This is a genomic window from Cephaloticoccus primus, from assembly GCF_001580015.1.
Lineage (GTDB): Bacteria > Verrucomicrobiota > Verrucomicrobiia > Opitutales > Opitutaceae > Cephaloticoccus > Cephaloticoccus primus.
The window spans coordinates 1-57,671 of the sequence record NZ_LSZQ01000052.1; the positions used below are offsets into that span (position 1 = coordinate 1).

Below are 57,671 nucleotides of genomic sequence, written 5' to 3' on the forward strand. Positions count from 1 at the left end.
CGAGGCGTATAAGTAAAGGGAGCAGGTTTCATAGAACACATATAAAACCAAAACACGCCACCATAACATCTACTAAAAATGCCTAACCCATTAACGCCATTGTATACCAAAACCTCCCCACCGCTTCACTACGAAGTCAGCAGACCATCTACATATATACAACTACTTATCACACATCAGCAATCCCTCGCCCAGCCGACATACGCACAGACCACAGAAACACCGCCCCCCTTCCCACCTAAAACAAGCTCTGCTGCTGGATCGCGTCGCGCTTGGTGCCGTCGAGTGTGCTGAGTGCGTAGCATCAGCAAAAGCACCCTCACTATATGTGTGCCGTAAAAGCAGGGCGGAACAACAGGCCTGCTGTCCGCCATCGTGGGCAGGACGCTTGCGTGCAGGTTCTTAGCTGGAACAGGCGCAGACGAGGTTGCGGTCGCCGTAGACGTTGTCTACGCGGCCGACTGTGGGCCAAAACTTGGCGGCGCGGGTGTGTGCGTCCGGGTAGGCAGCGGCTTCGCGCGTGTAGGGGTGTAGCCACTCGCTGGCGGTCACGGCGGCGGCGGTGTGCGGCGCGTTTTTGAGCAGGTTGTCCGCCGTGCCGCCGTCTGCCTCGCCGCTTGCGATGGCGGTCATCTCGCCGTGAATCGCGATCAGCGCGTCGCAGAACCGGTCGAGCTCGGCCTGCGTTTCACTCTCAGTCGGCTCGATCATGAGCGTCCCGGGCACGGGAAAGGACATCGTCGGCGCGTGGTAGCCGTAGTCGATCAGTCGCTTGGCGACATCCTCGACGTCGATCCCGCGAGGCTTCCAGTCGCGCAGTTCGAGGATGCATTCGTGGGCGACGAGTCCGCTCGGGCCGCGATACAGCACGGGGAAGTATGGCTCCAGGCGCTTGGCGATGTAGTTGGCATTGAGGATCGCGAGCTGGGTCGCGCGCCGCAGGCCGTCCGCGCCCATCATCCGGATATACATCCACGAGATGGGCAAGATGCTCGCGCTGCCAAAGGGAGCCGCGCTGACCGCTGCGCCGCCGTTGCGCGACTGCGGGCCGCCGGCAAACTCGCCACCGCCTTCCACGCGTCGCGTTTCGCTCGGCAAAAAGGGAGCCAGGTGCGCGGCCACGCCGATCGGGCCCACTCCGGGGCCGCCGCCGCCGTGCGGAACGCAGAAGGTTTTGTGCAGGTTGAGGTGGCACACATCTGCGCCGATAAAGCCGGGCGAGCTGAGGCCGACCTGCGCATTCATGTTGGCGCCGTCCATGTAAACTTGGCCGCCGTGCGCGTGGACGATCTCGCAAATCTCGCGGATGCCCGGCTCGAAAACGCCGTGTGTCGAGGGGTAGGTGATCATCAGCGCCGCCAGCTCCGCCGCGTGAGCGGCAGCCTTGGCGCGGAGGTCGTCGAGATTCACGTTGCCCTGCTCGTCGCAGGCGACTGGCACGACGCGCATCCCGCACATGACGGCGCTGGCGGGATTCGTCCCGTGCGCGCTGGTGGGGATCAGGCAGACTTGGCGCTGCGTGTCGCCGCGCGACTGGTGGTAGGCGCGGAGAGCGAGCAGCCCGGCGTACTCGCCTTGCGAGCCCGCGTTGGGCTGCAGGCTGACCGCCGCAAAGCCGGTGATCTCGGCCAGCCATTTTTCGAGATCGTTAAAGAGCGCGCGGTAGCCGCGCCACTGCTCGGCGGGGGCAAAGGGATGCAGCCGCGCAAACTGCGGCCAGGTAATCGGCAGCATCTGGCTCGTGGCGTTGAGCTTCATCGTGCACGAGCCCAGCGAGATCATCGAGTGGCACAGCGACAGGTCCTTCGCCTCCAGCCGCTTGATGTAGCGCAGCATCTCGTGCTCGGTGTGGTAGCGGTTGAACACCGCGTGCGCGAGGAAGCGGGAGCGGCGCGCGTGCGGTGCCTCGTAATCGAGCGCGACCGACTCGGCGGCAGGCAGTGCGGTTTCTCCAAAAAAGCTGAGCAGCGTCTCAACCTCTTCGACTGTCGTCAGCTCATCCAGCGAAATTCCGACCGTGTACTCGTCGATATGGCGCAGGTTCATCCGGCGCGCCGCTGCCGCCGCGTGGACGCGGGCCGCCGCGACCTTGCCCACCGTCAAGGTGTCGAAAACTGGCTCGGCGTTGATCTCGGCGCCGAGCGCCTGGAGCCCGCGGGCGAGTAGCTGTGTGAGCAACCGCGTGCGCTGCGCGATGCGCCGCAGCCCCTGCGGGCCGTGGTAGACGGCATACATGGAGGCCATCACCGCGAGCAGCACTTGCGCGGTGCAGATGTTGGACGTCGCTTTCTCGCGGCGGATGTGCTGCTCGCGCGTGCCGAGGGCGAGGCGCAGTGCGGGCTGGCCTTGCGCATCCTTTGAGAGGCCGACCAGGCGCCCGGGCATTTGCCGTTTGTGCGCATCGCGGGTGGCCAGGTAGCCCGCGTGCGGGCCGCCAAAGCCCATCGGCACACCGAAGCGCTGCGCCGTGCCGACCGCGATGTCCGCGCCAAACTCACCCGGCGCGCGCAGCAGGGTCAGCGCGAGCAAATCCGCTGCGACCACGCAGAGCGCGCCGGCAGCATGCGCGCGCGCAAAAAAGTCCTCGTAGTCGCAAATGCTGCCGCGCGTATCCGGATACTGGACGAGCACGCCCACGGTCGCGGGCTGCCCCTCCCCCACCCCCGCCGCCGCGCTCGCGAAATCGAAGCTGCGGTGGTCGCCCACGACGACTTCGATGCCGAGCGGCTCCGCGCGCGTGCGCACCACATCAATCGTCTGCGGGTGGCAGTGCCCGGAGACGAAGAAGCGCGCGCTACCCGTGCTGGTGCCGAGCTTGATCCGGTGGCACATCATCATCGCCTCCGCTGCTGCCGTGCCCTCGTCGAGCATCGACGCATTTGCGATATCCAGCGCAGTCAGGTCGGTGATCAGCGTTTGAAAGTTGAGCAGGGCCTCGAGCCGCCCCTGCGAGATCTCCGACTGGTAGGGCGTGTAAGCGGTGTACCAACCCGGGTTTTCCAGAATGTTGCGCTGGATGACAGCAGGCGTCGCGCAATCGTGGTACCCTGCACCGATGAAGCTGCGAAAAACCTGATTTTGCTCGGCGAGGGCGCGCAGCTCGGCGAGTGCTGCGCTCTCGCCCGCCGCCTCGGGCAGCGCAAGCGGCTCCCGTAAACCAATGTCCGCTGGCAGCGCCGCAGCGCTCAAGGCATCGAGCGACCCGTAGCCGACCTGCTGCAAACACGAGGCGAGATCTGCGGAGTCCGCGACGCCACTGTGGCGCGGTTCAAACTTGTCTATTGGGTCGAGGAGATCGCGTGGCGCAGGCATGATGGGGCGCAGACGCTAGGGCGGCTCACAGCGCCTACAATTAAGAAGTTGTTTGGCCGCTGCCGCGCGCTCTTCTTCGGGAAACCCATGCCACGCGCGGAAAAGCACTCGACAGCGAGCACCCCAAGAAAATCGGTCACCAGCGGCAAGCGGATGACCACGCAAGCGCGGGCCGACTACATCGACCGCCGCCTGGCCGAGCTCTACCCCGAGACACCCGTACCGCTCGACCACCGCGACGCGTACACGCTGCTGGTCGCCGTGCTGCTCTCCGCGCAGTGCACCGACAAACGCGTGAACACCGTCACGCCGCAGCTCTGGGCACTCGCCGACAACCCCGCCGACATGGCACGCGTGCCCGTCGAGAAAATCCAGGCCGTCATCCGCCCCTGCGGGCTCTCCCCACAAAAGGCGCGCGCCATCTCCGGGCTCTCGCAGATCATCACCGAGAAACACGGCGGCGAAGTCCCGCGCAGTTTTGAGGAGCTGGAGGCGCTGCCCGGCGTCGGCCACAAGACCGCCTCGGTCGTCATGGCACAGGCCTTTGGCGTGCCCGCCTTTCCCGTCGATACGCACATCCACCGGCTCGCCCAGCGCTGGCGGCTGACGAGTGGCCGCAACGTCGTCCAGACCGAACGCGACCTTAAGAAACTCTTCCCGCGCGAGCATTGGAATGCGCTGCACCTGCGGATCATTTTTTACGGACGCGAGCACTGCACCGCACGCGGCTGCGACGGCCACCGCTGCGAAATCTGCACCACGCTGAATGGTTAAACGCGCACGAACGCGTGACGCGGCGGGGCGGCCAATAGAAACGCATTGCGACAGGAAGCGAGGCTCCCAGGGCGAATGAAGCGGGAACCCATTGGGGCGGATTTGGGTGGGTCGCTGGTTAGGCCACGTTCGGCATAGCGTTTACTCGTTAATCAAAAAATCGCCCAAACGGGTTAATCTCGCGCTTTTCAGCCCGACCTCTGGTCGGGCTTTTCTTACTGTGCGGTTTGTGTGTCGGGCGGGGAGCCCGACACACAAACCGCACAGTAAATGGGAGCAGGCACTGCCATAAGACCGGTCTGCGACCGCGCCCCACGCGTAGTGGCGGTCGAAACCCTGAATGGAAATTTGTGTGGATTTCCCCAACCAGCTGTGACAACAAGCGCGCCTCGTTTTTCTGCCGCCCGAGGTGGCGGGAGGGCGACTCTTCATTCGCCGGATGCTTAGCTCAGTTGGTTAGAGCACCTGCTTCACACGCAGGGGGTCACTGGTTCGAGTCCAGTAGCGTCCACGCGAATTGGCCGGGTGAAGGAGGGCGGGGATATTTGGCACCAGACGACACACGATGCCGCAAAGGGGCGCGCTCGGGCGAAGAAGTGCCCCATTGGCCCACACTGTCTCAGCCCGGCGGAAACTCCTGTCGCAGCATTCGACTTTCGGCGCGCGCACACCGCGCCCCCTCACGCCCGAAAACGCCAAAGCATCGTCGCTGGCACGGCGCATGCGAAGAAGCGTAGGCATCATGGACTTTAATAAACTCACCCAGATGTCGCGCCAGGCGATCACCGAGTCGCAGTCACTCGCCCGCCGCCACTCGCACAGCGAGGTCGATACCTGGCACCTGCTCGCCGCGCTCCTCGGCCAGGAGGGCGGCATCGTCCCGGGCCTGCTTGAGAAGCTCAACATCACCCCGAGCGCGCTCACGCTGGCGCTCAACCGCGAGCTCGACCGGCTGCCCAAAGTCAGCGGCAGCGTCGACACCAGCAAAGTCTACGTGACGCAGGCCGTTAACGAGACGCTCACCCGCGCCGAGGCCGAAGCCGCCGCACTCAAGGACGACTACATCTCCGTCGAGCACCTCTTCCTCGCGCTCCTCGAAGTCGGCAAACCCGAGCCGCTCAAAAAACTTTTCAAGAGCTTCTCGCTGGAGCGCGCTGCGGTCTTGCGCGTGCTGCGCGAGGTACGCGGCGCCCAGCGCGTCACCACCGATAACCCCGAGGCGACTTACCAATCGCTGGAGAAGTACGGCATCGACCTCGTAGACCAGGCACGCAAGGGCCGCATGGACCCCGTCATCGGTCGCGACGACGAGATCCGCCGCACCATCCGCATCCTTTCGCGCAAGACCAAGAACAACCCCGTCCTCATCGGCGAGCCCGGTGTCGGTAAAACCGCTATCGCAGAGGGACTCGCCCAGCGAATCCTGCGCGGCGACGTCCCCGAGAGCCTCAAGGACAAAACCATCTTCGCGCTCGACATGGGCGCGCTCGTCGCCGGCGCCAAATACCGCGGCGAGTTTGAGGAGCGCCTCAAGGCCGTCCTCTCCGAGATCAAGCAGGCCGCCGGGCGCATCATCCTCTTCATCGACGAACTGCACACCATCGTCGGCGCCGGAAAAGCCGATGGGGCGATGGACGCCGGAAACCTCCTCAAGCCCATGCTCGCGCGCGGCGAGCTGCACTGCATCGGCGCGACCACGCTCGACGAATACCGCAAGCACATCGAAAAGGATGCCGCGCTGGAGCGCCGCTTCCAGCCCGTACTCGTAGAGCCGCCCACGCCCGAAGACGCGATCTCCATCCTGCGCGGCCTGCGCGAGCGCTTCGAGCTGCACCACGGCGTACGCATCAAGGACACCGCACTCGTCAGTGCCGTCCTCCTCTCGCACCGCTACATCGCCGACCGCTTCCTGCCGGACAAGGCCATCGACCTCGTCGATGAAGCCTGCGCCAGCGTCCGCATCGAGATGGACTCCATGCCGCAAGAGCTCGACGAGCTCAGCCGCAAAACCCTGCGCCTGCAAATCGAGGAAGCCGCCCTCTCCAAAGAGAAAGACGAGGCAAGCAAGCAACGGCTCGCCGCCCTGCGCAAAGAACTCGCCGAGACTCGCAGCAAAGCCGATGCGCTGCGGCTCCAGTGGGAGAAGGAAAAAGGCGCTGTCGAAAACACCCGCAAGCTGCGCGAGAAACTCGAAGCCGCCCGGCTCGAAATGGAAAAGGCCGAGCGCGCCTACGACCTCAACCGCGTGGCCGAGCTGCGCCACGGCACCATCCCCCAACTCGAAGCCGAGCTGAAGAAAACCGAGCAGCGCAGCGAAGCCCAGGAGGAGGCCGAGAGCCGCCGCAAAGGCGCCGCAAAGCACAAAGGCGGCGATACCAACGGCGACGGTAACGGCGGCGCGCATGCGTCAAAGGCGGGCGCGCTCTTCCGCGAAGAAGTCTCCGAAGAGGAAATCGCCGAAGTCGTCTCCAAGTGGAGCGGCGTACCCGTCACGCGGCTTGTCGAGGGCGAGCGGGAAAAACTCCTGCGCCTCGAAGGCGTGCTCCACGAGCGCGTCATCGGCCAGGATGAAGCCGTGAGCCTCGTCACCGAAGCGATCTTGCGCGCGCGCAGCGGCATCAAGGATCCGCGCCGCCCCGTCGGCTCCTTCCTCTTCCTCGGCCCCACCGGTGTGGGCAAAACCGAGCTCGCCAAAACCCTCGCGCAAACGCTCTTCGACAGCGAGGCGGCGATCGTGCGCATCGACATGTCCGAGTACATGGAGAAACACAGCGTCTCGCGCTTGATCGGGGCGCCGCCCGGATACGTAGGCTACGACGAAGGCGGCCAACTCAGCGAAGCCGTGCGCCGCAAGCCCTACGCCGTCGTCCTCTTCGACGAAGTCGAAAAGGCGCACCCCGACGTGTTCAACATCCTGCTCCAGGTCCTCGACGACGGCCGGATCACCGACTCGCAGGGGCGCACCATCGACTTTAAAAACACGATCCTCATCATGACCTCCAACCTCGGGTCACGCTTCCTGCTCGACGGAGTGAGCGACGGCGGAGCGATCCCCGAGTCCGTGCGCGAGAGCGTGATGAGCGAGCTGCGCAGCACCTTCCGCCCCGAGTTCCTCAACCGCATCGACGAGACGATCCTCTTCAAGCCTCTCAGCCTCGAAGAAATCACGCGCATCGTAGACCTGCTCCTCGCCGATCTCAACGCGCGGCTCGCCGAGCGCCGCGTCCGCGTCGAGCTCGATGCGCAAGCCCGCGAATGGGCGGGCGAAAAAGGCTACGACCCCGTCTTCGGCGCGCGCCCGCTGAAGCGCTTCCTCCAGCGGCAAATCGAAACGCGCCTCGCACGCGCCCTCATCGCAGGCGAAATCGCCGACGGCAGCACCGTGCACTTCAGTGTCGAAAACGACAGCCTCACCATGCACCCGCAGCGCGAGTGAGCCGCGCCCCCCTGAGAGCCATCTAGAGAGCACACCAGAATATACACGCCAGCGACGTTGGTTTTGATGTGCACATTCGAAATTCACTACCAAGCCTATCTCCCTAAACGGTAGACTCGGTTCCACTTGAGTAGTACTCAATGACTCGATCTGCAAGAGGAGTTTCGAGTAAATATATAATCTACGTCTACAATCAGTCTCTCCTACTGGGTTGCCCTAATCGAAATATGTAGTCACCCATCTGCGTCTTCTCTGAGTTGATAAGGGACTTCACACACTCTGCCTGAGCCCGCTTTACTCGTTCGACCTGAAGCGAAATTAACTTTCGGACATCCAGAAGCCGTGATCGGGTTAGCGTTGTATGGTTTGTATACACTTCGAAGCCATGCTCTCTTAATGAGAGCCCAACCTCACCAGGATGCAGCGTATACCTCTTACGGGTGAACTGCCCCACTCCGTAGTCCAGGTCGAAGTGAGCAACCATCTTATCCCGCATCATGATGAGGTCGTTATGAACTGATGCAAAAAACGCCGAATGAGAGGTGTCTTTAAAGATCCCAAAGTCGGCCGGAATTCGACCAAGACCGGTGGCGGACATAAACGGTCGACAATAGCTAACAACCAAGCCCGCAACTGCCGACTGGTAAACATGGTCGCCAACCTTTAACTTCGCGCTGCGAATATGCTTTTCCATTGCCATAGCTTCGCGAAACGCCTGATCGGCCAGCGCAAGTCTAAATAAATGCTTTAAACGTTTTTTCACTTAAATCGCCAGCTTGGCAAAAGTCGGAAAATACCGTGAAAATGCTGCGTAATTCTCCAAGTCCGTGATCGATGCTACAGTATCTCCCGCAACAGAATAACCTAAGCATTTATGCAGTTGATGACCAACATTCTTCGAAGAAGGCAAACGACTAGCAAGTCGATTCCGCTCTTGGAGACTCAAGTCAGGAACATTGACTCGTGTAGGTATAGCACTCCAACCCTCAGTAAAGAAGGGCCACCTTGAGAAAACCTGCTCAACCTTACTCCAATCAGCATCGGCGCATTTGAGCCCCGTAATTGTCAGCATTCGTCTGCCATCGCGATAAGATACCGAGCTGAGTAACCGAAAATCGTAGTCGGCCATCGGCGGAGGAGTTGTCGCTATCCGCAACATTTGCTGAAGAAGTAGCAAATAACGGTTCTCATTTTCAAAATAGCTCTCAGCGTTTGCAGGGAGGATCTGCTCAAAATCTTTAAAAAATGATTCTTTAAATTCTTTTCTATCCGTGAACGAAGCGTTGAGTGTAATTCTTAGCACACTCCAATTTGCTGCCTTTTTTATCGCATTACTAAATACCTCAAAATTTCGCGGCTCACACCCCATGTAGTCTAGCCAGAAGACTAGTAGTGCTTCATCTTCGAGACTGTCGACGAATTCTTGGTCAGTAGCCTTTAGCAACTGAATCCCTCTACGAAAACGGTGATACCTTTGCCGCTTGACGACCTCTGACTTCTCCTCAATAGAAGTGAGTTTCATTTCAGGGAAGTAGTGATCAATAATCTTTAAATCTTCCAAAAAAGGCCCTCCAAACCCGACATACCCGTAGTCTTCGCTCGAGGCTCCAAGCGAAATTACGCGTTTAATAACTTCTACAAAAAGATAACGATCCACCGACTTATTCGAGCGGAGGTGATAAGGAAGTGACTTCATCGACTCTTAGTCTCCTCTAAGATATTATTGAAACACTTTTCCCCCACTTCAGAGGGCCCATGATCATTCTTACCAAATAGATAGTTGGAAACAGTGGCAATCTGATCGACCGGCTTGTAAAATGAAATTTGGCGCATCGAACAGTGATGCTTTTCTGGTGTCGGCAAATCTGGCTTCAGATAAGCCCCTCTAATAGCTCTTCGTAAAGAGCGGAATTCCTTCTTATTTTCTTTAGAATATGCCTTCAATTGAGAAAGCGAAAGTAGCGGAGCCTCTTTAATCTGCCGCCTTACTCCATTCGTATCTTTTTTCCAACTATTCGTGAAATTAGTAAACATCTTCATTGCTTCGATCATTTTATCGCGTATCTGGAGATATAGGCTAGACCCCATATCTAGGCCGCGTTTAGTCGTCACTGTCGGAAGCTTCCTTGAATCAGTGCTAACAAATTCGACAATGCCGGAAATCGCAATAAACTGAGGATGATACCGAGGCACTCCTCCGACCCCCCAGCCAGTCTTCTCCGACTTGTCACAATATAGCACCACACGATCATTACAAACTATTGTCCAACCGGCATGATCGGAGTCATACTTGGGATTCTCTATCGCATCACGTCCCTCATTTTCGTCGGGGATCGGCCGGGTAAACCCAACCGCCATAAAGATAGCTACTCCATCATAGTCATCAATACTTAAAATATAAGGTCGAATCCCTTTTGTGGAGGCATCTTGTGCAAAGGCCAGTTTCACAGGATTGGGTTTAATCGAAACTTTATTAATCGAAATATTAAACCCCTTTTCGATAATCGCTGAGTAATGTGTCTCTATCGCCTTAGAAAGGCTTGCTCTAAAAGAGTCTCCGCGCTTATAGAATTCCTCAGCAACTCCAGGCAACAATTTTCTAATAACAATCGTTGTTCCTTCTTCTTTTGACTCTAATTCACTAGGCTTCGTAGTTAACTGCCAATTATCCTCCTCCATCAACCAAGCGTCGTCAATATCAACCCTATATGAATCCTCTCTGTTTCGTGTCTGAATCGAGCATTCGCGTCCCATCTTAAAAATAGCACGCTTCATTCCAATCCCATAGACTCCTACTGTAGCTAGCTCATCTGGAACGACGGCAGTTGGCCTCCCCATTCGGAAAGCATAATTTCGCTGGCTCCATGGGATCCCTCCACAGTTATCACTGATTGAAAAATAGTCAGATTCAATAACAATCTGAGAATAGTAGTTTTGATAAGCCCCTTCTCCGCCTGTTCCAGCCAATTTATTACGCAAAATACCATCTATACAGTTGTCCAACAAATCGAGAATAGCATCTTCAAGAGAGATATCCCTTGTCAGCATTGAGACAAAAAACTCTTTAGTTGGGCTAGCATTAATTTTACCGTATTCCCTGACTACTGAAGGATTCATGATTTATTAAGGGGGCTATAGAAACTTCCGAACGGCAGTAAGTACTTTTTCTGCGAGCAACGGGCTAACACTATTCCCAATGTGCCGTAATGAATGCCAAATCGTTGTATGAAGTAAAAACCAATCAGGAAAGCCTTGGAGACGTGCGGCTTCCCTCGGAGTAATTACGCGTGACTCCCAACTATGAATTGGGCGAATTGCTGTATAGGAGCCGTGTTCCGGTCCAGTTCCAGCCCGCAAGACTGGACAAAACGCTTCAGGGTCCAATCGCATTGCTCTTGAGATCGGGTCGATTTTCCCCGGTATGATCGATGCGAACCTCCTCCTCACACAGTTTCTATGTTTGGTGAACTGAAAACCCGACGTGAGCTGCCTATCTTTCAATAAATCTAACGCCACAGCATTACCAACCCCCGCCGGAACCCTTCCCTTTAACCGATCAGAGAAAGCTTTAGGTTGGTTGCTCCAGCAAACTCTACCCCAGTGGCCATCAGCACGCAACTCCGCCAATTCCGGAGAAGCAACCCCAAGAAGTGCATGTTTGACCCTTACTCGATCTGCAACCTTTCCTTTTTCCAACATTGCAAGAAAGTCTTTTTCGGAAACCTTATGCCTGAATCCGACAAATAAAACGCGTTTTCGCTCAGTCGGGGCTCCGTAGTCGGCGGCGTTCACTGTAATCGGGCGCATCACGTGATAAATTGGCTCAACGATTGCCAGGCTTTTTTGGACAATCGGCCGATTACTTTCTGCTAGGATACCAGGGACGTTTTCCGCTACAAAAAAATCTGGACGAATATCCGCAATACTCCGGAAAAACTTCGGGAAAAGCTGATTTCTCGGATCGCCGAACTCACGCTTACCGATATTGCTGAATCCCTGACAGGGAGGCCCTCCAATAATTCCCTCTACTGATTTCCGTCCTGCCGCCTCCAGTATCTGCGCCGGAGATAGAAATCCAATATCTGCGCTGACCGATTTCGAATCAGGGAAGTTGGCATCATGAACTGCCAGTGCTTGGGGGTCTCGATCAAATCCCGCCACCACTCGAAAACCCGCACGGTACGCGCCCAACGTGAGCCCGCCAGCGCCACAAAAGAGATCTAGCACAACGGGTTTTGAGGATTTCATGTCTACGGGGTATTCTCGAATCGCGGAATTGGAGCCTAAGGAGCAGCCCTGTTCGGATTGCTCAATAGCGGGCAGTTTTCCAAGCACGAAAAGGAAGCATATCAATCGCTATGCAATGCCACGTTAAGTTTGGCACTGCATAGGAGACATCCAAAGATGGACAGCAGTTCTGCAGCCACGCCCAACTCCGGTTCACCATGTGGCAGTTTAGGGCGAGAAGGTCAGCGCTGCGAGCTCTGGGTGAGGCAGGTGCGGATTGTTTCGGCCAGCGAGGCGGCGGCGCGGTTGATCTCGAAATTTTGTTCGTAGCACTCGCGCGCGGCGGAGCCCATTTCCGCGCGAGCTGCGGGCGTGAGCGCGGCCCAGCGCGTCAGCAGTTCGTGTACGCCTGCCGCGGTATCGGGCGCGACGAGTCCGGCGTCTGCGGCGGCGATTTCGCGCCAGATGTTAACCTTGTCGCTGATCAAAACGGGGCGGCCACAGGCCATCGCTTCGGCCACCGCGATGCCGAAGTTTTCGTGATGGGAGGGCAGGATAAACGCTTCGCTGGCGAGCAGCGCACCCCACTTGAGGTCGTCTCCCAGCATCGGCAGCCACACGATGTCGGCGGAGCTCGCCGCGCGGGCAGCGGATTCGCCGTCGCGCAAATCGACTTGGGAAAGCCCGTGCGCCGCGGCCTGTTTTTGCAGCGCAGCCGGCAGGCGCGGGCTGCGTTCACAGGGGCCCGCAATCACGAGGGCAGGCAGGGGTTCGCCGCCGCGCGTTTGGCGAAACTGCGCGAAGCCATCAATCAGCTCGTGCAGCCCTTTTTTGTGGTGGATCCGCCCCAGGAAGAGGATGAGGGAGCGCTCACGTAGCACGGGGAATTTCTCCCAAAATGCGCAGCGCAGCGCAGCATACTGCGCAGGCTCAACGGGTGGGCGGGCGGCACCGTAAGCCACGACTCGCTCGTTAACCGCATAAGGGAAAAACGTCCGCCGCGCGCGCTGCCGCTCTTCCTCACAGGTAAAACACACCGCGCGCGCATCGCGCAGCACGCGCCCCTCGCGCCACCACCAGTAGAGCTGCTTCTTCAGGTGCTTGAGCGGGTAGCTGCGCGCGAACGTAGGATCGAGCATCCCATGCGGAAAAACAAAATACGGCGTGGCACTGCCGCGCAGGCTGGTGCGCACCGTGTGCCCCGCGTGCCACAGCCCTTGCACGATCACCGCATCGAAGCGGTCGCGCTCTGTGCGCAGCCAGCGCCCGAGCGTTTGCGCGCCTTCCCCACCCAAGGGGTGAAACACAAAACTCGCGCCCGCAGGCGGCGGGGTGTCCGGCGGATCGGCGGTCACCACTTCCACATGGTGCCCCAGCGCCCGCAGCGCAGCACTTGAGCGCAGCACCGACTCGGCGGGCCCGCCCGAAGCGCGCCGCAGCGTGTAGATCACGCGCAAAATCCGCAGTGGCGGCTGCGACCTGCTCGCCGAGGAGGGTGCCCCCACGGCTTGTGTTTTGTCAGGTCGCGATTGCGTGGGTTCGGAGGCTGTGCTACTCATGCGCCCAAGACTATGTCACAACTGGATTTCCCGGAGATCATCGAGCTCATCTACAAAGAGGACACGCGCTATGCCAAGAAAGCTTACGACTTCGTCCGGCTCGGGCTGGACTACACGATCAAGGAGCGGCGCAAGCGCGACGCCAAGCGCACGGGTAAATCCACCCACGTGAGCGGCCCCGAGCTGCTCCACGGCATGCGCGTCTACGCGCTCGATCAGTTTGGCCCGATGGCCAAGACCGTCCTCGGCGAGTGGGGTATCCACCGCTGCCGCGACTTTGGCGCGATCGTCTACAACCTGATCGAGTACAACGTCTTCAGCAAAACCGCCGAGGACCGGCTCGAAGACTTCGAGGAGGTTTACGAATTCGACGAAGCCTTCACCACTCCCTTTCTGCCAAAGGCTGCAAGCGCCGGTCGTCCTGCAGATGCCACTGCAAACGGCAGCGACAAAAAGGCCGCTACCGAAGCTGAGGCGACCAAGGACAGCTCCACTGCTCCCAAAGCCGCCGCCACCAAGCGCCCGCGCAAGCAAGCCGCGCCCAAGTCCTGACCAGCACGCACCGCTTCGCACGCCCCCCCGCTCGCCTGTTCGCACTCAGGCTCTACGACACTCCCTCGCTCTCCCGCCCACCGCCTCTTCCCACCATGCCCAAACCCATCGCGCGCACTCCCCGTCGCAGCAACTCAGCCGTCCACGCCTACCCCGACCTCAAACTCCTCGACCGCTTCGCCGACGAACAGGTCATCCGCCGCGTGCTCCCCAACGGGCTCACCCTCCTGATCAAGCCCGACAGCCGCGCCCCCATCGCCTCCGTCCAGGTTTGGGTAAAAACCGGCTCCATCCACGAAAGCACCGACCTCGGCGCCGGGCTTTCCCACTACCTGGAGCACATGCTCTTCAAAGGCACCCGCGCCCCACGCCCGCGCAGCGCCCGCCAGATCTCCGAGCAAGTGCAAACCCACGGCGGCACGATCAACGCCTACACCACCTTCGACCGCACCGTCTACTACATCGACCTGCCCGGCGAGCACGCCCCGCTCGCCCTCGACATCCTCAGCGGCATGGTGCTGCGCCCCAGCCTCGATAAGACCGAAGCGGAAAAAGAGCGCGACGTCATCCTCCGCGAGATCGCGATGGGCGAAGACGATCCCGACCAGCGGCTTGCCCAAGCCCTCTTCTCGACCGCCTTTCGCCAGCACCCCTACGCGCACCCGATCATCGGCCACCGCGAGCTCTTCGCGGCAGTCACGCACGAGCGGCTGCTGCACTACTACCGCACGCGCTACGTGCCCGCCAACATGGTCGTGATCGTCGCGGGCGACGTCGTCCCCGGCGAAATCGAGTCACTCGTCGCGCAACACTTCGGCACCGCCGCGCCTCAGCCCCTCGCGCCCGTTTACGTGCCCGCCGAGCCGCCCCAGCTCGCCCCGCGCCATTGGGAAGAGTATGCCGACGTAGAGCTCACCCGTGCCGGCATCGCGTGGGCGATCCCCGGCCTCGCCCACGCCGATACTCCCGCGCTCAACCTCCTGGCCCTGCTCCTCGGCGGCGGCGACAGCTCGATCCTCTGGCAATCCATCCGCGAAAAAAAAGGCCTCGTCCACTCTATCGACACCACGAGCTGGAACCCCGGCTCAAACGGCCTCTTCTACATCGCCTACACCTGCGACGCCGCCAAGCGCGAGCCTGCCATCGCTGCCATCCTCGCCGAGCTTGAGCGCGTAAAGCGCAAGCCCCCGAGCCCGGCCCAACTTCGCAAAGCCATCCGCCAGCTCGTCGTTGGCGAGATCAATACCCGCAAGACAGTCAGCGGCCAGGCCTCACGCCTCGGCGCCGCCGAAGTCGTCGTCGGCGACCTCGCCTTTTCGCAAAGCTACTTCGCCCGCCTCGCCGCCCTGCGCCCCGCCGACATCCAGCAAGCCGCCGCGCGCTACCTCGTCGCGCAAAGCTCCAGCACCGTCTCGCTCAACCCCAAATCGGCGCGCGCGGATGAAGCCTCCGCAGGCCTGGCCGCCGCCCCGAAGCGCGCCCAAAAAAGCCGCGCAAAATCCGCCGTGGCAAACGCCGCGCCCCAGCCCTTTCAATCGCTCACGCTGTCCAACGGCGCGCGCCTCCTCCTGCGCCCCGACCACTCGCTGCCCAACGTGCACCTGCGCCTCTGCGGTCTCGGCGGCGGCCTCTACGAACCCGCTGACCGGCGCGGCGCGACCAGCCTGCTCGCCACGCTCCTGACCAAGGACACACAGCGAAACACCGCCGCCCAGGTTGCCCAAAGAATAGAAGAAGTCGGCGGCAGCTTTTATCCGATGTCGGGTAACAACGCCTTCGGCCTCGCCCTCGAAGTCCTCCCCGGCGACCTGCCGCTCGCGCATCAACTCCTCGCCGATGCCATCCTGCGCCCGGCCTTCCTCCAAAGCACACTGAAGCAAGAGCGCGCCGCGCAAATCGCCGCCCTCCAGGACGACAACGACAACCCCGTCAGCTTCGGGCTGCGGCAGCTCCGGCGCCACTTCTTCGGCGCGCACCCACTCGCCATCGGCCCCAATGGCGAAGAGCACGCACTCGCGCGCATCACCACCCACGACCTGGCCGAGCTCCACGCACGGCTCACCTCCCCCGCAAACCTCGTCTTCGTCGCCACCGGCGACTTCGAGCCGCGCGCAATGGAAAAAGCCGCGCGCAAACTCCTTGGCCAAATCCCCGACGGCTCCACAGCCCCCGCCGCTCCGCCCTTCACCGGCCCGAGCAAAGCCGCCGCGTTTAAGGAAACCCAGCCCCAGGCCCAAGCCGTCGTCTTTGAGGCTTATCCGGCGCCCTCGATTCGCGAAGACGCCTTTTTTGTCAGCGAAGTGATGGACGAACTCTTTAGCGGCATGTCCTCGCGACTCTTTGAGCGCGTGCGCGAAAAACTCGCCCTCGCCTACTACGTGCGCTCCTCGCGCGTGATCGGGACCGACGCCAGCATGTTCTATTTTTACGCGGGCACCGAGCCCGGAAAGGAAGCTGCCGTGCTGCGCGAAATCCAAGCCGAGATCGCCCGCGTGGCCCGCGGAGCCGTCACCTCTGCCGAGCTCGCCCGCTGCAAAACCCGGCTCAAAGCCGGACACCGCATGGGCCTGCAAACCAACTCGCAGCGCGCCCTCCAGGCCGCCCTCAACACCCTCTACGACCGCCCCGCAGACGACACCGAAGACTACGCCCAGCGCATCGACTCCGTGACCCGCGCCGAGCTCAGCGCCTTCGCCAAGAAATACCTCCGCCCCACCCAACGCCTCCAACTCACCCTCAGCCCCTGACTCGCAAGGAGGTCACGGCCGCCATTCACTTGGGAGCGCACGCCAGCGCACACTCTGCACGCGCCGAAAAACCAGCATGTATGCCGCGACGCGGGAGGAGGCTGCGGGCCCGCCAGTCTCATTTTTGTTTCGCTCAGTGCGGCGTGGATCGCAGGCGGTGGCCGCCCCCATCCCCGCCCACCCGACATGGGGGAATGCCAACGCCGCCTTCCCTCCCCTCCCGCACACTCTCTTCCCCTCAAGTATTTCCCTGGGCGAGGCCGCGGGTGCACTTGGCGGCGAATTCCCGCATGCGCTGGAACTCCGCGCTTTGCGCCAGCGGGTGGGCCGCAATCCGCTCCAGTGCCTGACTGCGGTTTAGCCCTTCGCGGAAGAGGATGCGGTAGAGCTGCTTCACGCGCTCCAGAGGCTCGCCCGCAAAGCCGCGCCGCTCCAGCCCGACTTTGTTAATCGCGCGGATGACGGCGGGCTGCCCGTCGGCGATGACAAAGGGCGCGATATCCTGGACGACTTTCGCGTAGGCGCTGACCATCGCGTAGGCACCGATGCGGCAAAACTGGTGCACGCCACAGACCGCACCGAGCACCGCGTAGTCTTCGACGACGACGTGTCCGGCGAGCCCCACGGAATTGCTCATGATGATGTGGTCGCCGAGCTGGCAATCGTGCGCCACGTGGCAATACGCGAGGATGTGGTTGTGCGAGCCGATCCGCGTGAGGTCGCCATCGGCAGTCGCCGCGTGCACGCTGACGTATTCGCGAAAGACATTGTGCGAGCCGATCCGCACGCCCGGCTGGCCGCCTTTGTACTTCAGGTCCTGCGTCTTCGCGCCGATTGAGCAAAAGGGAAAAACCTCGCAGTGCGGCCCGAGCTCCGTGTCGCCCTCCACGCTCGCATGATGGTGCAGCCGCGTGCCCGCACCGAGGCGGACGCCCGCCCCCACGTAGGCAAACGCACCGATCTCCACGCCCTCGCCAAGCTCGGCAGCGGGGGAGACGAGTGCAGTGGGGTGGATGCGCGTGGTGCTCATGTTTTTTTGGGAATTACGAAACGGGGAAACAAAGGCGGAAGAACGAGGAGTGGTTCGGGCAGTGCGAGCAGTCAGAGTGCTTCAGGGGAAACGGGTGCGTTGGGAAAAAGCTCGGCCAGGGGCGTGATTTTTTTCGAGCGGCAGCGCGGGTAAGCCCCTTTCCAATCTTCGCCGAGCTCAGCCACACGGCCCCGCCCAGTCACCACAGTGGCTTCCTATTCGTCGCCCTCCTCGACGACGCCAAACATGAGTTCAGCCGAGGAGACGACCTGGCCATCGACCGTGCAGTTGCACTCGGCGACGGCGAGTTTCGCCCCGCGCATTTTGGTGATCTTGGCGTTGATGATGACCTGGTCGCCGGGGCGCACGGGTTTGCGAAATTTCACCTTATCCGCGCTCATGAAAAAGGGCGTGCCGCCATTGGACTTGGTCATCTTGCGCAGGAGGATGATGCCTGCGGCCTGCGCCATCGCTTCGAGCTGGAGGACGCCGGGCATGACCGGATTTTCGGGAAAGTGGCCCGAGAAATACGGCTCGTTAATCGTCACGTTCTTGATCGCGACGAGCTCGTCTTCGCCGATGAACTCGACCACGCGGTCGATCATCACGAAGGGATAGCGGTGCGGGATCGTATCGAGGATGCGGCGGATATCGAGCGAGGTCTCGGTCGGCAGCAGGGTGGCCGGGCGCGGCTTTTTCTTGCGCGGTTTTTTCGCTTCCTGGAGCCGCTCGAAAAGCGCCTTGGTGAGCTCGGCGTTGATGGCGTGGCCGGGGCGCATCGCGATGATGTGCGCCTTGAGCGGGAGGCCGAGCAGCACCACGTCGCCGATGATATCGAGGATCTTGTGGCGGACGAATTCGTCGGCGAAGCGCAGCGGCTCCTTCGAGATGATTTTATCGCCTTTGATCACCACCGCGCAGTCGAGCGAGCCGCCCTTGATTTTGCCGAGTTTGAGGAGCTCCTCTATGTCTTCGTAAATCGTAAATGTGCGCGCGGCGGCGACCTGCGTAATGTACGTGTCGGGATCGATCGAGAGCGAGAGGTGCTGCGTGTGGATGCCGCGATTGTCGGAGGAGGTGCAGGAGATTTTGAGCTCGTTGGCGGGCAGCGCGATGATCGAGGAGTCGCCGCGCGTGACCGAGACCGGCGCATCCAGCGTGAAGTACTCGCGCTCGGCGGCCTGCTCGACCGGCTCGCCCTGGAGGATCAGGTTGACGAAGGGCTTGGCCGAGCCGTCGAGGATCGGTGGCTCCGAGGCGTTCATCTCGATCACCACATTATCCACGCCGCAGCCGTGCAGCGCGCTCAACACGTGCTCCACCGTGTGGATCTTCGCGTGGCCGCTCTGGATCGTGGTCGCGCGCACGAGGTCGCCCACCTGATCGATGCGCGGGCGCAGCTCGGGCGCGCCGCTCAGGTCGATACGCTTGAAAACGATCCCGTGATTGGCCGGAGCGGGCTTCAAAGTCAGGGTGACGGCCTCGCCCGTGTGCAGGGCATTACCTTGGATGGAGACCTCACGCGCGAGGGTGCGTTGTTTCATAGAAAGAAAGGCGGCGAGGCTGCCAGCGCGGCGGGGCCTATGACAAGTACCGAGAGCGTGCCAAGCGCAGCCGCCGCGCCGCGAGCCCGCGGCTCTCAGTACCGAACGGGCACCCGACGAGCGCGCGAGTACCGATCAATTTGGCAGAAAACTCTGCAAGGCCGACTCAGCCACACGCCACACCGCCCCATATCGCGCCTATCGCTCCGGCCCCTGTGCGCAAGAACACCACTGACCTGCGAAAAAAACGGTACGGCGACTCCTTGACCTCGTGGAGCGGCTTCGCCTACTGGCTTGGCCTTTTTTCGCCAACCCAACTCGACACACGCACCACATGCCCGCAGCCAACGACATCCGCAAAGGCCAAGTCATCAAATTCCACGGCGAGCCCCACCTCGTCATGGAGACCCAGCACCGCACGCCCGGGAACCTCCGCGCCTTTGTGCAGGTAAAGATGCGCAACTTGCGCTACGGCAAGGCACTCGACCAGCGCTTCACCTCCACCGAGCCCGTCGAAGTCCTCACCACCGACCGACGCACGCTGGAGTTTAGCTACGCGGATCGCGGCACCTACGCCTTCATGGATCCGGAGACCTATGACCAGATCGAGCTGAGCGAGCAAACCATCGGCGACCTCAAAAACTACCTCGCCCCCGGCGGGCGCGTCGACGTGCTCTTCGTCGACGGCGTCCCCCTCAACGTCGACCTCCCCTCCTCGGTTGAGCTGAAAGTCACCGAAAGCGCCGACGGCATCAAGGGCGACACCGCCAGCAACGTGCAAAAACCCGCCACGCTCGAAACCGGCCTCATCGTCCAGGTCCCCCTCTTCATCAAGGAAGGCGAGACCATCAAGGTCAGCACTATCGACGGCTCCTACATGGGCCGCGCCTAAGGGAGCGTGCACACGACCGGAGCGACTGCTTTTTTTCAGACCTCCCGTTTTTCACCCCAAAGCCGCAGCCACGATTGGCTGCGGCTTTTTTGTCGGCCAGCGGGACCAACCAAGCAGCCGAATACGGCTTTGCATTGCAGTAAAAGAGCAGCACAATCCGGCACCAGAAAAAGCCCGCCCCCGCCGGAAGAAACGAGCACCGCCACCACCGCGACACCGCAAATGAGCACCGCAACAACAGTTGAGGACGTCGTCCCTGAGCACGAAGTGCGCTCGCGGACCCGACAGCTCCACGCGGCAGCAGCCAGCGCGAGGAGCGCGGAAAATAGCGGCAACAACGCGCTATCGCTAACCTCTCTGGCAATCGCGCTGGCAGCACTTGCAATCGCCGCGTTTGCCTACCTGAACAGCAGAATTGATAACCTGGACAGGAAGATCGATGGCGTCGCAGCAGACCTGCGAGCTGAAATCAGAACTCTATCCGAACGAAATGATGCCAAGTTTGAAAGAGTAGATACAAAGATAGAAAGGCTGGATGCCAAAATCGAAAAACTCGGCGAGCAGATGGATACAAAGATCGCGAAACTGGATACCAAAATAAACAAACTCAGTGAACAGATGGATGCCAAAATCGATAAATTAGACGCGAAAATCGATAAACTCAGTGAACAGATGACCCAGTTGATCATTAATCAGCAAAGGGCGAACTAGTATCACCTATCCCCTGAAGACTGCTCATCCGGATTATGGCTAATAGCCCATAAACGTCTAAATCTCACCGATTCCCAGTTTTCAGATCCTCTAAAAAACGCAGCCAGTCTGGGCTGCGTTTTTTTGTGCGCCGTATTATCCCCGCCCCGTTATATGCGCCCAAACTCCCGAACGTGAGCGCCCCCTCTTCGATTCGGAGCAGGGCAGAGCGCGGCAACACGCGTACGATGCGCTACAGCGCCTCGCCCAATAGTTCTTCGGCGTGGGCCAGGGCGCTGGCGGCGTTGCGGTCACCGAGCATGCGGGCGAGCTCGCCGAGGCGGGCGCTGCGCTCGGCCTCGATTGGCCGGATGGTGACCACCGCGCGCGACTGCGACTGGTCTTTCTCGACCAGCAAATGACAACGGGCCTGCGCCGCGACCTGGGGAAAATGGGTCAGGCACAGCACCTGGTGGCTCCGCGCGATCTGCGCCATTTTCTGGCCCACGATGCTGCCGATCTCGCCGCCCACGTTGGCGTCGATCTCGTCGAAAACGAGCAGCGGCACGCGGTCGAGATCGGCCAGCAGCGTTTTGAGCGCGAGCATCACCCGCGCCAGTTCGCCGCTCGATGCGATCCGGTTGAGCGGCAACGCGTCTTCGCCAACATTGGGCGAAAACAAAAACTCGACCGCACAATCGCCCTGCGGCCCGAGCCGCTCTTGCGGGACGAGCCGGATTTGAAACTCCGATTTGGCGAAGCCGAGCTGCGCGATGGCTTGCCCTGCCACGCTCGCCAGCGCAGTCGCCGCTTTTTCGCGCTGGGCGCGCAGCGCGGCGGCGGCGGCCTGCGCCTCGCGCAGGGCAGCCGCACTCGCCTTTTCCGCGCGCAGCAGGGCGCCCTCAATATCGCCCTGCTCGTCGAGCTGGCGCCGCATCTCCTCGCGCGCGGCGAGCACCGCGGCCAGGTCACCACCATGCCGCCGCTTGAGCTCCATCCAGGCGCTCATGTTTTCCTCCAAAGTCGCGACTTCCTGCGGATCGATCTGCAAGGTCTCCAATAGCGCGCGCGCTTCGCTCGCCACATCGGCCAGCTCCAGCCCGGCACTACTCACCCGCTCGGCAAGCGGCGCGCTCGCCGGATCGAGCTCGCCCAAGCGCCGCGCATCGCCCTGCACCTGCGCCAACCGCGACTCGATGCCCTCCTCCCCCGCCAGCCCCTCAACCAAGCGCGCCGCGAGCTCGGTCAGTGCCTGCACTTGGCTCATCCGCGTGAAATCGCGCTCGAGTGCGGCAAGTGCGTCCTCGCTCAAGTCCAGCGCCTCCATTCGCGCGAGCTGGGCTTGCAGGTACTCAAGCTGCGCGGGCGCGAGCCGCGTCTCGTTTTGCAGCCGCGCAACCGCCGCCTCCGCGGCGAGCCACTCGCGGTACCGAGCTTGGTAACTTTCCAGCGCGGGTGCACAGCGGCCGTAGAGGTCGAGCAGCTCCAGTTGGCACCCAGGCTTGAGCAGGCGGCGCGGCTCGCTCGGTCCGTGAAAATCGACCCACAGCTCGCCGAGCTGGGCCAGCGCGGCGAGTGTCGCAAGGCTGCCGTTCACGCTGATCTTCGGGGCTTTTTCGCGAGGCAGGCTGCGGCGCAAAATCAGGACGCCCTCCTCGCAGCGCGGCAGCGCGAGCTCGTCGAGCAGCGCATCGACCCGCGCCGAATCCGCAAAGTACAAACTCGCCTCGACCTCCAGCGCATCCGCGCCCTGCCGGATCATCGTCTTATCCGCGCGCTGCCCCGCCAGCAGGCTGAGTGCGCCTAGCAGGATGCTCTTGCCCGCACCAGTCTCGCCAGTGACTGCCGTAAAGCCCGCCTCAAATTCGAGCTCCACTTCTTCGAGCAAAGCCAAGTTTCGGACGCGCAGCGATTGGAGCATGATGCGCGTCATAGCGCAGGAAAAGCGGCGTACTTTCAAGCGCCGTGCCGCTGGCCACAGCGGAAAACGTTTTTAGGCACACAACGCGCGCTCACTTAAAAGAACACTACCACTACGCGTGAGGCGGTGGTCAGTGACCACTTCCATTTAATTTGGGAATCGGCCCCGCCGCTTCGCGCCGAAGCCGATTCCCAAATTAAGCTCCCCCTGTCGCGTTGCGACACAGTATTCGACCGTTCTATTTGGCGCGCCGCTCGCCCTCCCGCCTGGCGGCTCGTCAGTACCCAGCTCAAGCACGAATGGAGCGGAAAAACTGCTCGGCCGAAACTTCGGTTCACCGCCAAACGATCCCCCAAATATTTCTTGCGCAGCCGCGTACAGCTCCTCCTTACTCTGCGGCTCGTTTTTGGACCCTTAGCTCAGTTGGTTAGAGCGTCTCCTTGACATGGAAAAGGTCACTGGTTCGAGTCCAGTAGGGTCCACCACGACTACATTGTAACCCACTTATCCGCCGCTACTTCGGCGGATTTTTTATTTCATGGTCGCGGATTTGCGGTGAGCCATTCGCGCGCTTGGGCGGTGTCGGCAGCGATCTGGGCCTTGAGCGCGTCGAGGCCGGAAAACTTCTGCTCCGGGCGGATGAAGTGGCGCAGCTCGACGACCAGATCGTCTCCCCGATCCCAAGGACAATCGCCCAAGACAAAGGCCTCCAGCAGCGGAATCGCCTGCGTGCCGACTGTGGGGCGAAGCCCGTAGTTGGCGATGCCCGGGCGCGTGCTGCGGCGGCCAGGCTCGCGCACGCTCGCCAGCGGCTCGGTGCCGCACGCCTCCGAAATCTCCACCGCGTAGACGCCGTAGCGCGGCTGAAGCTCGGGCACCCACTCTATGTTCAGCGTGGGAAAACCAATCGTGCGGCCCAGCTCGCGGCCTGCCTGCACATGACCTTGCGCGAAATACGGGTAGCCCAGCATCGCGTTGGCCTGCTCGATCTGGCCGGAAGAAATCGCCGCGCGAATCCGCGTGCTGCTGATCGCATCGCCCTCGAAATTCACGCGCGGCAGCCCGACTACCTGCACGCCCAGCTCGGCGGCCTGCGATTGCAACAACGCCACGTCTCCTCGGCGACCGCGCCCGAAGCGCCAGTTTTCGCCCACATAAACTCCGGCGAGCGCGGGCAGCGCCTGCTTGAAATACGCAAGCACCGCCTCGGCCTCCAGCGCGGCAAACTCCGGCGTAAAGGGCTGCGTGATGAGCGCCTCCACACCGAGCTGTGCGAGCACGCGCGCCTTCTCGCCCGGCAGCATGAGCATCTGTGTCGCGGCCTCAGGCCGAAATAAATGGCTGGGGTGCGGCCAAAAGGTCAGCACAGCCGCCAGCCCGCCGCTCGCGCGCGCCGCCTCCACCGCGCGCGCCACCACCGCCTGATGTCCGCGGTGCAACCCGTCGAACATCCCCACCGCCAAATGCAGCGGCCCGCCTGCTCCTCCTGCCCCGCCCTGCGCTTCCGCCAAATCAACCGCCTGCAAACTGGAAAACTGCCGCAGTGTTGAAGTGCTTGGGCTGCTGCTGCTCATGGTGAGGGGCCTCTCGCTCGCGCGTGCCTGGCTAAAGCTCGGCTTTAACTAAAGGGCGACGCTCGGCGCCGCCTCGTGAATCGGGATCAGCCGCGCTTTGATCTCCGCACGCGGCAGCTCGAGAATCGCCTCAAGCGGCAACGCTTGCGCGAGGCCAAACTGGCCGCTACCCGTGCGGCGCAGCGCGGCGAGGTGTGCGCCGCAGCCCAGTTTTTCGCCAAGGTCGTTGGCGATTGTGCGCACGTAGGTGCCCTTGCTGCACGCCAGCCGAAAGTCGAACTGGGGCAGCCCGAAGCGCGTCAGCTCAAAGGCACTCACGCGGATGAAGCGCGGCTCGCGCACGACCTCCGCGCCTGCGCGCGCTTTTTTGTAGAGCGGCACGCCGTCGATCTTGATCGCCGAGTACATGGGCGGGGTCTGGTACTGGTCGCCCAGGAAACCGCCCATCGCCTTGCGCAGCTCGGCCTCGCTGAGTGCAGGCACGGGTCGCGTCTCCATGACGCGCCCTTCGGCGTCCTGCGTGTCGGTGATTTTGCCCAGCTCGATTGTGCCGGTGTATTCCTTGTCGAGGCTGATCAAGTACTGTGAAATCCGCGTGGCCTTACCCACGAGCATGACGAGCAGCCCCGTGGCCATCGGGTCGAGCGTGCCCGCGTGGCCGATCTTGCGCGTGTGCAGCTTACCGCGCAGCCGCGCCACCACATCGTGCGACGTGTGATCCGCGGGCTTATCCACGAGCAGTACGCCGTGCAGTTCCTCCAGTTGTCCGATCATAAAGAAATCTCCTTTGGCGCTGCGGCCGTGACCGCACCTGGCGCCGATGCACGCGCAGCACTTGTAGCTGCGGCGGCCGTGCCCGCCTGCACCGCGTCGATCTGCGCGCCGACCGCCGCGACCAAAGCACGGCAAAACGCCTCGCTCTCCATCTCCACGCTGAGTCCTGCCGCGCAAGCGTGGCCGCCGCCGCCGAACTGACCGGCGACGCGGTCAACCCGATAGGCCGGATCTTTCGCGCGCAGGCTCGCCTTCATTTTCAGGCCGCCGCCGCGCTGCGCCGACTCCACGCGCTCCTCAATCAGCGCGGCGATTTCCACGCCCTCGATACAGCGCGCGTAATCGACGAGCCCCTCCGTGTCTTCGACCGAAGAGCCCGTCGCCTCAAAAATCCCCTTGGGCAAAAATCCGTAACAGAAGCGCCCGCCGCACTCCATCTTCAGCGTGCGCAGAAATGCCTCCAGCAGCCGCAGTTTCCCGAGCGACTCGCGCTCGTAGAGCTCGTAGCCGATCTCGGCTGGCCGCGCCCCACGTGCGATCAACTCTCCCGCGAGTGCGAAGCAGCGCGGCGTCGTCGAGGGAAAGCGAAACTGCCCCGTATCGGTTACGATTCCGGTGTAGAGTGCGCGGGCAGCGTGAGCATCAATCGGCAACCCGAGATCGACGAAGACTCCGGCCAGGATTTCCGAAGTCGCCGCCGAGCTCGGATCTAAAAAATCATTCTCGGCAAAACCCGGGTTCGACAGGTGGTGGTCGAACATCGCCAGCGGACGCGGAAAGGCAGCCTGAAGCTCGGGCCCGCAGCGCGCGCCATCGGCGCAGTCGACGAAAACAGCCGCATACTCGCCCGCGTTAAGACTCGGCAGCGCATCGGATGCATAGAGGACGGGCGTTTGCTGCGTGAGAAACGAGAGGCGGCGCGGCACGCGGTCAGCATTGAGGCAAACGACCTCGGGCACGCCTGCCGCCGAGAGGACGCGCGCCAGCCCGACTTGGGCGCCGATGCAATCGCCATCGGGCCGCATGTGCCCGACGACTGCGACTCGCCCGCGCGCGCGCAGCTCGGGCAGGAGCGCAGCAAACTTTTTGGAAAACTCGGGATAAAAATCGGCCATCACCCGGCGCCCCTTTCTTCGTTGTCGGCGGCGGACGCCCCTTCAGGCGCGGCCTCATCTTCGGCCCCGGCTTCGTCTTCAGCCTCATCGAAACCCTCCCCAGCATCCTCCGATCCGGTGAAGTGATCCGCCCCTCCATTCGCGCTGGCACCGCCCGCGCCCGCTTCCAGTTCTTCGAGAAGCTGGACGATCCGCGTGCCCCGCTCGGCCGACGCGTCGAGCACGTAGTCGAGCCGTGGCAGGTATTTCAAAACGACCCGCCGCGAGAGCGCGTGCCGGATTTCGCCGGCCTGCCGCGCGAGCCAGCGCATCCGCCCTTGGGCATGCTCCTCGCTGCCGACGATCGAGACGTACACGCGCGCCGTGCGCAGGTCGGGCGAGACGCGCACTTCGGTGATCGTGAGCGTCACCGTCTCGGCCTGATAGCGGCGGTGGAGGATCCCGCTCAGCTCCCGTTGCAGCAGCGCGTTTACTCGCAGAAGACGGTTAGGCATGGGACTGGGCGGCAGGTCGTGAAGAGGGAAGAAGACTCAGCGGGCGGAAAGACGCAGTGGCAGTGCGGTGGCTCAGCCTATCAGAGCGTAGCGCGGACTTTCTGCACCTCGTAGCATTCGATGATGTCACCCACTTCGTAGCCGTTAAACTCGTCGAGCTTGATACCGCACTCCAGCCCCGCGCGGACTTCGTTGGCGTCGTCCTTGTAGCGTTTGAGCGTGCTGACGCGGCCCTCGTGGATGATCGATTTTTTGCGGCGCAAGCGCGCGAGCACATTGCGCGTGACCTTGCCATCGGTGACGAGGCAGCCCGCGACCGCGCCTTTGCCCAGATCGAAGACCTGGCGCACCTCGGCCCCGCCGAGCTTGATTTCCTTGAGGTCGGGGTCGAGCAAGTCGGCCATCATCTCGCGCACCTTGTCGCCGAGCTCGTAGATCAGCTCGAAGGTTTCGATGCGCACGCCGTGGTGCTTGGCCATCGAGGTGACGCCGTTTTCCAGCTTGGTGTGAAAGCCGATCACGACGGCCTTGGCCGCGCTCGCCATGAGCACATCGTTCTTCGTCACGAGGCCGACCTCGTTGGCGATGATGTCCACCGAAACCTTGTCGCTCTTGATGCCCTCGAGGACGTTGCGCACGGCCTCGGTCGAGCCGAAGACATCGGTCTTGAGGATGACCTTGAGCGTGCGCGCCTGCGTGGCCGCGATGTTGGCGAAGAGCTGATCGACGGAGACCTCCTTTGGCGCGGCGGCGGCTCTCGTGGCGACCTGGCGCAGGCGGAGCTGCTCTTCCTCGGCCAGATTCTCGGCCTCGCGGGCGTTTTTCACCGCGCGAAAAGTCGCCCCGCTGTCGGGCGTGCCCGACCAGCCGATCACGCGGACGGGGGTCGAGGGCGGCGCCTCCTTGATGTTGCGCCCCTGATCGTCAAACATGGCGCGCACGCGCGCAAAGTGCGTCCCGCAAACGAGCGCATCACCGACCTTGAGCGTGCCGCGCTGCACGATGACGGTCGCCATCGGGCCGCGGCCAAAATCGATTTCACTCTCGACGATGAGGCCGCTGGCCTCGGCCTTCGGGTTGGCCTGGAGCTCCAGCATATCGGCCTGGAGCAGGATCATCTCCAGCAGCGTATCGACGCCCTCCCCTTTCAGCGCGGAAACGGGGACGGTGATCGTCTCGCCGCCCCAGTCTTCAGCCGCGATGTTGCGCTGCTGCATCTGGGTTTTGACCTGGTCGATATTGGCGCCCTTTACGTCGATTTTGTTAATCGCGACGATAAGGGCGACGCCCGCCTCCTGCGCGTGCTTGAGCGCCTCGTCGGTCTGCGGCATGAAGCCGTCATCCGCGGCGACGACGAGCACGGCCACATCGGTGACGTGGGCACCGCGCGCGCGCATCTTGGTAAAGGCGGCGTGGCCCGGCGTATCGAGAAAGGTGATTTTGCGGCCCGACCGCTCGACCTGGTACGCGCCGATGTGCTGGGTGATGCCGCCCGCCTCGCCCGAGACGACGTTGGCCGAGCGGATGCGGTCGAGCAGCGAGGTCTTCCCGTGGTCGACGTGACCGAGGATGCAGACCACCGGCGGGCGCGGCTGGAGGTTGCGCTTCTCCTCTTCCTCGGGATCCACCTCTTCCTGCGCGGCGGCCTTCTTTTCGGCAGGCTCGCCGCGGTGCTTGATCTCTAAAATGAAGTTGTGCTTCTCGGCGACGGCGACGGCGACGGCCTCCTCAATCGTCGAGTTCATCGAGGCAAAACCGCCCTGCTGGTTGAGCTCCGAGATGAGCTTGAAGGGTTTCAGCCCCAGTGCCGCAGCGAAGTCGCGCACGATGATCGGCGGCTTGAGCTGGATGTGCTTGATCTCGTCGTCTTCGGCAGCGAGCGCGGAGGCGGGGACGGGCGAGATCGGCGGGGGCTTGGGCGCCACTGCGCCGAGAACAGGCGGAGCGACGGGCGGCGGGGCCGAGACCGGAGGCGGCGCAGGCGCGGGCAAGACCGGAGGCGCCGACAAGGGCGTCGGTCGGGCGGGCGCAGCGGCGGTGGGCGCAGGAGAAACGGCGGCAGCCGGACGCTTCACCACTGGCGGAATCGGCAGCGCAGGAGCCGGAGGCGGTGACGAAATCACCGCCGCAGCGGGCGGCGCCGCTCGCACAGCGGGCTTGGGGATCGGCGGCACCGGCGGCGGCGCCGATACGGCGGGCTTGGGCGCCACCGGTGCGGGAGCGGGAGCCACTGGTGCAGGTGGTGGCGGGGGGGCAGAGGCGCGCGCACGAGCGGCAGCTTTCTCAGCCTTTTCCGCGGCTTCGGCAGCGGCAGCGGCCGCCGCCTTTTCCGCTTTTTCGCGCGCGATATCCTCAGGCGTTTTAACGAACACGCCAGAGGGCAGATTGACGGTCGGAGTCGCTTCGGGCTTGGCCGCCTCGGGGGTAGGTGCTGCCGCAGGCGCAGATGCCTTCCTGGGCTTCGCCTTGGTCGGCTCGGCTTCCTCGCTGGCAGCGGCGGCGGCCTCGGCCTCAGAAGCTGGCGCGCTGCTGTCCTCCGGCTTTTTAAATTCCTCTACGAGAGCATCGGCGGAGATGTTATCGATCGAGCTAGAGACGCTTTTGACGTCGAAGTTTCGCCCTTGGAGCAGCTTCAGCAGCTGCTTGTTATCCATGCCGATCTTCTTGGCCAGTTCGTGAATGCGGATGCTCATCTAAAAGTGCGTGTGGTCTGCGGAGTGCGGGGCGGGCTTTTGGCTTTTTCTAAAAAACAGTCAAATGGGAGGCGCAAGCGAGGCGGCGGTGGGTGTTGAGCAGCGGGCGAGCGGTTGGCGAATCGTGTAACAGCGGGCGGGTTGGGCGGCGGGACTCGATAGGCGGTCAGGGATGGCGTGCGTGCGTTAAGCCTGTTGCGGCGCGGCGGCGGAGACGCGGGAGATGATGCCCTGCGCCTCTTCGGCACTGAAGCCCGCGTCGATGAGGTCTCCCGCTTCGACGCCCTCGAAGGCACTGGGCGAGTTGATGCCCATCTCTACGAGCTTCGCGGCGATCACAGCGTCCAGCCCGAAGGTCGAGACCAGCAGGTCGATCGCGTTTTGCACGGGGTCGTCGCCCTGAGCCTTGAACTCTTCGATATCGATCCGCCAGCCGATCAGGCGCGAGGTCAGCCGCGCGTTTTGGCCCTTGCGGCCAATCGCCACCGCGAGGTCTTCGGTCGCCACTTTGAGCAGGATGCGGTGGCTGGCCTCGTCGATTATGATGTCGCGCGGTACGGCAGGCTTGAGCGCTTCGAGCACCATCTCGCGCGGGTCGGCGTAGTACTTGATGATGTCGACCTTCTCGCCGCCGAGCTCGCGGACGATGGTTTTTACGCGGGCTCCGCGCGCACCGACACAGGCACCCACAGGATCGACCTTGGGGTCGGTGCTGGTGACGGCGATCTTGGTGCGGTAGCCGGGCTCGCGGGCGAAGGACTCGATCTTCACCGTGCCATCGGCGATCTCGGTGACTTCGAGCTCGAAGAGCCGGCGCACGAACTTCGGGCTGGCGCGGCTGAGGATGATCTCGGGCCCGCGCGGCGTGGAGTCGATAGCGAGCAGCAGGCAGCGGATCCGCTCGTCGGGCTGGTACTCCTCCCCCGGGACTTGCTCGCGGGAGCGCAGGACGGCCTCCGCCTTGCCCAGGTCGATGTAGAGGTCGCCCCGCTCGCGGCGGCGCACCGTGCCCGTGATGATGTTGCCCACCTGGTCCTTAAAGTCGTCGTAGATGCGCTCCTTCTCGAACTGGCGCAGCCGCTGCATCACCGCCTGGCGGGCCGTCTGCGCGGCGATCCGCCCCAGCGTGGAGGGGTCGATCTCCTGCTCCACGATGTCGCCGAGCTGGGCGCCGGGCTGGAGCGCCTGGGCGCGCTCGATGTGGATCTCCGTCTTGGGGTCGCTCACCGAGTCAACGACCTTGAGCAAGGCCCAGGCATGCATCTGCCCATTGCGCTCGTTGATTTCGATCTTGAGCTCCTGGCCAGAGTTGACGCCCTTCTGGGCCGCCGTCTTCACCGCGTTCGCGATCGTGCTGATCATGTCTGCACGACCGATGCCCTTCTCCTTCTCCATGTATTCGAGGACAAATAGTATTTCGCGGCTCATATGCTTAATTTAAAAAGGGAAAAAAAAAGCGGGCCAAAGGGCCCACTTCTCAAGACTGTTTCGGGAAAGTGAGTGTGTAAAAGAGCGGCGAGGGTATTTTGCGCTTTCCGACCTGTCAAGGAGGCAAGCGCCCCGCCGGCCCAGAGGGCCTAGCGAGACCCGGGGCGCGGGCCACGGCTCGGCGTTTGACCTGCTGGCGCACGGTGCGTATCCCCCACCCCATGCTCAACGCTCAAATCGCCCACACCGCCTTGAGTCTCCCCGAAGAAGACCGCCGCGAACTCGCGCAGCAGCTCATCGAGAGCTTGGGTGACGACTTCGGCATGCTTTCCGATGAGGAAATCGTAGAAGAAGCCGCACGTCGCTACGAAGAACTCCGCAGCGGAGCAGTCCAAGGGCTGACTCTAGAGGAACACGCGTTCGCAACACGATGAAAGTCATCGTTCATAGACGGTTCACCAGCGAGCAACAACGGGTACAACATGACTACGCGTTGACCGCTTCCAAAGAGGTGTGCCTCCGATTTCGCGAAGAAATCTACGAGGCAATGAGATCAATTAACCTCGCTCCCAGCGCCGCCGGACACCCGTTGCCTTACCCCAAAAATCCCAAAGTGGCTTACCGCCGCAGGAACCTGAAACGATTCCCTTTTTTCATCATTTACGCCTACGAACCTGGGCAGCTCGCATTCCTGTGGCTGCTCCCCACCCGCTCTAATCCTGAAAATTGGTTCAAAGACCCTCCGTTGCTGTAGGCCGCTGTGTGGCGGGTCTGGCCTCCAGCTCGAGGGCCCAGCCGATGAGGCCTTGAATGGCGCCTTGGCAGCCCGGCTTCAAAACATGGCTCAGGTCGCGCCGGGCGTTTTGCAGAAAACCGGGCAAATCCCCCGGCCACCAGTGCCACCAGGTCCCGCAAAGCTCGCGGCCCGTACGCAGCGCCGCGAGCGGCAGGAGTCCGTCGCAAATCAGCGTGTCCAGACGCATGCCGCCAATCGCTCCCGCGCAGATCTGCCCAGCCGCTTGCTCGCGCAACGCGGCGAGGCCGAGCGCACGGCGTGCCGCTCGCGTATCCCTGCTCATCACCGCTTCGGGCCACTGCTGCGCAAACACGGCGAGGCGCTCGGGCCAATCGGGCGCGGCAGTGGCCCAACGCGCGTACTGGCCGAGCCGCTGGCGCGGGTGATTTGCAGGCCGCACAGCCCCGCGCGCCCAAGCCGCCTCCTCCTCAGCCAGGCGAGCCTCGACTCCTGCCGCCTCTAACCCCGCCCAGGTTTTTAGCGGATAGCGCTGGGCGAGGTTGAGCATGGGCACGCGGTTGAAGCGGAAGCCCAGAATTTCGAGCGCGGTTTGATGACAGGCTTCCGCAAAGCCGAGGCGGCGCACGCGCTGGCCCGCGTAGTGGAGCTTTCGCTGCCAACGCTGCGCGGCATGTGCCTCAAGCCGCGCGCGCAACTCCTCTGGTGAGAGTCCCCGAAGCGCCTCGGCCAGCGGATCGTGCCTACGCCCCGCGAGCGACTCCACCGCTTCGTCCGCCGCGTACTGCTCAAGGTCGTGGTACAGCAGCGGCAGCAGGCAAGCGGTCGCGATCTCGCCCCTCCCACCACTCCCGCCGCGCCTCAGCGTGCGATAGCCCGCAGGCGGTGGGAAAAGGACGACATGCAGCCCTACGCGATCGTAAGCCGGATCGCGCGCGTGCCCGTGTGCCTCCCAATCGCTCCCGTAGAGGTGCAGCTCGACATCGCAATCGAGCGGCGGCGCGCCTTCGCCAATTCGCAAACGCGCGTGCTTGAAATCGGGCCCCGCGAGGTGATTCCACTTCCCGCGCCGCTCAAGCCGCACCGGCTTCCCGTCGAGCGTCTGAAGCTGCCGCTGGTCGAAGGCCCCTTGATCCCAGATTTTTTGGAAAAGCCGCTCCGAAAAAATGAAGGGCCCGTAGAGCCCCTGAGCTTCGGCGACATGGGCTTCGGGGCGCGGCTCCATGAAGGGGAGAAATGCCGCTCAAAACACGCCGCGCCAAGCCCGCCCTACCAAGGCTTAACTTCTGGCGGGCTATCCTGCGAGGGCTGCGGCGGCAGCGGCGCGTTTGGCGAGCCGGGCTCAATCGCGCGCTCGCCAAAGCGGTTGGCCCCCGGAGTGCTCGGGATGAAGCCCACGATGATAAAAATAGCCACCATAGCGGCCACGCCGAAGAACGGAATAAAGCCCGCACAAAACAGGCCGAGGAACAACCAGCCCGACAGATTGCAGTCATGAAACCGCCGCACGGACAAAGCCATATGGGGAACGAATGTCGCCAAGCTCCATAGATTCGCCAAAGCAAAGAACGTAAGAAACGGCACTGTGGGAGTAGCCTCTATGATTCTGTAGAGCATCTCGAGGGGGCCTATGAAAATGCCCTCCTCCATCATCTCGGCTATCTCAGGAGAGAAGAGCACTTTTGGCGCGGCTTTGTTGAACATCCAAAAGACTGGAAAGAACAGCCCCGCGCCGATGGTGAACGTGAACAAAAACCACCACCAGAACTCCTTGCGGCGGGAGCGACCGGAAAACCCGGCATAGTTTTTCAACGGGAGAAACATCCATTTAAACATGGCGAGCAGGGGACAGAGGCTGGGGGGGAATCCGCCGAACGCATTACTCCCCCCATGCAAGCCAAAACACAAGCCCTAAGCAAAATCCGCCCCCGAACAGCTCGAGGGCTCGCGTCAAGCCAACAGCAAGGCAACTAAAGCACTGCGCGTGGGCGGGGTCGCCCCACGCGTAGTGCCCTTTGTTGCCTCCGCGCACAGGCATCCGCCATACGGATGATCTCGCCATCGACCGCGCGGGATCGGAGGCTGCGCCTCTTGTGAAAACAGGCTCTGCTTTTTCCCTCACCAAACTGGTTTTCCTCCCCCTCTTGCTGCTACTCGGGAGCGCTGCGCACCTGGTCGCAGCCGGAGCCGAGTCGGCGGCGGCTGCCGAGTTTCCGCGCGATCTGGCGAGCTACTCAGTCGCTTCGACTGCACCGGCGGCCGAGATGTGCTCGACGGGCGGCATCGGCAGCGTGTGGGAGGTGCTCGCGGCGCGCGCGGCCGAAGAGCCCTTTAACCTCGTGGCGAGTGCGATTTTTTTTCTGGCCGTCGTGCATACGTTTTTCACGGCGCGGTTTCGCCGCTGGGCACATGTGGTGGAGGCGCGCCACGCCGCGCGTCAGCGCGAGCGCCCGCGAGTCACCGACAACGATGGCGACGGGCAGCCCGACGAGGTGAGCTTTGGCGGGCAGGTGCTGCACTACCTTGGCGAGGTGGAGGCCGTCTTCGGGACCTGGGCGCTGGTGCTCTTTGGCGCGGTCGTTTGGTGCAAGGGGCTCGGGGCGGCGATTCACTATTTCGCGCAGCGGGTGGATTTCACCGAGCCGATGTTTGTGGTGATCATCATGGCGCTGGCTTCGACGCGGCCCGTGTTGCGCCTCGCCGAGCAGTGCCTGCGCGTGTTTGCGCGACTGGGCGGGGAGACGCCGCTCGCGTGGTGGCTGAGCCTGCTCACGCTGGCGCCGCTGCTCGGCTCGTTCATCACCGAGCCCGCTGCGATGACGATCGCCGCGCTGCTGCTCGCCAAGCAGTTCTACGCGCTGCGCCCGAGCACGGCGCTCAAGTACGCGACGCTGGGCCTGCTCTTCGTCAACGTGTCGGTCGGCGGCACGCTGACGCACTTTGCCGCGCCGCCCGTCCTGATGGTCGCCAGCAAGTGGGGCTGGGGCATGTCGTACATGTTGGCCCACTTCGGTTGGCATGCAGCGCTCGGGATCGTGGGCTCAAACCTCGTGTACTTTCTGATCTTCCGCCGCGAACTTTCGGCTCTCGGCACAGCGGTACAGAGCCACGCGCCCACCGTGCGCGAAAACGGGGGCGCACGCGCGGAGTCTGCCGATAGCGAGGAGGTGGCGATTCCTGCATGGGTCACGCTGGTGCACCTGCTCTTCCTGAGCTTCACGGTGTGGATGGCGCACTATCCGGCGCTCTTTGTCGGCGGCTTTTTATTCTTCCTCGCCTTCGCCAAAGCGACTGCGCACCACCAGTCGCGCATCGTGCTGCGCGAGCCGATGCTGGTCGGTTTTTTTCTCGCGGGGCTCGTCATCCACGGCGGCCTGCAAGCGTGGTGGATCCAGCCCGTGCTGGGCTCGATGGGCGAGCTGCCACTGTTTGCGAGTGCGACCGTCCTGACTGCGTTTAACGACAATGCGCTGATCACTTATCTGGCGACGCTCGTGCCCGACTTTAGCGAACCGCTGCGCTACATGGTGGTCGCGGGCGCGGTGACCGGCGGCGGGCTGACCGTGATCGCCAACGCGCCAAACCCTGCCGGCCAGTCGATCCTGCAACGCTACTTCGAAGACGGCATCTCCCCGCTGGGCCTACTCGCCGCCGCCCTGCTTCCCACGCTCATCGTCGCCGGCGCATTTTTGCTCCTGTAGGGGAGGGGTGGCCCTGCGCGGGCGGCGGTGGCAGGGTCGTTTTCAGGCGGACAGCGCAGCGGCCCATTCGGGCTCCTTGAAGCCGATGAGGCGGACTGGGCGAGCGGGCCCGCCGCTCGGCCCGCTCTGCTCGCCAATCAGGAAAGGGCGGCGGACGAGATTCCCGTTTTGCGTAAGCAGTGCGAGCGCATCGGCCTCACTCATCGCGGGAAGCTTTTGCGCCAAGCCCTGGGCGCGGTAGTCCATGCCCGAAGTATTAAAAATCCGGCGCAGCTCCCCGCCGTAAGCGGCCAGCATTTGCCGCAGCTCTGCGACACTCGGCGGCGTTTCGCGAATCGGATATTCGGCAAAATCAATCCCGCGCGCCCGCAGCCACTTGGCCGCATTCCGGCACGTGCTGCACTTCGCATAGGTGTAAAGTTTCAGGGACATAGGCCCGTCTGGCTAAGCTCCCGCCCCCCAACCGCAAGCCCCGACACTCCCTTAAAATACCCACTCCCGCCTCCTCAAACCCAACGCACCACACCGCAGAAATCGGGCCCAAAACGCTCGCTCACCCGCAGCGGCTGGCCTGCACGAAAAAAGGCCGAGGGCGGCGCGGGGTGCGAAAAACTTTGCCACCCGAGAGGCGGAGCGGTGTCCTCTCCCGCTCGTTTTCTCTCAAACTCCACGGTCAAGTTAATCCCGCGATTTTTCCCACAATCCAAGTCATGCTAAACGCCTCCTCGCTTAAAACTCTCGACCCACAGGTCTACGCCGCCATCGCCGACGAGCTCGCCCGCCAGCAAAGCCACATCGAGCTGATCGCCTCCGAAAACTTCACCTATCCGGCGGTCATGGAGGCGCAGGGCAGCGCGCTCACCAACAAGTACGCGGAGGGCTACCCGGGGAAGCGTTGGTACGGCGGCTGCGAGCACGTCGACCGCATCGAGCAGCTCGCGATTGACCGCGCCAAGGAGCTCTTCGGCGCCGAGTACGCCAACGTGCAGCCGCACTCCGGCTCGCAGGCCAACTTCGCGGTCTACACCGCCGTCCTCCAGCCGGGCGACAAGATCCTGGGCATGAACTTGAGCCACGGCGGCCACCTCACACACGGCAACCCCGCCAACTTTTCAGGCAAGCTCTACCAGTTCACCCAGTACGGCGTGAGCGAGGCCGACGGGCTGATCAACTACGACGAGCTCGCCGCACTCGCCCGCAGCGAGCAGCCCAAGATGATCACTGTCGGCGCCAGCGCATACTCGCGGATCATCGACTTTGAAAAGATGGGGCAGATCGCGCGCTCGGTCGGCGCCTATCTCTTTGCCGATATCGCGCACATCGCCGGCCTCGTCGCCTCGGGCCACCACCCTTCGCCCGTGCCGCACGCGGACTTCGTGACGACTACCACGCACAAGACGCTGCGCGGCCCGCGCGGCGGCCTGATCCTCGCCCAGGCCAAGTACGCCAAGGCGATTGACTCCGCCGTATTCCCCGGCGGCCAGGGCGGCCCGCTGGAGCACGTCATCGCCGCCAAGGCCGTGTGCTTCGGCGAGTGCCTCAAGCCCGAGTTCAAAGCCTACGGCGCACAGATCATCGCCAACGCGCGCGCGCTGGCCGCAGCACTCGTCGAGCGCGGCTACAACATCATCTCTGGCGGCACGGACAACCACCTCATGCTGGTCGATCTGCGCGCCAAGTTCCCCGAGCTCACCGGCAAGGCCGCGCAAGCCGCACTCGATACGGCCAACATCACTTGCAACAAAAACACGGTGCCCTTTGAGACGCGCTCGCCGTTCCAGGCCTCGGGCATCCGGCTGGGCACGCCAGCAGTGACGACACGCGGCATGGTCGAGGCCGACATGAGCACAATCGCCAGCGCAATCGACCGCGTGCTCGCCGCAGCCGCCAGCACCGACGCCGCCGCGCTCCCGCAAGTCGCCGCCGAAGTGAAAACCGAAGTCCTCGCACTCACCAGCCGCCACCCGCTCCCCTACTCCCTCTAAAGGGAGGGGAAACGCGAGCCACCACCAGGCGGCTCGCATCGCAGAACCCTCCCCCTGCGCGGGGAGCGGGGGACGGTGTCCCCTGCCGTTCAATTTGCGATTTTGGGCGTGCGCTGCGCGCCCGCCCAAAATCGCAAATTTACTCATAAGTCAGAAATATATGAGACATTTGGGTGGTTGAAGAATGATCTGACGAGGTTGGGGTTGGCTTTGATTTGGGTCAGTTGTGTATGGACGCGCTCGGCCAGTTTTTGTCCGGTGCGCAATGGGCTGCGAGCCAAGCCAGTACGTTTGGCATAGCTCCAGACCAGCTCATCGGGGCCCAGGTCGGGCGCGTAGCCTGGCAGAAAATGCAGGGTCAGTTTGCCCTGGAGTTCATCGACATAGCTGCGGGCGGCGGCGGTCTTGTGCGCGGGCAGGTTATCGAGCACCAGGTGCACGGGGCGCTTTGCGCCTTCCATCATCTTGCGCAGCAGTTGGACAAAACGCTCCGCGTTCAAACTGCCCTGATAGGTGCTGAACCAAAACCCGCCTTTGCTGTTAACTGCCGAGGCCGCACTGACGGTCTGGCGCTGTCCGGGAACCCGCACTACCGGGGTTTTCCCCTTGGCCGCCCAGGTCTTGCCATGAACCGAATCGGCCCGAAATCCCGATTCATCCCAGAAGTAAATATCGGCCTTTTGCTGCCTAGCTCCGCGGGCAATCGCAGGGTAGATCTGTTGCTGCCAGCGAGCCACGGCGACCTGATCGCGTTGATAGGCTCGCTGTAGGGGCTTTTGAGCGCTCAACCCAAGTCGGGCCAACAGCGTCCCGATACTGGCCAGACTCAAGCGCACTTTGAATTCTCGCTCAACCAGTGCCTGCACCACCGCGCGTGTCCACAAGGCAAAATCAAACTCATACTGCCGGGGATTGTGACCATTGAGCCAAGTGAACACCTGGCGCTCCTGCCTCGCTGTCAGCTTGCGGGGCCGCCCCGTCCCCTTGCTCGAACGCAAAGCCCGAACCCCTCGGCCACGCCCTCGGGCCTTCGCTAAAACCCGGTACGCCCAACTGCGGTGAAAACCAAACGAGGCGGCAACAGCACTCGCGGACTCCCCCTCACGCATCCGCGACAAGCCAACCAACCGCATCTCCTCCAACGCTGAGTGTGAAACACTCCGTCCATCTCTTTTCATAATCACCACCATATAGCACATAACTCAAAACACGTCTCCCATATTCCTGACTTCTGTGTAAAGGTATCCCTCCTGTCGCGTTGCGAGGGGCGTAGCCCCGTTCTATTTTGCGAGCCGCTCGTTGGCGGCTCGTCAGGCATCTAGCTCAGGCCCGGATGAAAGCGAAAACCCGTTGGGGCGGATTTTTGGGTTCACGAGTTGATCTTCTACCCGAGCTTAGATCAGTCAGCACCTTACCCGTGAATTGCTTCACCTCGGCCCAATGGGTTTCTGGCTTCATTCGCCGTCTTGGCCCCTCCTGTCGCGACGCGACAGGGTGCGAAATTTGGGAATCGTGCTTCGTCGCGTAGCGACGGGGCCGATTCCCAAATTCAATGGATGTGGCGACCCGCCACCGCTGCCCGCGCAGGGCCGCCTCCTCGCCCCTCAGGCGCTTGCTCAGGCGTTTTTGATCGGACGTGGCAGCGCGATTGCCATCAGCCACGGGGCGAGCGTTACGAGCGCGACGAGCAGGTAGGTCGCCGTCGCGCCCTGCCACCAGTAGCAGAAGCATGCGACCAGCGGCCCGAGAGCGCGCGCCAGCGAGCCGAGCGAGCGGTAAACGCCGAGCACGAGCCCTTGCTTCTCGGCAGGGCTGTAGAGCGAGACGAGTGCAGAGACCGTGGGGTTGATGAAGCCCGAGCCCATGCCCGCCAGTGCGAGCCCGAGGTAGAGCGCGGGCACTGTCGTCACCGTCCCCATCAACGTGATCCCCGCACACACGGCGAGCAGCCCGCAGATCAGTACGGCCTTTTCGCCAAACTTGGGCACCGCCCGCCGGACGATCAGCCCTTGGGTGAAGATCAAGACAAGCCCGAGGAAGACGAAGATCTTGAACATATCGGTCGGCGCGTAGCCGAACCGCTCGGTCGCCAAAAACGGCAGCGAAAACTCCATCCCGCTAAACGCCAGGCTGAAGACGAAGTGCAGCCAGTTCGTCCGCCGTGCGGGCCCGCGCTCCAGCTCCATGAGGGCGCCGATGGGGGAGCGCACGCGCGCGGGTACTTCGCCGCGCTTGGCGGGGTTGAGCGTTTCGCGAAACTTGAGCGCGATCCACACGAGGTTGATGAGGCTGAAGCCGAGCGCGAGCAGCGCGGGTAGCGAAAACGGATTTACGGCAAAGTGCAGCAGGCCGGCCCCCACCGTTGCGGTGCCTTCGGCGGCGCCGCTCACGATTCCGGCAGCATCTGCCGCGCTCGCCAGGTTGGCCGCCGCCCCCGCGCTCAAATCGTAAAATGCCGCGATGCTGCCGACCGCCGGCCCGAACAAAAAGCCGAGTCCGAAGGCCACGCCCACGATGCCCATGCCCTTGGCGCGGTTTTCGCGCGTCGTCACGTCGGCGACCGCAGCCGTCGCCACCGAGAGGTTTCCCGCAAAGCCGCCGCCCAGCAACCGGGCAAAAATGAAGAGCAGGAAGCTCCCGCTAAAAAACCACAACAGGTAGCTCAGCGCCGTCCCCGAGACGGTGATCAGCAGCACGCGCCGCCGCCCGATCCGGTCGGAGAGGCTGCCCCAAACCGGCGAGAAAACGAACTGCAACAGCGCGTAGAGCGAGCCCAGCACTCCGCCGAAAAGCACGGCGCGATAGTTGCCCGCCGATCCCGCGAAGGCAGCGAAGCGGTCAATCGCCCCGAGCAGCGCGCCGAGCACTCCGTGGTTTCCCTCCAGCGCGAAGTAGTGATCGAGGATCGCCGGAAACAACGGGAAGATGATCGTGAAGCCCAGCAGATCGATGAAGATCGTTAAAAAAATAACCCCCAGCGAGAGTGGGGGTGTGAGCTGAGGAGCGGGGGGGCTGGAGTCTGATTGAGCGGAGGAAGGCGCGAGCACGGCAGCCGTGAGCGAAGGCGATCAACCGACGCGCTTCCAGCGTTTTTTGGAATGCGCTGTGGAGCACAGCGACGGCAGTCCACTGCGCGTGGGGCGGTGGCGGGTCGCCACTTCCATTCAATTTGCGATTTTGCGCGTGCGCTGCGCGCCCGAACAAAATCGCAAATTTAAGGAGCCTCCCCCTGTCGCGTTGCGACAGGAAGTGGGGCATCAAATGCGAATGGAGCGTGAACCCATTGGGGTGGATTTTTGGGTTCACGAGTTGATCTTCTACCCGAGCTTAGATCGGGCAGCACCTTACCCATGAATTGTTTCACCTCGGCCAAATGGGTTTCCGCTCCATCCGCGATTCAGGCTCCTTCCCAGTCGCAACGCGACTGGGGGATAGTCCGTTAAATTTGCGATTTTGGGCGGGCGCGCAGCGCACGCGCAAAATCGCAAATTAAATGGCAGTGAGCACTGCCCACCGCCGCCCGCGTAGGGCAGTCTCAGACCGCTTCATTATGCGCGCGGCCTACAGCGCTTACGGCTCGCGTTTTTTCCTCAAGCGAAACACGCCCGCGCCATCGTGGCCGCTCTCCCAAGGGTAGCTCATCGCGCTGTGCTCCAGTGCAAAAGCGCTGCCTCCGGCGCGGCTCTGCATAAACGCGCGGACGACCGCCTCGTTTTCATCCGCATCGATGCTGCACGTGGAGTACACGAGCCGCCCGCCCGGGGCGACGAAGCGGGCCGCCGCGTGCAGGAGCGAGAGCTGCTGCTGGGCGTGCTTGCGAAAGTCGCGCTCTTGCAGTCGCCACCTGGCATCGATCCGGCGGCGCATGACGCCTGTATTGCTGCATGGCGCATCGAGCAGCACCGCATCGTAAGCGAGCGGCAGCCCGTGCTCGCGCAGCGCGGCTCGCGCATCGGTGAGCAAGTCGGCCTGCACAAGCGCAACCTGGCTGGCACCCTTGATCGTGGAGAGATTTTCCTTGAGCCGATCAATCCGCGCACCGGGCAAGTCGAGCGCGACGAGTTGAGCAAGGCCGGGGGCAGCCGTCGTATCTGCCGCGAAGAGAGCCTTGCCACCGGGTGCCGCGCAGAGGTCGAGGAGTGACTCGCCCGCCCGAAGCTCAAGCGCTTCGACGGCCAGCCGCGTACTCGGATCCTGCACGTAGGCCGCGCCCGACTTGAGCAAGGGCTCAAGCTCCGCCCAGTGTCCCGAGTCAGCCTCGTAAAAGCCCGCCCACCCGCTCGGGCGCAAAAACTCCGGTGGCGGGGCAGCGCTATCCGCAGAGCCCGCAGGAGTGCGGCCCGCCGCATCGTTCGCAGCAAAGTTTTGCCGCCAGCGCACAAACACTCGCGCGGACTCCTGGTTCCACTCCAGCAAGCGGCGCGTGGGCTCCGCGCCAAACTGCAAGAGCCAGCGGCGCACCAACCACTCGGGGTGCGAGAAATAGGTCGCGAGCAGCTCCGGCCCGGCCAGGCGCGGCGGCGCAGGACGCGCCATCAGCGGCGCCAGCTTGCGCACCACGGCGTTTACCAGCCGCGCCTCGGCAGGGCTCGCGAGCCGCTTGGCCTGCTCGACCGCGTGGTGCACGATCTTGGCTGTCTGGCCGGTAAATGCGGCCTCGGCTGCGGCCGTGTCATCCGCACCCGCAGCACTCGCTGTGGCAGCGGCTTCGATCAACTCGTAGCCCGCCAGAAGCAGGACGGCGCGCGTCGAAAATCGCGGCGAGTGCGCGATCAATTGATCCAGCGCGGCCTGTATACGCCCGAAGTGGCGCACCACGCCGTACACCCAATATTGGCAGCGCGAACGCTCGATGGGAGACAGCCCGGCGGGCACTGCGGCGAGCAGCGAATCGACCCGCTCGCGCTGCTCCAGCCACCGCGTAATTAAACGCATGGCACTCGCCCAAGCTCCTTTTTCCAAGCGATTTACGTTACTCATGGGTTATTTGATACACTATTTGACAAGCGCGACCATTCTAAGCTGAACTAAATCCTCTTTGTCTCCCTGACACGCAATCATGAATCCCGAAGCCGTCTCCGCGCTAATAGCCAAGAACCCGACCCTTAAGGCCGCGAAAGCCAAACTGGAGGCCATGACGCCCGGTGCCTACTGCGTCCACCGCAGTTGGGGCTTCGGTCAAATCAAGAGCTACGACGAGGCTGCGCAGCGCCTCGTGATCGACTTTAAGGACAAGCCCGGGCACCTCATGGATCCGGCTTTTTGCGTGACCACGATGGAGGTGCTGCCCAGCAACCACCTGCTCGTTCGCAAGGAAACTGACGGTGCAAAAATCGCCGAGCTCATCGCTGAAAACCCCGCGCAACTGCTCGTCGAAGCGCTCGAGTCCTACCCCAACCACGCGGCCACCGCGATCGAGATCGAGATCGTGCTAACCCAGGTCGTCGGCCCCGAGAAATTCAAAAAATGGTGGTCAGCCGCCAAGAAGCTGATCGCCAAAGACCCGCGCATCACGATCCCCGAAAAGAAGACCGAGTGTTACATCCTGCGCGAGAAACCGATCTCCGCCGAAGACGAGATTCTGGAGCAATTTAAGGCCACGCGCAGCGCGCGCCGCCGCATCGCGCTCGCCGTCGAGCTGCTCGACACCGCCAACAAAAAAGAGCTGAAAGCCGAGCTCGGCGAGATCCTCCAAGGCGTGACCGAGGCCGTGCGCGACAGTAACCAGCTCAGCAAAGCCGAGCGGCTCCACGGCGCCGCCGTGCGCGACGACCTCGCCAAACTCCTCGGCCACTCCGGCGAGCTGGAGCCCACCCAGGCCGCACTGATCGCCGATGCGCGTGACCTGCCCTCCATCGCCGAGACGATCCCCGTCCAGTTTCAGCGCCGCTTCCTCAACCTCGTCCAGGAAACGCACCCGATCGAGGCGCGCGACATCCTCTTCAACCTGCTCAAAGTCTCCCAGGGCAAGTTCACCACCGAGTGCATCAACTTCCTCGTCGAGCACGACCACGGCGCCGAGCTCGCCGCCGCACTCCAACGCTGGCAAACCGAGCAAAACCTCCGCGCCCCCGTCCTGCTCTGGATCGTCAAAAACCGCCACTCCAAGAAGTTTGCCAAGCTCCTCAACGACCTGATCACCCCGCGGTTGCTCAGCGCGATCTTCTTCGCGATCGACTACGAGGCGCTCCAGTCCTCGACCGTCCGCCGCATCCCGCTCGCCGATATTTTGAGCGACGACAGCGAGCTCATCGCCGACCTGCTCTCGACCGCCGACCCCGAGACCGCGCGCGACCTCGCCAACACCCTGCTGCTCAACCAGGGCTTTGAGGAGCTCACGAAAAAATCGCTGCTCGCGCGCTTCATCAAGATCTTCCCCAACATCCAGTCCATCGTCGCCACCGAGTCCGAGGGCAGGGACGAGCAGCTACTCGTCTCGCGTGCCAGCCACGACCGCAAACGCGAGGAATACGAGACCATCATTTCCAAAAAAATCCCCGAGAACTCCAAGGCCATCGCCGCCGCCCGCGAGCACGGCGACCTGAAGGAGAACTCCGAGTACAAGATGGCCAAGCAAGACCAGTCCGTGCTCATGGCGCAAAAGGCCCTGCTTGAGCGCGAACTCGCGCGCGCCCAGATCACCGACTTCAGCGAAGCCTCCACCACCCAGGTCAGCGTGGGCTCAGTCGTCGAAGTCAAAAGCGCCAGCACCGGCCAAAGTACCCGCTACACGCTCCTCGGTGCCTGGGACGGCGAGCCGGAGAAAAACATCATCTCCTACAAAACCGCCCTCGGTGCCGCCCTGATCGGCAAAAAGCCCGGCGACTCCGTCACCATCAAGATCGGCAATAACGAGGAGACCTACACCATCGGGAACATCCTGCGCTACGCCGATACGGCCGCCTAAATCCACGCTTGCGTAAACGAAGCCCTCTTCACCGAGGGCTTCTTGCTTTGCCCCCTCCGGCAGCGAGTGCACACATTCGCCGAAGCGGCAGCAACCGCGCAAACCACACGGCGGCAACTGCGCGCGGCCTTCGCTTTAATGAGCCACCCGCGCCGCTCACAAGAGATCGCCAGCAGTGGCAAGAACGGCGTGGGCTTCTGCGTCCGCCCAGTTTTTAAAAGGCCCAGCCCATGCTCAAACTCATCTCCGACCCCACCCGCCTGCGCCTCCTCGCCCTCCTCCTGCGCGAAGAACTCTCCGTCGCCGAGCTCCAGGACGTGCTCGACATGGGCCAGTCGCGCATCTCCTCGCAACTCGCACTCCTGCGCCAGGCGGGCATCGTCCACGACCGCCGCGAAGGGAAAAAAGCATTCTACTCGCTGCGCCCCAGCCTCAAGAAAGTTCAGCTCGACCTCCTCCATGCCGCCCTTGCGGCAGTCGAAGGCAACATGCCCGAGCTGGAGCGCGACACCGGCAGCCTTGAACGCATCCTCCAAAAACGCCGCCACAGCCAGGAGCAGTATTTTAACCGGGTCGCGGGCCGCTTCGACAAAAACTACGCGCCCGGCCGCTCCTGGAAAGCGATTGGCCAACTCGCACTGCGGCTCACCCCGAAAATCACCATCGCCGACCTCGGCGCAGGCGAAGGGTTGATCTCCCAGCTCCTCGCCCGCCGGGCCAGTCAGGTCTGGTGCATCGACAACTCACCCCGCATGGTCGAAGCGGGCACCGAGCTCGCGCAGAAAAACGGGCTCGATAACCTCAGCTACAAACTCGGCGACATAGAAGACATCCCCCTGCCCGACTGCTGCGTGGATCTCGCCATCCTCTCGCAAGCGCTTCACCACGCCTCGCACCCGCAGACCGCCCTTGCCGAAGCTCACCGCATCCTCAAACCCGGCGGCCAGCTCCTCATCCTCGACCTCAAAGAACACCACTTTGAAAAAGCGCGCGAACTCTACGCCGACCTCTGGCTCGGATTTAGCGAAAACACCCTGCACAGCTTTTTGAAGCAAGCGGGCTTCACCCGGGTCGAAGTCTCCACCGTCGACACCGAGCCCCACGAACCCCACTTCACTACCCTGCTCGCCAGCGCCCACCGCCCCAGCTCTCACGAGAATGCCAGTTCCCGCACCGAGTGAAAGCAATTGGAGTGCCCCAGCAGTAACAAGCAGAGCCGAGGCCCTGCTTGTCCGGCCAAGACAGACTTCCGATCAGAAGGTATAGGTCGTTGTAAGTCGTATATTACGTCCGGGATACGGGGTCACATCATTACGACCAGTTGAGGACCAAAGCGTCTTCTTGTTAGTGAGGTTATCCACATTGAGCTGAAACCTCAGCGAACCGTAGTCATAGCTCGCCCCAGCACTATAGATCGTCCGTTCGGGTACGTAGAAACTGATCTGTGCTAGCACTCCAAGGGGGGTATACTGAATGGCTGGAGTTTCTCCCGCAGACTTGCTCACGTGGTTAAAGCCAGCAAATACACTCATCCCTTTCGCAAAGCCTCGGGAAAAATCGTATTTAAGCAGCCCGTTTAGCAAAGTATCAGGTGTCCCTATTCGAGGGTGCCCGGTAGGCTCCCGCAGCTTCATATCTGTATAGCTAGCTATCACAGTAAGATTGGGAGTAATTCCGCCTACTATATCTAGCTCAAATCCCTTATTGGTAACATCCAAAAGAAAATATTCAGTCAAAGTGTCATCGAAAAAGTAGAGTGGGTTCTGCGTGATAACTCGATCTTGCTTAAGGTCAAAATATGCCCCCGTGATTGAAAGTCGCCCCGCGAAGAACTCTAGTTTCATGCCAACCTCGTCCTGCTCGCCCTTTTGCCAAAACACCTCGTTATTAGCCACTCCAGCATCGGCGTTTTCAGAGTGACTAAAATATACCGCAACCTGAGGAAGTACTTTTACCAAAGCTGCATAGAAGGGCGTATTATGTGAAGCCCTCAACTTGCTGCCCGTGCTTCCCGTCAACATATCGATCCAATCAGGACGATTGACCCAAATGCGCGAAACTCCACCATTTAACAATACGCGCTTTTGGAAGAGACCCAGTTGACTCGTTCCATAAACTTGAGTCTTTGTCGTGCGCGGCCCCACCCAGTGCCTCCATAAACTATCGATTTTCTCAGGTCGCCCCGGCTGGTCGGTGGGATAAGGTCCAGTATTGTAATCAAAATCCAGAAGTGCACCCGGCTCGCTCTCCCAGTTATATAACTTATCATAAGCACGGCCACGCACACCACCAACCACCACTTGCAGTGTAGCGACTGCATCGCGACCCGTACCTCCAAATTCAAAATTACCTGCCAAGTCTGCCTGATAATGCATTTCGTTAGCATAATGATGCTGGAGCTGGGCAGTCCGCGGTGCCACATGGGGCGGATACTCAAGAACGGGAGTAGAAACGTACGGATTGGTTACTTCATCATAAGGCATCGCACTATCCTGTAAACCCCAGAGCTGCTCCGGAGTGAAAACACCCGTCATCGGATTATAACGCTCACTATTTGGAAATCCGTTGGGATGAGTCTTCCATCGTGACGGTAGTTCACGCCAATCGACACCGCCATTCTCCGAATGCAGGTATTGACGTAGTGCCGCAAGGCGCATACTCAGACGGTCGCTTAACGCAGTCGTAAACTCCAGCGTACCGCGACGTATATGAACATCGCGCAAGTCATTATCATATCCTCCATTGGCCCCATCGTAAACAAAACCAGGCATGATTGAATCGACCGTAGCCGTCTGCCCATTCACCACATCGGACCGCAAACGCAACCGAGATGGATACGCGGATGGCCCTTCATTTTTCCAGTTAATAAAAAAACCTTTAAGCTTGAGCTGAGCCTTTGGAGAAATCGCCCAAGTGAGCTGAGGGTTCAGGCTCTTGCTCAAAATCTTCCCTGGTATGAAAGAATGCGCATCTTGGTAGCCCGCGATCAGCCTATAGGAAAAGCGCTTCGTACCCGGCAGAGGGCCAGTAGCATCGTAACTTATGCGATTGCCAAAATACTCATCCACCAACTCTAGCCGTACCGTCTGTGAACGCTCAAATGACGGCGATTTAGTAAGCGCGTTGGCGAAGCCACCGGGAGCCCCATTTGGAGCAAGCACAGCATTAGGTCCCTTGGTAATTTCTACACGATCCAGGAGCAACGGATCCAAGGTCGCCTGGAACGAGTTCATCGTCACAAAGTTATCAATCGCCGTCCCCCAAATACCGAATCCGCGGATCGTATGAGCATCCGAGCGGCCACCCGCACCTGAGAGATGACTGTTCCCCACCCCTGAGACGTACTGAGTGGCATCAATCACGGAGGCAGCACCTATATCTTTTATAAAGTCGCTGGTGACGACGTTGATCGTCGCCGGGGTATCAATGAGTGCCTGGCGAATCCGGGCGCCCGACATTGAGTCGGTGGCCCGGTAGGTATTGGCCCGCTCGGAAGAAACGTCGAAGATGGGGAGCCGCACGAGCTCTTCGTCCTCGTCCACTGTGGAGCTCGGAGCGAAGGGCTGGGCGAGAATGAGCGGAGCCGCCATCAGGAAACCAAGCAGCCCCAGCAGGGGGTGGCGGGTTTGGCTAAGGGAGGAGCGTTTCATTGGGGTCGGGGGTTGGGGGTTATGGCTGGTGATGATGACTACCCCTGAGTCCTCGCTCGCTGTGGCGTGCAGGCCCGTGCCTTCCAGCATTTGCCCGAGCGCCAGCAGAGGGGGGAAACTCCCATACACGGCTCGGGTTTTGATGCGGGCGGCGATCCGCGAGGGGAAGACGAGCTCCAGGCCCGACTGCTCCGAAAATCGCGCCAGGGCACGCTCGGCTCGCTGCGCGGGAATGGCGAAACGCTGCCGCAGCAGTCGCTCCGGTTCGCCGCGCGAGTGAACGGGCAAGCCCACCATCAACACCACACCCAAGTACAGTTTCAGGATTTCGCGCAGCCCGAAACGCCAGCGAAACGTGGCGCAACGCGCAGCCGTGCGAAATCTGGAGACAGTGCCCGGGGTCAAAGCGCATGGGGGATCAGGGGTACAAGTACCGGCGCGGCGAAGTCGCCTGCCGGTACTCACCATTGCTGACGCGGTGCTGCGCCAAATCCCTGCAAAGCATTTTCCCCAAAGCCTCATCCGCTCACATTTCGCCCCCGTGGCCCGAAGCACGCATCCGGTACATCCGCGCACGTCAGCGGCGACTGACCACGACCTCGGAGTCCCCGCGCTCTTCTATCCGCAGGTCAAAATTACGGCGCAGCATTTCGAGCAGGGCGGCGCTGCGATCCGCCCGCAGAGTCCCGCTGATGCGCAGCTCGGCGAGCTCGGGATCCGCCAGCACGATACGGCGCGCGGCATAACGGTTAAACTCGGGCAGGAGCTCACCCAGCCGAGCGCGCGAAAACTCCAGTCGCGGCACGCGCCAGCCCAACTTGGCCTCCCACTCGGCGGGGGCGATGGGCTGCACCTCGAGCTGCGGTGCACCGGTAGCGATTTGCACCCGCACCCGCTCCCCTGCGGCCAGCATCACATGGCGAGTGGGCGCGACAAACGCCCCAGCAGCGCGCGAGGAATCGGGAGTCGGCGCAGCGGTGCCGTGCTCCCCACTACCAGGCTCCGAATCCGGCGCAGAACGCGCAGGCCCACTGAGCAAGGCTTCCCTATCCTCACTCACCGAGACGCGCCCCTCGGTCACGAGCACCTCGACCGACTCTTGCGAGAGATCGACGCAGAAGGCCGTGCCCACCGCGCGAATCGACAGCCCTTGAGCGACGACCTCAAAAGGGCGGCCCGCATCGGGCACCACTGCAAAGTGCGCCGTGCCACTCCGGAGCAGCACACGCCTCACCGAATCGGTAAACTCGGGCACGAGCTCGGCCCCTTCGCGCAACTCCACAAGCGAACCGTCGGGCAAGTGCTGCCGCTCGTTTGAGCTCACAATCGCCACACGGCCCGCAGGCTCAGCCTCTTCGCCCGATAAATCCGCCGCACGCGCATCCGCGGCGCGGGGCACTCCTTGCTCAGCGGTAGCCGCCGCGAGAGCAGGCGGCGCAGTGGCCAAGGCGTCGCGCCGCAGAGCGAGTGCGTCCGACACGCGCACCGCCACGAGCGCGATGGCAAAGGCCGCTGCCAGCGTGCAGGCGGCGCCGATCAGCCGGCGCTTCCGGCGCCGCCGTGCGAGCGAAAGCGTGCGCAAGGCATCGAGCACCTCATCTGCCGCGCCCTCGCGCTGCGCCCAATCAAGCGCGCTGTGTGGACGACGGGGCGGCACGCCCAGCGGCGCCGGTGTCGAGGAGTCGGAGTCATTCATGGCCGTCGTAGTAGTGGTGAATGCCAAGGCCGCGCAGTCGCGCCTCAATCCGTTTGATCCCGCGAGCAAGCTGCGACTCGACAGTTTTCTCGGAAAGCCCGAGCCGCTGGGCCACTTCGCGTTGGGGGATGAGGCGGAGCTTGCGCAGGACAACGACCTCGCGACAGCGGGCAGGCAACGCGTCAATCGCCTCCGCGAGAAGTCGCGCCTTTTCCTCCCGACTGACAGTCGCAGCCGCGGCTTCCTGCGCCACCGAGATCGCAGAACTCAGCACTGCATCGCAGTCCTCTACGGCCTCGGCGGGCGAGGCCTTGCTGCGGCGCAGCACATCAATTGCCCGATTTCGCGCGACCTGAAACAGGAAGCCCCGGGCCGAGCGGATCGGCCGCTTCGCCCACGCCAGCCAGACGCGCAACAGCGAATCCTGTACCACGTCGTCCACCTCGCCACGCACCGAGGGAAAGGCATTACTCAAGTAACCGCGCAGGGCCGCCGCATGGGGCTGGACTTCATCGTTAAACCAGTGGGTCTGATCGGAAGGGGGCTCAGTTTGAGGCGGCGGGGTAGAGTTCGGGGGCATGGGGAGTTGGGGCCCCGCGAAGCTAATACAGTGCCCTTCTAAATCAAGGCGCAGTGTGCCGGACTCATTCGCCACTACGCGTGGGGCGGCAGGCGGTGCCTGCACCCATTTACTGTGCGGCTTGCGGGTTGTGCGTTCCGCACAACCCGCAAGCGGCACAGTAGAAAGGGCCCGTCCATTAATCGGTGATTCACCGGCAAATCGCTTCATCTCGCCCAAATGGGTATACGCTTCATTCGCGTTCTGGGCTCCTCTCCCTGTCGCAACGCGACAGGGGGGAGCGAAATTTGCGATTTTGTTCGGGCGCGCAGCGCACGCGCAAAATCGCAAATTCAATGGGAGTGGCGACACGCCACCGCCGCCCGCGCAGGGCCGCCTTCCCGCCCCACGCGCAGTGCGGTCGTTGACCGTTTTATGGGCCGCAGCGTCGTTGCCGCTGCGCGCAAGGGCTTCGACTCTTTCTCTTTGCGAGCCGCTCGCCCTCCCGCCTGGCGGCTCGTCGGGTCAAGACAGGTGCCACAAGGTGCGGCAATAAGAAGGAGCTGTGCCCTTTTTTCCTACTGTGTGGTGAGGCCCGGGTAATCGAGTGTCGCGAAGTGGTCGGCGTACGTCTCGGCGCGGCGGATGAGCCGCCAGCGCGGCGCGCCCTGCGCGTCGGTGCCTTGCCAGAGCAGCTCAGCGCTGCGGAGTTTCCCGTTGTAGTTAAAGCCCATCGAGTGGCCGTGTGCGCCGGTGTCGTGGATCACGAGCAGGTCGCCGACTTCGGGCTCAGGAATCTCGCGGTCGATAGCGAACTTGTCGTTGTTTTCGCAGAGCGAGCCGGTGACGTCGCAGCACAGGGTTGCCCCCCCGCCCTCGCTCCCCGCCCGCCCCGGGACGCTGATGTGGTGGTAGGCGCCGTACATGCCCGGGCGCATGAGATTGGCCATGCACGCGTCGAGGCCGACGTAGTTTTTGTAGGTCTTCTTTTTGTGAATGACCCGCGAGACGAGGTAGCCGTAGGGGCCGGTGACCATGCGCCCGCACTCCATCGCGAGGCGGATCGGCGCGAGCCCGGCGGCGACGATCGTGGCGTCGTAAGCCGCCTTGATCTGCACGCCGAGCGCGGCGAGATCGACGCGGGGCTGCTCGGGCCGATAGGGGATGCCGATGCCGCCGCCGAGGTTGATAAACTCCAGCCGCAGGCCGAGCTCGCGATGCAGCTCGACTGCCAGGTCGAACAGCATCTGCGCGGTCTCCACGAAGTAGGCCGGGTTAAGCTCGTTGGAGGCGACCATCGTGTGCAGACCGAAGCGGCGGACGCCCTTTTGCTGGAGCAGCCGGTAGCCCTCGATGAGCTGCTCGCGGGTGAAGCCGTACTTTGCTTCCTCGGGTTTGCCGATGATTGCGTTGCCCGCCTTCAGCGGCCCGGGGTTGTAGCGGCAGCAGAGAAACTCGGGCAGCCGCCCGCCGAGCGCCGTTTCCAAAAAGCCGATGTGGCTGAGGTCGTCGAGGTTGATGATCGCGCCGAGCTCGGCGGCCGCGCGATACTCGTGCGCGGGCGTATCGTTGGAGGTAAAGATGATCGACTCGCCGCTGAGCCCGGCCGCCGCGCAGAGCTTGAGCTCTGCCAGCGAAGAACAGTCGCCGCCCATGCCCTCGGCCTTGAGCACGTCGAGGATGTGAGGGTTGGGCAGGGCCTTTACCGCGTAGTAGTTTTTAAACCCGCCAGGCACCCAGTCGAAGGCTGCGTAAAAGGCGCGGGCGTTGGCGCGAATCGCCGCTTCGTCGTAGATGTGAAACGGCGTGGGGACGGCAGCGGCGATCGCTTCGAGCTGCGCGCGCGTAAAGGGCAGTGACTTGGAGCTCATGTAGAAAAAGAGCCGACAAGCACAGCGCGCGACCGCCCGCCGTCAAGGAGCACTAAAACCGCAGCCGCGAGTTTTCGTGTCCGCAGTGCGGGCACTTCGCCAGCGACGCATCCGCGGGGGCTTGGTAAAGGTGATTGCAGCGGATGCAGTGGAAGGTGCAGCGGCGGCGTTTGCGCTCGAAGCGCTTATGGTCGCGGCGGTCGTAATAAAGCCACAGCCCCAGAAAAAAGAGGCCGATCACAATGCAGTAGAGGACGGCGGAAAAGGTCACGGAGCACGTAGAACAGTCGCGGTTTATCCGCCCCGCTTATTGATGGCGAGCGCAAGCAGCGAGCAGTGCGGGGGCCCAAACAAGCGGGCGAAAAAAAACGCGGCATGCCCGGGGGCAGTGCCGCGTTTAATAAATGGAGGCACTTACTTTGCCTCGGCTTCCGATGCCGCCTCGGGCGCGGCAGCGGCGGGCTCGACCGCCGGAGCGTCGGCAGGCTGCTCCACGGGTGCCGCTTCGGCGGTGCTTGCGGTCTCGTCATTCGCGGGGGCGACAGCGGATGCGGCCGCGGCCTTTGCGCTCTTCTTGGTCTTCGCGCCAGCGGCGGCCTTGCGCGACTTGGGCTTTTTGTAGCCGGGGTCGTCGGCCTTCACGAGCTCGATCAGCGCCATCTCGGCGGCGTCGCCGAGCCGGGGCCCGAGCTTGTAGATGCGGGTGTAACCGCCGTTGCGGTCTTTGAACTCCTTCACCTTCTCGTTGAAGAGAAGCGTCAGCGCGTTCTCGTCGCGCAGGTCGGCGTGCGCGAGGCGGCGCAGGTGCAGCGCGTCCTTCGGGTCGGTCTTGGCAGCGGCACGCTTGGCTTTGGTGATGATCTTCTCGGCAAAGGGGCGCAGGGCCTTGGCCTTCGTCAGAGTCGTTTTGATGCGGTCGTGAGTGATGAGCGAGGCGGTCAGGTTGGACAGCATCGCCTCGCGATGTTCACGAGTGACCCCGAGGGTCGCGCGGTGTTTTTTGTGACGCATTGGGCAGTGTGGATTTCAGGTTTGGTTAAAACTCCCGTTCGGCAATCCGGTCGCAGCGTTGGGCGGCGCGGACGGCGCGAGAGTTTGAGAGGCTTGAGCCAGGCTTGGGCTTCCCACTTCCCGGAGGCACGCCCGCTAAGGGCTGTACCAGGGAAAATCAGGAAGCGGGCGTGGAGATTTCGCGAAGCGCGAACGGCACGGCAACTAGATGTCGCGGCGGCTATCGAGCAGGCGCTCGTCGAACTTCATGCCGAGCGAGAGACCGAGGGCTTCGAGCTTGTCCTTGATTTCGTTGAGCGACTTTTTGCCAAAGTTGCGGTACTTGAGCATCTCTTGCTCGGACTTCATCGCGAGCTCGCCGACGGTCGTGATGTTGGCGTTGTTCAGGCAGTTCGCGGCGCGCACGGAGAGCTCGATTTCGTTGACCGACATGTTGAGCAGCTTGTGAAGCTTGTTTTGCTCTTCACTGATCTCGGACTGCTGGCTCTCGAATTCGTAGGTCTCGTCGGACACGCGGTCGAAGACATCGAGGTGCCGCTTGAGGATCGAGGCCGCTTGCTTGAGCGCATCGTCGGGCGTGATCCGGCCGTCTGTAGTGACTTCGAGGATGAGCTTGTCGTAGTCCGTGATCTGGCCGACGCGGGTGTTCTCGACGCTGTATTTGACGAGCGTCACGGGCGAGAAGAGCGAGTCGATCGGGATGACGCCGATGGCTTGCTCTTCCTTTTTATTCTGCTCGCCCGGGTAGTAGCCGCGGCCGGTCTTGATCTCCACCTCGGCCTCGAAGGCGCGCTTGCTGTCGAGGGTGCAGATCACCTGGTCGGGGTTGATGATCGTGATGTTGGCATCGGCCTGGATGTCGGCGGCGGTGACGGGGCCCGCCTTGCTGACGCTGATGCGCAGGTTGATGGGCTCACGCTTGTGCGATACGAGGAGCACCTTTTTGAGGTTGAGGACGATGTCGGTGACATCCTCCACCACCCCCTCGATGCTCTGGAACTCGTGGTTCACGCCTTCGATTTTAATCGAAGAAATCGCCGCGCCCTCAATCGAGCTGAGCAGGACGCGGCGCAGGGAGTTTCCGATCGTGTGGCCGTAGCCCGCTTCGAAGGGCTCGGCGATGAACTTGGCGTAGGTCTCTGTAGAGCCTTCTTCGACCTTGGTGAGTTTGTTCGGCAGTTCGAACTTTCCGAGACGTTTGGGCATAGCGATAAACTCTGAGTTGAGCGGTTTTTAAGTGTGGGAGGCGGCGGTCAATGCAGGCCCGGCGGCAACAGCTGCAAGGGCGCGTTTCGGGCGCATTAGAAGCGCGAGTAGAACTCGACGATGATCTGCTCGTTGACGCCGGGCTCCATTTCGTCGCGATTGGGGAGGCGGTTGACCTTGGCCTTGAGCGTCTCGCTGTCCATCGAAAGCCAGCCCGGGACGTTGCGGATGCGGTTTTCCTCAAGGTTGCGGGTCGCCAACTGGCGCGAGGCCGGAGCGTTTTTGACCTCGATCTCGTCGCCCGCCTGCACGCTGTAGCTGGCGATATCGACCTTGTGGCCGTTTACGCGGATGTGCCCGTGGTTGACGAATTGGCGGGCCGCGGCGCGGCTCTTGGCGATGCCGAGCAGGTACACGACGCTGTCGAGGCGCGTTTCGAGCAGTTGCAGGAAGCGCTCACCGGTGATGCCGCGCTCGTTCTTCGCCTTCTCGAAGAGACGGCGGAACTGCCGCTCCAGAAGACCGTAGATGTAGCGTAGCTTCTGCTTTTCGTTGAGACCGATGGCGTATTCGGACTGCTTGCTGCGGCGCAGGCGCGGGCCGTGCTGGCCGGGCGGGTAGGAGCGGCGCTCAAGGGCCTTGCCGGAACCGAGGATGTGTTGGTTGAAGCGGCGGCTAAGACGAGTGGTTGGGCCTGTGTAACGAGCCATGAGTGGTGTGTTTTAAATGTTAAATGAAACTACGGCGTGGCGGCAGCGGGCACTGTTTAAGCGCGGCGGCGTTTGCGCGGGCGGCAGCCGTTGTGCGGCACGGGGGTTACGTCGATGATCGAGGTGATTTCCAGGCCGATGGCCTGGAGTCCGCGGACGGCGCTGTCGCGGCCCATGCCGGGCCCCGAGAGGCGGATGACGATTTCCTTGAGCCCGTGCGACATGGCGGTGCGCGCCGCGTCCTGCGCGACGACCTGCGCGGCGTAGGCCGTGGACTTGCGCGAGCCGCGGAAGTTGCACTTGCCCGCGCTGGACCAGGAGATGACCTGCCCCTTGGGGTCGGTGATCGAGACAATCGTGTTGTTAAAAGAGGCAAGCACGTTGGCGATGCCGGAAGAAACGTTCTTCGAGCCCTTGGCCTTGCGGATCTTGATGGTGCCAAGCTCTTCCTTGAGCAGATCGGCTGCGGTGGGTTGCTTGGCAACACCGCCGACAGTTTCGACGACGGGGGCCTCTTTCTCGGGCGCAGCAACAGCGGCGGCAGCCTGCTCGGTCTTGGGATCGGACTTTTCTTCAGCCATGATGGGAAATGCGGTAGCGGTTTAAAAAGGGAGTCGGTTACTTGGACGACTTGGCGCCGATCGTTTTGCGCGCGCCTTTGCGGGTGCGGGCGTTGGTGCTGGTGCGCTGGCCGCGCACGGGCAGCCCGCGGCGGTGGCGGATGCCACGGTAGCAGTTGATCGCCTGGAGGCGCTTGAGGTTGGAGGCGATCTCGCGACGCAGGTCACCCTCGATGAGCCACTTGTGCTCGGTGATGACGTGCAGCACCTTGTTGAGCTGCTCTTCGTCGAGATCGTTGGCGCGCATGTCGGGGTCGAGCCCCGCCTCAGCGACAATGATGTCGGCGCGGGTGGGGCCGATGCCGTTGATGTAACGCAGGGAATAGGCGACTTTCCTGTTTCCAGGAATTTCTACACCGAGAAGACGTGGCATGTGAACTTAGTGGTTTAGGTTGAGAAGGTTGGTTTTGGGAAAGGGAAGGAACGGTCGCAGGAGTGACCGGTTGGCTTTTTTGGGCGGGCCAGTGTGAGCGGAGGGCTAGGAAACCGCAGGCGGTACGGTGAGGATTTCGGCGCCCTTATCCGTCACGAGGATGGTGTGCTCGAAGTGGGCCGAGGGAGAGCCGTCTGCGGTGACGACTGTCCAACCGTCTGAGAGCACTTTGGTGCGGTAGTGGCCGAGGTTGACCATCGGCTCGATCGCCAGCGTCATCCCGGGCTTGATCACCAGCCCGCGGCCGGGCTTGCCGAAGTTGGGGATCTCGGGCGGCTCGTGCATCTGCTCCCCCACCCCGTGGCCGACGTAGTCGCGGACGACGCCGAAGCCGTGCGACTCGACGTAGGTCTGCACTGCGTGGGAGATGTCGCCGATCCGGTTTCCCGGGCGGGCTTGCGCGATGCCCAGCACGAGCGAGTGCTCCGTCACGCTGATCAGCTTTTGCAGTTCGGGCCGGATTTCGCCGACGGGGATCGTGACCGCGTTATCGCCGACGTAGCCCTCGTAGCGGACCGTGACGTCGATGGAGACGATGTCGCCGTCCTGAATCACGCGGCGCAAGGAAGGCACGCCGTGGACGACCTCCTCGTTAACCGAAATGCAAGTGTGAGCGGGGTAACGGCGATTACCGATCTGGTAGCCGTAGTCGGCGCTGCGCGCGCCATTGGCGGCGATCAAGTCGCGGCCCGCTTCGTCCAAGTCTTGGGTAGTCACCCCGGGGCGCACGAGCTGCTTGAGCTCATACAGCACCTTGGCGGCGACAGCACAGGCAGCACGCATGCGTGCGACTTGCTCCTTTGTTCGTGGGAAACTCATGCGGCAAGGGCCGCTTCGGTCGCGGCAGTACTCGGGTTGCAGTCATGGGTTTCGCAAAGAAGCCCCTGTGTGGAAAAGTGTTTGAGAAGCTCGGGCGAGGCCGCCGTCGCGCCGCTCGTTTTTTCAACGAGGACGGCGTCGAGTGACTCGCCGCGGGCATCCAACCATTCATCAAACACGATTGCTTGGAGCAGCGTAGCCGGGAAGCCCGTGAGGACAAAACCCGCATCAGGTTTGCGCGCGAAAAACCAGCGCCGCATGCTAGCCAGCGCGAGTTCCTCCCCCGCAGCCGCTCGATCCGAGCGGCAGTCGGGGCGGCGCGAAATCTCCGGCCGCAGTTGTCCGGCCAAAGAGACGTGCTCTAAGATGTTCTTCAAAGAACTTGCTCCGGAGAGCAGGAGCTTACCTGCGCTGCCGAGGCAGACTAGCTTGGTCCTGGCGACGTTGCCCCCAAGAAAAAGGGGGCGGAAGCTGAGCGTCATCATGACCCGTGTAAAGCCCTAAAGTGCGAAGGCTTGAATTGCCCAGGCAATGATGCCGATTGCGAAAATGATCACGGTCGGGATCACGAGTTTCATGACTGCCTCGCTGCTCAGCGCGTCGCCAGTCATGCCCTGGCGGGCACCGGCGGCGCGGGCGCGCACACGCCCTTTTTTGAGGAAGCCATCGTAGTGGCGCTGCAAGAGGAAGGTCTCCATCTGGCGCATCGTGTCGAGGATGACGCCAACGGTGATCAGCATCCCGGTGCCGCCAAAGAAGATCGCGATACGCTGCGGCACATTGAGCTCGAACAGCAGGAAGTCGGGCATGACGGCGATCACGGTCAGGAAAATCGCTCCGGCAAGCGTCAGCCGCGTCATGATGAAGTCGAGGAACTGCGCCGTGGGCCCGCCCGGGCGCACACCCGGGATGTAGCCGCCGTACTTCTTCAAGTCATCGGCGATCTGGATCGGCTTGAACATGATCGAGACCCAGAAGTAGCTGAAG

The 57,671-nt window shown here is 62.3% G+C and carries 47 protein-coding genes and 2 tRNA genes (1 of these 49 running past the window's edge); 15 read left to right on the forward strand and 34 right to left on the reverse strand.

Annotation, left to right across the window (positions count from 1 at the left end):
• Window positions 1-402 precede the first annotated feature (402 nt).
• Entirely contained in the window at window positions 403-3,312 is a 2,910-nt protein-coding gene (gcvP, locus tag AXK11_RS06650) for an aminomethyl-transferring glycine dehydrogenase (protein ID WP_068630558.1), read from the reverse strand.
• A 153-nt stretch (window positions 3,313-3,465) separates the two neighbouring features.
• Between gcvP and nth the strand changes: the two genes are divergently transcribed.
• The 3 genes from nth (at window position 3,466) to AXK11_RS06665 (ending at window position 7,522) form a co-directional block, all read left to right on the forward strand.
• Window positions 3,466-4,086 (forward strand): endonuclease III, encoded by a 621-nt coding sequence (gene nth / locus AXK11_RS06655; protein WP_068630559.1) that lies wholly within the window; start codon window positions 3,466-3,468, stop codon window positions 4,084-4,086.
• Window positions 4,087-4,523: 437 nt separating this feature from the next.
• A tRNA-Val gene (locus tag AXK11_RS06660) sits at window positions 4,524-4,597 on the forward strand.
• A gap of 231 nt (window positions 4,598-4,828) precedes the next feature.
• Entirely contained in the window at window positions 4,829-7,522 is a 2,694-nt protein-coding gene (locus AXK11_RS06665) for an ATP-dependent Clp protease ATP-binding subunit (RefSeq protein ID WP_068630561.1), read from the forward strand.
• A gap of 193 nt (window positions 7,523-7,715) precedes the next feature.
• Here the strand turns inward: AXK11_RS06665 and AXK11_RS06670 are convergent, their stop codons facing one another.
• The 5 genes from AXK11_RS06670 to AXK11_RS06675 all read right to left on the reverse strand — a co-directional run bounded on the left by AXK11_RS06670 (window position 7,716) and on the right by AXK11_RS06675 (window position 13,254).
• On the reverse strand, window positions 7,716-8,285 hold the full coding sequence (locus AXK11_RS06670) for a hypothetical protein (RefSeq protein WP_156469239.1): 570 nt from the start codon (window positions 8,283-8,285) through the stop codon (window positions 7,716-7,718).
• Window positions 8,286-9,218: an O-methyltransferase gene (locus AXK11_RS09810; protein ID WP_156469240.1), complete on the reverse strand. Its 933-nt coding sequence runs from the start codon at window positions 9,216-9,218 to the stop codon at window positions 8,286-8,288. It abuts the gene before it with no gap.
• Window positions 9,215-10,639: an ATP-binding protein gene (locus AXK11_RS09495; protein ID WP_082780992.1), complete on the reverse strand. Its 1,425-nt coding sequence runs from the start codon at window positions 10,637-10,639 to the stop codon at window positions 9,215-9,217. Before AXK11_RS09495 ends, AXK11_RS09810 begins: the two co-directional genes overlap by 4 nt.
• A gap of 15 nt (window positions 10,640-10,654) precedes the next feature.
• Window positions 10,655-11,770: a DNA cytosine methyltransferase gene (locus AXK11_RS09500; RefSeq protein ID WP_156469241.1), complete on the reverse strand. Its 1,116-nt coding sequence runs from the start codon at window positions 11,768-11,770 to the stop codon at window positions 10,655-10,657.
• Between the two features lie 221 nt (window positions 11,771-11,991).
• Window positions 11,992-13,254 (reverse strand): glycosyltransferase, encoded by a 1,263-nt coding sequence (locus AXK11_RS06675; RefSeq protein WP_231865790.1) that lies wholly within the window; start codon window positions 13,252-13,254, stop codon window positions 11,992-11,994.
• 66 nt (window positions 13,255-13,320) lie between these two features.
• On the opposite strand from AXK11_RS06675, the gene AXK11_RS06680 reads away from it, so the two are divergent.
• Window positions 13,321-13,860, forward strand: a complete 540-nt coding sequence (locus AXK11_RS06680) for a Minf_1886 family protein (protein WP_068630565.1) — start codon at window positions 13,321-13,323, stop codon at window positions 13,858-13,860.
• 95 nt (window positions 13,861-13,955) lie between these two features.
• A complete protein-coding gene (locus AXK11_RS06685; RefSeq protein WP_068630567.1) occupies window positions 13,956-16,607 on the forward strand; it encodes a M16 family metallopeptidase in 2,652 nt (883 codons plus the stop codon).
• A 238-nt stretch (window positions 16,608-16,845) separates the two neighbouring features.
• Here AXK11_RS06685 and lpxA read toward each other — a convergent pair whose 3' ends face one another.
• Window positions 16,846-17,637, reverse strand: a complete 792-nt coding sequence (gene lpxA / locus AXK11_RS06690) for an acyl-ACP--UDP-N-acetylglucosamine O-acyltransferase (protein WP_068630568.1) — start codon at window positions 17,635-17,637, stop codon at window positions 16,846-16,848.
• A gap of 215 nt (window positions 17,638-17,852) precedes the next feature.
• Window positions 17,853-19,181 (reverse strand): bifunctional UDP-3-O-[3-hydroxymyristoyl] N-acetylglucosamine deacetylase/3-hydroxyacyl-ACP dehydratase, encoded by a 1,329-nt coding sequence (locus AXK11_RS06695; RefSeq protein WP_068630570.1) that lies wholly within the window; start codon window positions 19,179-19,181, stop codon window positions 17,853-17,855.
• Window positions 19,182-19,515: 334 nt separating this feature from the next.
• Between AXK11_RS06695 and efp the strand changes: the two genes are divergently transcribed.
• Together efp and AXK11_RS06705 are read left to right on the forward strand one after the other, a co-directional pair.
• Window positions 19,516-20,073, forward strand: coding sequence for an elongation factor P (gene efp, locus AXK11_RS06700; protein ID WP_068630572.1), 558 nt, complete (start codon window positions 19,516-19,518; stop codon window positions 20,071-20,073).
• A 6-nt stretch (window positions 20,074-20,079) separates the two neighbouring features.
• On the forward strand, window positions 20,080-20,784 hold the full coding sequence (locus AXK11_RS06705; protein ID WP_156469242.1) for an ABC transporter C-terminal domain-containing protein: 705 nt from the start codon (window positions 20,080-20,082) through the stop codon (window positions 20,782-20,784).
• 232 nt (window positions 20,785-21,016) lie between these two features.
• Here AXK11_RS06705 and recN read toward each other — a convergent pair whose 3' ends face one another.
• Window positions 21,017-22,696, reverse strand: a complete 1,680-nt coding sequence (recN, locus tag AXK11_RS06710) for a DNA repair protein RecN (protein ID WP_231865791.1) — start codon at window positions 22,694-22,696, stop codon at window positions 21,017-21,019.
• 396 nt (window positions 22,697-23,092) lie between these two features.
• On the opposite strand from recN, the gene AXK11_RS06715 reads away from it, so the two are divergent.
• Window positions 23,093-23,169, forward strand: a tRNA-Val gene (locus tag AXK11_RS06715).
• Between the two features lie 51 nt (window positions 23,170-23,220).
• Here the strand turns inward: AXK11_RS06715 and ribF are convergent.
• The 6 genes from ribF to nusA all read right to left on the reverse strand — a co-directional run bounded on the left by ribF (window position 23,221) and on the right by nusA (window position 30,762).
• On the reverse strand, window positions 23,221-24,258 hold the full coding sequence (gene ribF / locus AXK11_RS06720) for a riboflavin biosynthesis protein RibF (protein ID WP_156469243.1): 1,038 nt from the start codon (window positions 24,256-24,258) through the stop codon (window positions 23,221-23,223).
• A gap of 48 nt (window positions 24,259-24,306) precedes the next feature.
• Complete coding sequence (gene truB / locus AXK11_RS06725) at window positions 24,307-25,032, reverse strand: tRNA pseudouridine(55) synthase TruB (RefSeq protein ID WP_068630576.1); 726 nt, start codon at window positions 25,030-25,032, stop codon at window positions 24,307-24,309.
• On the reverse strand, window positions 25,029-26,147 hold the full coding sequence (locus AXK11_RS06730; protein ID WP_068630577.1) for a DHH family phosphoesterase: 1,119 nt from the start codon (window positions 26,145-26,147) through the stop codon (window positions 25,029-25,031). The genes truB and AXK11_RS06730 overlap by 4 nt, the downstream gene beginning before the upstream one ends.
• A complete protein-coding gene (gene rbfA, locus AXK11_RS06735) occupies window positions 26,147-26,641 on the reverse strand; it encodes a 30S ribosome-binding factor RbfA (protein WP_068630579.1) in 495 nt (164 codons plus the stop codon). The genes AXK11_RS06730 and rbfA overlap by 1 nt, the downstream gene beginning before the upstream one ends.
• An 80-nt stretch (window positions 26,642-26,721) precedes the next feature.
• Entirely contained in the window at window positions 26,722-29,334 is a 2,613-nt protein-coding gene (gene infB, locus AXK11_RS06740) for a translation initiation factor IF-2 (RefSeq protein ID WP_068630581.1), read from the reverse strand.
• Window positions 29,335-29,520: 186 nt separating this feature from the next.
• Window positions 29,521-30,762, reverse strand: coding sequence for a transcription termination factor NusA (gene nusA / locus AXK11_RS06745; protein ID WP_068630583.1), 1,242 nt, complete (start codon window positions 30,760-30,762; stop codon window positions 29,521-29,523).
• A gap of 221 nt (window positions 30,763-30,983) precedes the next feature.
• Here nusA and AXK11_RS06750 point away from each other — a divergent pair, with 221 nt between their 5' ends.
• Together AXK11_RS06750 and AXK11_RS09815 are read left to right on the forward strand one after the other, a co-directional pair.
• Window positions 30,984-31,196, forward strand: coding sequence for an addiction module protein (locus AXK11_RS06750; protein ID WP_068630585.1), 213 nt, complete (start codon window positions 30,984-30,986; stop codon window positions 31,194-31,196).
• Window positions 31,193-31,516 (forward strand): hypothetical protein, encoded by a 324-nt coding sequence (locus AXK11_RS09815; RefSeq protein WP_156469244.1) that lies wholly within the window; start codon window positions 31,193-31,195, stop codon window positions 31,514-31,516. Before AXK11_RS06750 ends, AXK11_RS09815 begins: the two co-directional genes overlap by 4 nt.
• Here the strand turns inward: AXK11_RS09815 and AXK11_RS06755 are convergent.
• A complete protein-coding gene (locus tag AXK11_RS06755; RefSeq protein ID WP_068630586.1) occupies window positions 31,494-32,741 on the reverse strand; it encodes a DUF2851 family protein in 1,248 nt (415 codons plus the stop codon). The genes AXK11_RS09815 and AXK11_RS06755 overlap by 23 nt on opposite strands.
• 44 nt (window positions 32,742-32,785) lie before the next feature.
• Window positions 32,786-33,352, reverse strand: a complete 567-nt coding sequence (locus tag AXK11_RS06760; RefSeq protein WP_082780994.1) for a DUF805 domain-containing protein — start codon at window positions 33,350-33,352, stop codon at window positions 32,786-32,788.
• A 179-nt stretch (window positions 33,353-33,531) separates the two neighbouring features.
• On the opposite strand from AXK11_RS06760, the gene AXK11_RS06765 reads away from it, so the two are divergent.
• On the forward strand, window positions 33,532-35,217 hold the full coding sequence (locus AXK11_RS06765; RefSeq protein WP_231865792.1) for a putative Na+/H+ antiporter: 1,686 nt from the start codon (window positions 33,532-33,534) through the stop codon (window positions 35,215-35,217).
• A 42-nt stretch (window positions 35,218-35,259) separates the two neighbouring features.
• Here AXK11_RS06765 and AXK11_RS06770 read toward each other — a convergent pair whose 3' ends face one another.
• A complete protein-coding gene (locus AXK11_RS06770; protein WP_068630590.1) occupies window positions 35,260-35,649 on the reverse strand; it encodes an arsenate reductase family protein in 390 nt (129 codons plus the stop codon).
• A gap of 278 nt (window positions 35,650-35,927) precedes the next feature.
• Here AXK11_RS06770 and glyA point away from each other — a divergent pair, with 278 nt between their 5' ends.
• On the forward strand, window positions 35,928-37,202 hold the full coding sequence (glyA, locus tag AXK11_RS06775; RefSeq protein WP_068630591.1) for a serine hydroxymethyltransferase: 1,275 nt from the start codon (window positions 35,928-35,930) through the stop codon (window positions 37,200-37,202).
• A gap of 143 nt (window positions 37,203-37,345) precedes the next feature.
• On the opposite strand, the gene AXK11_RS06780 is transcribed toward glyA, so the two are convergent.
• Both AXK11_RS06780 and AXK11_RS06785 read right to left on the reverse strand, forming a co-directional pair.
• The gene (locus AXK11_RS06780; protein WP_439328924.1) at window positions 37,346-38,380 is read right to left on the reverse strand and encodes an IS630 family transposase; all 1,035 of its coding nucleotides are present in this window, start codon (window positions 38,378-38,380) and stop codon (window positions 37,346-37,348) included.
• Between the two features lie 438 nt (window positions 38,381-38,818).
• Window positions 38,819-40,249: an MFS transporter gene (locus AXK11_RS06785; RefSeq protein WP_068630595.1), complete on the reverse strand. Its 1,431-nt coding sequence runs from the start codon at window positions 40,247-40,249 to the stop codon at window positions 38,819-38,821.
• Window positions 40,250-40,256: 7 nt separating this feature from the next.
• Between AXK11_RS06785 and AXK11_RS09820 the strand changes: the two genes are divergently transcribed.
• Window positions 40,257-40,556, forward strand: coding sequence for a hypothetical protein (locus AXK11_RS09820; RefSeq protein ID WP_156469245.1), 300 nt, complete (start codon window positions 40,257-40,259; stop codon window positions 40,554-40,556).
• A gap of 216 nt (window positions 40,557-40,772) precedes the next feature.
• Here AXK11_RS09820 and AXK11_RS06790 read toward each other — a convergent pair whose 3' ends face one another.
• Window positions 40,773-42,182: an RsmB/NOP family class I SAM-dependent RNA methyltransferase gene (locus AXK11_RS06790; RefSeq protein ID WP_068630597.1), complete on the reverse strand. Its 1,410-nt coding sequence runs from the start codon at window positions 42,180-42,182 to the stop codon at window positions 40,773-40,775.
• A 79-nt stretch (window positions 42,183-42,261) separates the two neighbouring features.
• Between AXK11_RS06790 and greA the strand changes: the two genes are divergently transcribed.
• Window positions 42,262-44,109 (forward strand): transcription elongation factor GreA, encoded by a 1,848-nt coding sequence (greA, locus tag AXK11_RS06795; protein ID WP_068630599.1) that lies wholly within the window; start codon window positions 42,262-42,264, stop codon window positions 44,107-44,109.
• A 230-nt stretch (window positions 44,110-44,339) separates the two neighbouring features.
• On the forward strand, window positions 44,340-45,290 hold the full coding sequence (locus tag AXK11_RS06800) for an ArsR/SmtB family transcription factor (RefSeq protein WP_068630601.1): 951 nt from the start codon (window positions 44,340-44,342) through the stop codon (window positions 45,288-45,290).
• 72 nt (window positions 45,291-45,362) lie between these two features.
• Here the strand turns inward: AXK11_RS06800 and AXK11_RS06805 are convergent, their stop codons facing one another.
• From AXK11_RS06805 to secY, 13 genes are all read right to left on the reverse strand, one after another.
• The gene (locus tag AXK11_RS06805) at window positions 45,363-48,164 is read right to left on the reverse strand and encodes a TonB-dependent siderophore receptor (protein ID WP_197456834.1); all 2,802 of its coding nucleotides are present in this window, start codon (window positions 48,162-48,164) and stop codon (window positions 45,363-45,365) included.
• Window positions 48,165-48,336: 172 nt separating this feature from the next.
• Window positions 48,337-49,455 carry a FecR family protein gene (locus tag AXK11_RS06810; RefSeq protein ID WP_068630605.1) on the reverse strand — a complete coding sequence of 373 codons (1,119 nt, stop codon included), beginning with the start codon at window positions 49,453-49,455 and terminating at the stop codon, window positions 48,337-48,339.
• Complete coding sequence (locus AXK11_RS06815) at window positions 49,448-50,035, reverse strand: RNA polymerase sigma factor (RefSeq protein WP_068630607.1); 588 nt, start codon at window positions 50,033-50,035, stop codon at window positions 49,448-49,450. The genes AXK11_RS06810 and AXK11_RS06815 overlap by 8 nt, the downstream gene beginning before the upstream one ends.
• Before the next feature lie 557 nt (window positions 50,036-50,592).
• Complete coding sequence (locus AXK11_RS06820) at window positions 50,593-51,885, reverse strand: diaminopimelate decarboxylase family protein (protein WP_068630609.1); 1,293 nt, start codon at window positions 51,883-51,885, stop codon at window positions 50,593-50,595.
• Window positions 51,886-51,937: 52 nt separating this feature from the next.
• Window positions 51,938-52,156 (reverse strand): FmdB family zinc ribbon protein, encoded by a 219-nt coding sequence (locus AXK11_RS06825; RefSeq protein WP_068630611.1) that lies wholly within the window; start codon window positions 52,154-52,156, stop codon window positions 51,938-51,940.
• Between the two features lie 143 nt (window positions 52,157-52,299).
• The gene (rplQ, locus tag AXK11_RS10365; protein WP_068630613.1) at window positions 52,300-52,896 is read right to left on the reverse strand and encodes a 50S ribosomal protein L17; all 597 of its coding nucleotides are present in this window, start codon (window positions 52,894-52,896) and stop codon (window positions 52,300-52,302) included.
• A 204-nt stretch (window positions 52,897-53,100) separates the two neighbouring features.
• Window positions 53,101-54,102, reverse strand: a complete 1,002-nt coding sequence (locus tag AXK11_RS06835) for a DNA-directed RNA polymerase subunit alpha (protein ID WP_068630614.1) — start codon at window positions 54,100-54,102, stop codon at window positions 53,101-53,103.
• A gap of 95 nt (window positions 54,103-54,197) precedes the next feature.
• The gene (rpsD, locus tag AXK11_RS06840; protein WP_068630616.1) at window positions 54,198-54,812 is read right to left on the reverse strand and encodes a 30S ribosomal protein S4; all 615 of its coding nucleotides are present in this window, start codon (window positions 54,810-54,812) and stop codon (window positions 54,198-54,200) included.
• Between the two features lie 56 nt (window positions 54,813-54,868).
• Entirely contained in the window at window positions 54,869-55,393 is a 525-nt protein-coding gene (rpsK, locus tag AXK11_RS06845) for a 30S ribosomal protein S11 (protein ID WP_082780997.1), read from the reverse strand.
• Window positions 55,394-55,430: 37 nt separating this feature from the next.
• Window positions 55,431-55,805 carry a 30S ribosomal protein S13 gene (gene rpsM, locus AXK11_RS06850; RefSeq protein ID WP_068630618.1) on the reverse strand — a complete coding sequence of 125 codons (375 nt, stop codon included), beginning with the start codon at window positions 55,803-55,805 and terminating at the stop codon, window positions 55,431-55,433.
• 105 nt (window positions 55,806-55,910) lie between these two features.
• The gene (map, locus tag AXK11_RS06855) at window positions 55,911-56,684 is read right to left on the reverse strand and encodes a type I methionyl aminopeptidase (RefSeq protein WP_068630619.1); all 774 of its coding nucleotides are present in this window, start codon (window positions 56,682-56,684) and stop codon (window positions 55,911-55,913) included.
• Window positions 56,681-57,169: a hypothetical protein gene (locus AXK11_RS10065; RefSeq protein WP_068630621.1), complete on the reverse strand. Its 489-nt coding sequence runs from the start codon at window positions 57,167-57,169 to the stop codon at window positions 56,681-56,683. Before AXK11_RS10065 ends, map begins: the two co-directional genes overlap by 4 nt.
• Window positions 57,170-57,184: 15 nt before the next feature.
• On the reverse strand, window positions 57,185-57,671 hold the 3' end of the coding sequence (gene secY / locus AXK11_RS06865) for a preprotein translocase subunit SecY (protein WP_068630622.1). The gene runs 1,016 nt beyond the window's last position; 487 of the gene's 1,503 nt are visible here — the last part of the coding sequence; the start codon falls outside the window, past its right edge — the gene reads right to left on this strand; it ends in the stop codon at window positions 57,185-57,187.

Excerpts from the sequence above, each read along its gene's own strand:
- AXK11_RS06665 (WP_068630561.1), top strand. The coding sequence starts at position 4,829 with ATGGACTTTAATAAACTCACCCAGATGTCGCGCCAGGCGATCACCGAG.
- efp (WP_068630572.1), top strand. The coding sequence starts at position 19,516 with ATGCCCGCAGCCAACGACATCCGCAAAGGCCAAGTCATCAAATTCCAC.
- map (WP_068630619.1), bottom strand. The coding sequence starts at position 56,684 with ATGAGTTTCCCACGAACAAAGGAGCAAGTCGCACGCATGCGTGCTGCC.
- AXK11_RS09810 (WP_156469240.1), bottom strand. The coding sequence starts at position 9,218 with ATGAAGTCACTTCCTTATCACCTCCGCTCGAATAAGTCGGTGGATCGT.
- nth (WP_068630559.1), top strand. The coding sequence starts at position 3,466 with ATGACCACGCAAGCGCGGGCCGACTACATCGACCGCCGCCTGGCCGAG.
- AXK11_RS06815 (WP_068630607.1), bottom strand. The coding sequence starts at position 50,035 with ATGCCCCCGAACTCTACCCCGCCGCCTCAAACTGAGCCCCCTTCCGAT.
- rplQ (WP_068630613.1), bottom strand. The coding sequence starts at position 52,896 with ATGCGTCACAAAAAACACCGCGCGACCCTCGGGGTCACTCGTGAACAT.
- ribF (WP_156469243.1), bottom strand. The coding sequence starts at position 24,258 with ATGAGCAGCAGCAGCCCAAGCACTTCAACACTGCGGCAGTTTTCCAGT.
- nusA (WP_068630583.1), bottom strand. The coding sequence starts at position 30,762 with ATGAGCCGCGAAATACTATTTGTCCTCGAATACATGGAGAAGGAGAAG.
- rpsK (WP_082780997.1), bottom strand. The coding sequence starts at position 55,393 with ATGGCTGAAGAAAAGTCCGATCCCAAGACCGAGCAGGCTGCCGCCGCT.
- greA (WP_068630599.1), top strand. The coding sequence starts at position 42,262 with ATGAATCCCGAAGCCGTCTCCGCGCTAATAGCCAAGAACCCGACCCTT.
- rpsD (WP_068630616.1), bottom strand. The coding sequence starts at position 54,812 with ATGGCTCGTTACACAGGCCCAACCACTCGTCTTAGCCGCCGCTTCAAC.
- AXK11_RS09495 (WP_082780992.1), bottom strand. The coding sequence starts at position 10,639 with ATGAATCCTTCAGTAGTCAGGGAATACGGTAAAATTAATGCTAGCCCA.
- AXK11_RS06755 (WP_068630586.1), bottom strand. The coding sequence starts at position 32,741 with ATGGAGCCGCGCCCCGAAGCCCATGTCGCCGAAGCTCAGGGGCTCTAC.
- AXK11_RS06730 (WP_068630577.1), bottom strand. The coding sequence starts at position 26,147 with ATGGCCGATTTTTATCCCGAGTTTTCCAAAAAGTTTGCTGCGCTCCTG.
- AXK11_RS06780 (WP_439328924.1), bottom strand. The coding sequence starts at position 38,380 with ATGAAAAGAGATGGACGGAGTGTTTCACACTCAGCGTTGGAGGAGATG.
- rbfA (WP_068630579.1), bottom strand. The coding sequence starts at position 26,641 with ATGCCTAACCGTCTTCTGCGAGTAAACGCGCTGCTGCAACGGGAGCTG.
- AXK11_RS06800 (WP_068630601.1), top strand. The coding sequence starts at position 44,340 with ATGCTCAAACTCATCTCCGACCCCACCCGCCTGCGCCTCCTCGCCCTC.
- truB (WP_068630576.1), bottom strand. The coding sequence starts at position 25,032 with ATGATCGGACAACTGGAGGAACTGCACGGCGTACTGCTCGTGGATAAG.
- recN (WP_231865791.1), bottom strand. The coding sequence starts at position 22,696 with ATGACGCGCATCATGCTCCAATCGCTGCGCGTCCGAAACTTGGCTTTG.
- lpxA (WP_068630568.1), bottom strand. The coding sequence starts at position 17,637 with ATGAGCACCACGCGCATCCACCCCACTGCACTCGTCTCCCCCGCTGCC.
- AXK11_RS06695 (WP_068630570.1), bottom strand. The coding sequence starts at position 19,181 with ATGAAACAACGCACCCTCGCGCGTGAGGTCTCCATCCAAGGTAATGCC.
- gcvP (WP_068630558.1), bottom strand. The coding sequence starts at position 3,312 with ATGCCTGCGCCACGCGATCTCCTCGACCCAATAGACAAGTTTGAACCG.
- AXK11_RS06750 (WP_068630585.1), top strand. The coding sequence starts at position 30,984 with ATGCTCAACGCTCAAATCGCCCACACCGCCTTGAGTCTCCCCGAAGAA.
- AXK11_RS06820 (WP_068630609.1), bottom strand. The coding sequence starts at position 51,885 with ATGAGCTCCAAGTCACTGCCCTTTACGCGCGCGCAGCTCGAAGCGATC.
- AXK11_RS06790 (WP_068630597.1), bottom strand. The coding sequence starts at position 42,182 with ATGAGTAACGTAAATCGCTTGGAAAAAGGAGCTTGGGCGAGTGCCATG.
- AXK11_RS06770 (WP_068630590.1), bottom strand. The coding sequence starts at position 35,649 with ATGTCCCTGAAACTTTACACCTATGCGAAGTGCAGCACGTGCCGGAAT.
- AXK11_RS06685 (WP_068630567.1), top strand. The coding sequence starts at position 13,956 with ATGCCCAAACCCATCGCGCGCACTCCCCGTCGCAGCAACTCAGCCGTC.
- AXK11_RS06760 (WP_082780994.1), bottom strand. The coding sequence starts at position 33,352 with ATGTTTAAATGGATGTTTCTCCCGTTGAAAAACTATGCCGGGTTTTCC.
- rpsM (WP_068630618.1), bottom strand. The coding sequence starts at position 55,805 with ATGCCACGTCTTCTCGGTGTAGAAATTCCTGGAAACAGGAAAGTCGCC.
- AXK11_RS09500 (WP_156469241.1), bottom strand. The coding sequence starts at position 11,770 with ATGAAATCCTCAAAACCCGTTGTGCTAGATCTCTTTTGTGGCGCTGGC.
- AXK11_RS10065 (WP_068630621.1), bottom strand. The coding sequence starts at position 57,169 with ATGATGACGCTCAGCTTCCGCCCCCTTTTTCTTGGGGGCAACGTCGCC.
- AXK11_RS09815 (WP_156469244.1), top strand. The coding sequence starts at position 31,193 with ATGAAAGTCATCGTTCATAGACGGTTCACCAGCGAGCAACAACGGGTA.
- AXK11_RS06810 (WP_068630605.1), bottom strand. The coding sequence starts at position 49,455 with ATGAATGACTCCGACTCCTCGACACCGGCGCCGCTGGGCGTGCCGCCC.
- AXK11_RS06680 (WP_068630565.1), top strand. The coding sequence starts at position 13,321 with ATGTCACAACTGGATTTCCCGGAGATCATCGAGCTCATCTACAAAGAG.
- infB (WP_068630581.1), bottom strand. The coding sequence starts at position 29,334 with ATGAGCATCCGCATTCACGAACTGGCCAAGAAGATCGGCATGGATAAC.
- AXK11_RS06835 (WP_068630614.1), bottom strand. The coding sequence starts at position 54,102 with ATGCCCAAACGTCTCGGAAAGTTCGAACTGCCGAACAAACTCACCAAG.
- glyA (WP_068630591.1), top strand. The coding sequence starts at position 35,928 with ATGCTAAACGCCTCCTCGCTTAAAACTCTCGACCCACAGGTCTACGCC.